The 56372-nt window shown below is 61.2% G+C and carries 55 protein-coding genes; 33 read left to right on the forward strand and 22 right to left on the reverse strand.

The genetic code is table 11. The features are described from left to right. Window positions 1-61: 61 nt before the first annotated feature. The 4 genes from AWB74_RS29505 to AWB74_RS29520 all read left to right on the forward strand — a co-directional run bounded on the left by AWB74_RS29505 (window position 62) and on the right by AWB74_RS29520 (window position 3870). Complete coding sequence (locus AWB74_RS29505; RefSeq protein WP_268811214.1) at window positions 62-856, forward strand: NAD(P)-binding domain-containing protein; 795 nt, start codon at window positions 62-64, stop codon at window positions 854-856. 141 nt (window positions 857-997) lie between these two features. Then, complete coding sequence (locus tag AWB74_RS29510; RefSeq protein ID WP_235024720.1) at window positions 998-2296, forward strand: MFS transporter; 1299 nt, start codon at window positions 998-1000, stop codon at window positions 2294-2296. An 88-nt stretch (window positions 2297-2384) separates the two neighbouring features. Beyond that, window positions 2385-3437 carry a proline racemase family protein gene (locus AWB74_RS29515; RefSeq protein ID WP_061150184.1) on the forward strand — a complete coding sequence of 351 codons (1053 nt, stop codon included), beginning with the start codon at window positions 2385-2387 and terminating at the stop codon, window positions 3435-3437. Window positions 3438-3519: 82 nt separating this feature from the next. After that, window positions 3520-3870, forward strand: a complete 351-nt coding sequence (locus AWB74_RS29520; RefSeq protein ID WP_061150185.1) for a cupin domain-containing protein — start codon at window positions 3520-3522, stop codon at window positions 3868-3870. A gap of 16 nt (window positions 3871-3886) precedes the next feature. On the opposite strand, the gene AWB74_RS29525 is transcribed toward AWB74_RS29520, so the two are convergent. Then, window positions 3887-4933, reverse strand: a complete 1047-nt coding sequence (locus AWB74_RS29525; protein WP_061150186.1) for a GlxA family transcriptional regulator — start codon at window positions 4931-4933, stop codon at window positions 3887-3889. 269 nt (window positions 4934-5202) lie between these two features. Here AWB74_RS29525 and AWB74_RS29530 point away from each other — a divergent pair, with 269 nt between their 5' ends. The 3 genes from AWB74_RS29530 to AWB74_RS29540 are packed head-to-tail and all read left to right on the forward strand — an operon-like array spanning window position 5203 to window position 9028. Further along, window positions 5203-6603, forward strand: coding sequence for an NAD(P)/FAD-dependent oxidoreductase (locus tag AWB74_RS29530; RefSeq protein ID WP_061150187.1), 1401 nt, complete (start codon window positions 5203-5205; stop codon window positions 6601-6603). 17 nt (window positions 6604-6620) lie between these two features. After that, window positions 6621-7580 carry an NAD(P)-dependent oxidoreductase gene (locus AWB74_RS29535; protein WP_200822047.1) on the forward strand — a complete coding sequence of 320 codons (960 nt, stop codon included), beginning with the start codon at window positions 6621-6623 and terminating at the stop codon, window positions 7578-7580. An 8-nt stretch (window positions 7581-7588) separates the two neighbouring features. Continuing rightward, window positions 7589-9028, forward strand: coding sequence for an aldehyde dehydrogenase family protein (locus tag AWB74_RS29540; RefSeq protein WP_087039278.1), 1440 nt, complete (start codon window positions 7589-7591; stop codon window positions 9026-9028). Between the two features lie 59 nt (window positions 9029-9087). On the opposite strand, the gene AWB74_RS29545 is transcribed toward AWB74_RS29540, so the two are convergent. The 5 genes from AWB74_RS29545 to AWB74_RS29565 form a co-directional block, all read right to left on the reverse strand. Further along, window positions 9088-9327, reverse strand: a complete 240-nt coding sequence (locus AWB74_RS29545; RefSeq protein ID WP_087039271.1) for a hypothetical protein — start codon at window positions 9325-9327, stop codon at window positions 9088-9090. Between the two features lie 72 nt (window positions 9328-9399). Continuing rightward, window positions 9400-10611, reverse strand: a complete 1212-nt coding sequence (gene mmsB, locus AWB74_RS29550) for a multiple monosaccharide ABC transporter permease (protein WP_061150191.1) — start codon at window positions 10609-10611, stop codon at window positions 9400-9402. Window position 10612: 1 nt separating this feature from the next. Continuing rightward, window positions 10613-12142 (reverse strand): multiple monosaccharide ABC transporter ATP-binding protein, encoded by a 1530-nt coding sequence (mmsA, locus tag AWB74_RS29555; RefSeq protein WP_061150192.1) that lies wholly within the window; start codon window positions 12140-12142, stop codon window positions 10613-10615. A gap of 119 nt (window positions 12143-12261) precedes the next feature. Further along, a complete protein-coding gene (gene chvE, locus AWB74_RS29560) occupies window positions 12262-13326 on the reverse strand; it encodes a multiple monosaccharide ABC transporter substrate-binding protein (protein WP_061124969.1) in 1065 nt (354 codons plus the stop codon). A gap of 65 nt (window positions 13327-13391) precedes the next feature. Then, a complete protein-coding gene (locus AWB74_RS29565) occupies window positions 13392-14945 on the reverse strand; it encodes an aldehyde dehydrogenase family protein (protein ID WP_235024721.1) in 1554 nt (517 codons plus the stop codon). On the opposite strand from AWB74_RS29565, the gene AWB74_RS29570 reads away from it, so the two are divergent. The 10 genes from AWB74_RS29570 (at window position 14902) to AWB74_RS29615 (ending at window position 27520) form a co-directional block, all read left to right on the forward strand. Further along, entirely contained in the window at window positions 14902-15876 is a 975-nt protein-coding gene (locus AWB74_RS29570; protein WP_061150193.1) for a LysR family transcriptional regulator, read from the forward strand. The two genes, AWB74_RS29565 and AWB74_RS29570, sit on opposite strands and share 44 nt — an antisense overlap. Before the next feature lie 123 nt (window positions 15877-15999). Then, window positions 16000-17733 carry an IlvD/Edd family dehydratase gene (locus tag AWB74_RS29575; protein WP_061150194.1) on the forward strand — a complete coding sequence of 578 codons (1734 nt, stop codon included), beginning with the start codon at window positions 16000-16002 and terminating at the stop codon, window positions 17731-17733. Between the two features lie 54 nt (window positions 17734-17787). Next, complete coding sequence (locus tag AWB74_RS29580; RefSeq protein WP_061150195.1) at window positions 17788-18714, forward strand: dihydrodipicolinate synthase family protein; 927 nt, start codon at window positions 17788-17790, stop codon at window positions 18712-18714. A gap of 33 nt (window positions 18715-18747) precedes the next feature. Beyond that, window positions 18748-19677, forward strand: coding sequence for a Gfo/Idh/MocA family protein (locus AWB74_RS29585; protein ID WP_061150196.1), 930 nt, complete (start codon window positions 18748-18750; stop codon window positions 19675-19677). A gap of 316 nt (window positions 19678-19993) precedes the next feature. Then, window positions 19994-21661 (forward strand): acetolactate synthase large subunit, encoded by a 1668-nt coding sequence (locus tag AWB74_RS29590; RefSeq protein WP_087039280.1) that lies wholly within the window; start codon window positions 19994-19996, stop codon window positions 21659-21661. After that, window positions 21658-22785, forward strand: a complete 1128-nt coding sequence (locus AWB74_RS29595) for a zinc-dependent alcohol dehydrogenase family protein (RefSeq protein ID WP_061150197.1) — start codon at window positions 21658-21660, stop codon at window positions 22783-22785. Before AWB74_RS29590 ends, AWB74_RS29595 begins: the two co-directional genes overlap by 4 nt. Next, window positions 22782-23540 (forward strand): poly(R)-hydroxyalkanoic acid synthase subunit PhaE, encoded by a 759-nt coding sequence (locus AWB74_RS29600; RefSeq protein WP_061150198.1) that lies wholly within the window; start codon window positions 22782-22784, stop codon window positions 23538-23540. The genes AWB74_RS29595 and AWB74_RS29600 overlap by 4 nt, the downstream gene beginning before the upstream one ends. A gap of 8 nt (window positions 23541-23548) precedes the next feature. Further along, window positions 23549-24670, forward strand: coding sequence for a class III poly(R)-hydroxyalkanoic acid synthase subunit PhaC (gene phaC, locus AWB74_RS29605; protein WP_061150199.1), 1122 nt, complete (start codon window positions 23549-23551; stop codon window positions 24668-24670). Window positions 24671-24679: 9 nt separating this feature from the next. Beyond that, the gene (locus AWB74_RS29610; protein WP_061150200.1) at window positions 24680-25549 is read left to right on the forward strand and encodes an alpha/beta fold hydrolase; all 870 of its coding nucleotides are present in this window, start codon (window positions 24680-24682) and stop codon (window positions 25547-25549) included. Between the two features lie 30 nt (window positions 25550-25579). Next, window positions 25580-27520 carry an acyl CoA:acetate/3-ketoacid CoA transferase gene (locus AWB74_RS29615; RefSeq protein ID WP_087039273.1) on the forward strand — a complete coding sequence of 647 codons (1941 nt, stop codon included), beginning with the start codon at window positions 25580-25582 and terminating at the stop codon, window positions 27518-27520. 24 nt (window positions 27521-27544) lie between these two features. Here the strand turns inward: AWB74_RS29615 and AWB74_RS29620 are convergent, their stop codons facing one another. From AWB74_RS29620 to AWB74_RS29630, 3 genes are all read right to left on the reverse strand, one after another. Continuing rightward, window positions 27545-28846, reverse strand: a complete 1302-nt coding sequence (locus AWB74_RS29620) for an SUMF1/EgtB/PvdO family nonheme iron enzyme (protein ID WP_061150250.1) — start codon at window positions 28844-28846, stop codon at window positions 27545-27547. Between the two features lie 165 nt (window positions 28847-29011). After that, window positions 29012-29731, reverse strand: a complete 720-nt coding sequence (locus tag AWB74_RS29625; RefSeq protein ID WP_087039274.1) for a helix-turn-helix domain-containing protein — start codon at window positions 29729-29731, stop codon at window positions 29012-29014. Between the two features lie 106 nt (window positions 29732-29837). After that, window positions 29838-30311, reverse strand: coding sequence for a universal stress protein (locus AWB74_RS29630; RefSeq protein WP_061150202.1), 474 nt, complete (start codon window positions 30309-30311; stop codon window positions 29838-29840). Between the two features lie 265 nt (window positions 30312-30576). Between AWB74_RS29630 and AWB74_RS29635 the strand changes: the two genes are divergently transcribed. From AWB74_RS29635 to AWB74_RS29655, 5 genes are all read left to right on the forward strand, one after another. Next, the gene (locus tag AWB74_RS29635; RefSeq protein ID WP_061150203.1) at window positions 30577-32106 is read left to right on the forward strand and encodes an MFS transporter; all 1530 of its coding nucleotides are present in this window, start codon (window positions 30577-30579) and stop codon (window positions 32104-32106) included. 257 nt (window positions 32107-32363) lie between these two features. Beyond that, the gene (locus tag AWB74_RS29640) at window positions 32364-33941 is read left to right on the forward strand and encodes an aldehyde dehydrogenase (NADP(+)) (protein ID WP_061150204.1); all 1578 of its coding nucleotides are present in this window, start codon (window positions 32364-32366) and stop codon (window positions 33939-33941) included. A 133-nt stretch (window positions 33942-34074) separates the two neighbouring features. Beyond that, the gene (locus tag AWB74_RS29645) at window positions 34075-34329 is read left to right on the forward strand and encodes a helix-turn-helix domain-containing protein (RefSeq protein ID WP_061150205.1); all 255 of its coding nucleotides are present in this window, start codon (window positions 34075-34077) and stop codon (window positions 34327-34329) included. After that, a complete protein-coding gene (locus AWB74_RS29650; RefSeq protein WP_061150206.1) occupies window positions 34329-35702 on the forward strand; it encodes a type II toxin-antitoxin system HipA family toxin in 1374 nt (457 codons plus the stop codon). The genes AWB74_RS29645 and AWB74_RS29650 overlap by 1 nt, the downstream gene beginning before the upstream one ends. After that, on the forward strand, window positions 35699-36637 hold the full coding sequence (locus tag AWB74_RS29655; RefSeq protein WP_061150207.1) for an SMP-30/gluconolactonase/LRE family protein: 939 nt from the start codon (window positions 35699-35701) through the stop codon (window positions 36635-36637). Before AWB74_RS29650 ends, AWB74_RS29655 begins: the two co-directional genes overlap by 4 nt. Here AWB74_RS29655 and AWB74_RS29660 read toward each other — a convergent pair. The 3 genes from AWB74_RS29660 to AWB74_RS29670 all read right to left on the reverse strand — a co-directional run bounded on the left by AWB74_RS29660 (window position 36634) and on the right by AWB74_RS29670 (window position 38309). After that, the gene (locus AWB74_RS29660; RefSeq protein ID WP_061150208.1) at window positions 36634-37059 is read right to left on the reverse strand and encodes a GNAT family N-acetyltransferase; all 426 of its coding nucleotides are present in this window, start codon (window positions 37057-37059) and stop codon (window positions 36634-36636) included. The genes AWB74_RS29655 and AWB74_RS29660 overlap by 4 nt on opposite strands. Window positions 37060-37145: 86 nt before the next feature. Then, window positions 37146-37748 (reverse strand): short chain dehydrogenase, encoded by a 603-nt coding sequence (locus AWB74_RS29665; protein WP_200822049.1) that lies wholly within the window; start codon window positions 37746-37748, stop codon window positions 37146-37148. Window positions 37749-37853: 105 nt separating this feature from the next. Next, window positions 37854-38309: a hypothetical protein gene (locus AWB74_RS29670; RefSeq protein WP_061150210.1), complete on the reverse strand. Its 456-nt coding sequence runs from the start codon at window positions 38307-38309 to the stop codon at window positions 37854-37856. 105 nt (window positions 38310-38414) lie between these two features. Between AWB74_RS29670 and AWB74_RS45795 the strand changes: the two genes are divergently transcribed. Next, complete coding sequence (locus AWB74_RS45795; protein ID WP_143749326.1) at window positions 38415-38621, forward strand: hypothetical protein; 207 nt, start codon at window positions 38415-38417, stop codon at window positions 38619-38621. 74 nt (window positions 38622-38695) lie between these two features. Here the strand turns inward: AWB74_RS45795 and AWB74_RS29675 are convergent, their stop codons facing one another. Next, entirely contained in the window at window positions 38696-39316 is a 621-nt protein-coding gene (locus AWB74_RS29675; RefSeq protein WP_061150211.1) for a DUF3005 domain-containing protein, read from the reverse strand. A 280-nt stretch (window positions 39317-39596) separates the two neighbouring features. On the opposite strand from AWB74_RS29675, the gene AWB74_RS29680 reads away from it, so the two are divergent. Together AWB74_RS29680 and epsC are read left to right on the forward strand one after the other, a co-directional pair. After that, the gene (locus AWB74_RS29680; protein WP_061150212.1) at window positions 39597-39830 is read left to right on the forward strand and encodes a hypothetical protein; all 234 of its coding nucleotides are present in this window, start codon (window positions 39597-39599) and stop codon (window positions 39828-39830) included. Between the two features lie 129 nt (window positions 39831-39959). Further along, window positions 39960-40961 (forward strand): serine O-acetyltransferase EpsC, encoded by a 1002-nt coding sequence (gene epsC / locus AWB74_RS29685; RefSeq protein ID WP_235024722.1) that lies wholly within the window; start codon window positions 39960-39962, stop codon window positions 40959-40961. Window positions 40962-41030: 69 nt separating this feature from the next. On the opposite strand, the gene folE is transcribed toward epsC, so the two are convergent. The 4 genes from folE to AWB74_RS29705 all read right to left on the reverse strand — a co-directional run bounded on the left by folE (window position 41031) and on the right by AWB74_RS29705 (window position 42952). After that, window positions 41031-41681, reverse strand: coding sequence for a GTP cyclohydrolase I FolE (folE, locus tag AWB74_RS29690; RefSeq protein WP_061124987.1), 651 nt, complete (start codon window positions 41679-41681; stop codon window positions 41031-41033). An 80-nt stretch (window positions 41682-41761) separates the two neighbouring features. Continuing rightward, window positions 41762-41965, reverse strand: a complete 204-nt coding sequence (locus tag AWB74_RS29695) for a hypothetical protein (RefSeq protein WP_061150213.1) — start codon at window positions 41963-41965, stop codon at window positions 41762-41764. A gap of 84 nt (window positions 41966-42049) precedes the next feature. Beyond that, window positions 42050-42493, reverse strand: coding sequence for a VOC family protein (locus AWB74_RS29700; protein WP_061150214.1), 444 nt, complete (start codon window positions 42491-42493; stop codon window positions 42050-42052). 27 nt (window positions 42494-42520) lie between these two features. Continuing rightward, on the reverse strand, window positions 42521-42952 hold the full coding sequence (locus tag AWB74_RS29705; RefSeq protein ID WP_061150215.1) for a YybH family protein: 432 nt from the start codon (window positions 42950-42952) through the stop codon (window positions 42521-42523). A gap of 172 nt (window positions 42953-43124) precedes the next feature. On the opposite strand from AWB74_RS29705, the gene AWB74_RS29710 reads away from it, so the two are divergent. Then, the gene (locus AWB74_RS29710; RefSeq protein ID WP_061150216.1) at window positions 43125-43760 is read left to right on the forward strand and encodes a TetR/AcrR family transcriptional regulator; all 636 of its coding nucleotides are present in this window, start codon (window positions 43125-43127) and stop codon (window positions 43758-43760) included. Window positions 43761-43799: 39 nt separating this feature from the next. Here the strand turns inward: AWB74_RS29710 and AWB74_RS29715 are convergent, their stop codons facing one another. Then, window positions 43800-45173: an MFS transporter gene (locus AWB74_RS29715; protein WP_061150217.1), complete on the reverse strand. Its 1374-nt coding sequence runs from the start codon at window positions 45171-45173 to the stop codon at window positions 43800-43802. A gap of 327 nt (window positions 45174-45500) precedes the next feature. On the opposite strand from AWB74_RS29715, the gene AWB74_RS29720 reads away from it, so the two are divergent. Both AWB74_RS29720 and AWB74_RS29725 read left to right on the forward strand, forming a co-directional pair. Beyond that, window positions 45501-46454, forward strand: coding sequence for a 2-hydroxyacid dehydrogenase (locus AWB74_RS29720; protein WP_061150218.1), 954 nt, complete (start codon window positions 45501-45503; stop codon window positions 46452-46454). Window positions 46455-46521: 67 nt separating this feature from the next. Beyond that, window positions 46522-47418 carry a LysR family transcriptional regulator gene (locus tag AWB74_RS29725; RefSeq protein ID WP_061150219.1) on the forward strand — a complete coding sequence of 299 codons (897 nt, stop codon included), beginning with the start codon at window positions 46522-46524 and terminating at the stop codon, window positions 47416-47418. On the opposite strand, the gene AWB74_RS29730 is transcribed toward AWB74_RS29725, so the two are convergent. From AWB74_RS29730 to AWB74_RS29740, 3 genes are all read right to left on the reverse strand, one after another. Beyond that, window positions 47402-48778 (reverse strand): aspartate aminotransferase family protein, encoded by a 1377-nt coding sequence (locus tag AWB74_RS29730; protein ID WP_061150220.1) that lies wholly within the window; start codon window positions 48776-48778, stop codon window positions 47402-47404. The two genes, AWB74_RS29725 and AWB74_RS29730, sit on opposite strands and share 17 nt — an antisense overlap. A gap of 17 nt (window positions 48779-48795) precedes the next feature. Beyond that, window positions 48796-50130, reverse strand: coding sequence for a glutamine synthetase family protein (locus AWB74_RS29735; RefSeq protein ID WP_061150221.1), 1335 nt, complete (start codon window positions 50128-50130; stop codon window positions 48796-48798). 129 nt (window positions 50131-50259) lie between these two features. Then, a complete protein-coding gene (locus tag AWB74_RS29740) occupies window positions 50260-50607 on the reverse strand; it encodes a hypothetical protein (RefSeq protein ID WP_407642483.1) in 348 nt (115 codons plus the stop codon). A 42-nt stretch (window positions 50608-50649) separates the two neighbouring features. On the opposite strand from AWB74_RS29740, the gene AWB74_RS29745 reads away from it, so the two are divergent. From AWB74_RS29745 to AWB74_RS29760, 4 genes are read left to right on the forward strand one after another with little or no spacing between them, the layout of a single operon-like run. Beyond that, a complete protein-coding gene (locus AWB74_RS29745) occupies window positions 50650-52530 on the forward strand; it encodes an ABC transporter permease (RefSeq protein WP_061150222.1) in 1881 nt (626 codons plus the stop codon). Next, window positions 52527-53312, forward strand: coding sequence for an ABC transporter ATP-binding protein (locus tag AWB74_RS29750; RefSeq protein ID WP_061150223.1), 786 nt, complete (start codon window positions 52527-52529; stop codon window positions 53310-53312). Before AWB74_RS29745 ends, AWB74_RS29750 begins: the two co-directional genes overlap by 4 nt. Continuing rightward, window positions 53309-54016: an ABC transporter ATP-binding protein gene (locus AWB74_RS29755; RefSeq protein WP_061150224.1), complete on the forward strand. Its 708-nt coding sequence runs from the start codon at window positions 53309-53311 to the stop codon at window positions 54014-54016. Before AWB74_RS29750 ends, AWB74_RS29755 begins: the two co-directional genes overlap by 4 nt. A 39-nt stretch (window positions 54017-54055) precedes the next feature. Continuing rightward, window positions 54056-55246, forward strand: coding sequence for an ABC transporter substrate-binding protein (locus AWB74_RS29760; RefSeq protein WP_061150225.1), 1191 nt, complete (start codon window positions 54056-54058; stop codon window positions 55244-55246). Here the strand turns inward: AWB74_RS29760 and AWB74_RS29765 are convergent. After that, a complete protein-coding gene (locus tag AWB74_RS29765) occupies window positions 55243-55815 on the reverse strand; it encodes a DNA-3-methyladenine glycosylase (protein ID WP_087039276.1) in 573 nt (190 codons plus the stop codon). The two genes, AWB74_RS29760 and AWB74_RS29765, sit on opposite strands and share 4 nt — an antisense overlap. Before the next feature lie 56 nt (window positions 55816-55871). Between AWB74_RS29765 and AWB74_RS29770 the strand changes: the two genes are divergently transcribed. Continuing rightward, on the forward strand, window positions 55872-56303 hold the full coding sequence (locus tag AWB74_RS29770) for a low affinity iron permease family protein (RefSeq protein ID WP_061150227.1): 432 nt from the start codon (window positions 55872-55874) through the stop codon (window positions 56301-56303). Window positions 56304-56372: the final 69 nt, after the last annotated feature.

Consider the following 56372-nt stretch of genomic DNA (forward strand, 5'->3'; position numbering starts at 1 on the left):
CGATTCGTTATCAAGAAGCTCCGACGCCTCTTGATCTTCAAGCCGACCCGACAACTCATTAATCAGCGTTTCCCTAGGTGTTCTCGGCGTGGGAGATCTCACCGAAAAGATGGTGCGCGGTTTGCTTCACGACGCAGGCGAGATTGAAGTCTTCCTGTCGCCCCGCGGTCGTGAGAAAGCTTGCGCGCTGTCCAGGGAGTTTTCGTGTCACGTCATGCCTGATAATCAGGCCGTCGTGGATGCGGCCGACATCGTACTCATTGGAGTGCGGCCTAAACAGTTGGTTGAACTTGCACAGCAAGTCACGCTGAGAAGGGACCAGAAATTGATATCCCTGGCGAGCGGTGTATCGGTCATTGAACTGCGTCGGCTCTTCGATATTCAATGCTGCGTACGAGCCATATTGTCTTACGCCGCTGAAATCAATCGCGCGACGGTCGCCATTTTTCCGGCAGATCCGGAAGCGCAGACGCTGCTCCGTTCGCTCGGCAATCTTGTTGTCCTGGCCAGTGAAACCGAGTTTGAACTTGCGACTGTCAGCGCGTGCATGAATGGCTGGTTCTATTTCCTGCTGCACGACTTGCAGCATTGGCTGGTCGAAAAAGGGCTGCCGCCAGAACGCGCCAGAGCGCTCGTGACTAGCAGTATGGAAGACTGTGCAGCGTATGCCAGGCATCAGGATTCGCTGTCGATCCGGGATCTTGGTCAATCCATAGCGACGCCGGGTACCTTCACGGCACAAGGGCTGGAGATGCTCGAATTGCATCAGGCCAACGCAGCCTGGAACGCAGCATGTGAAGTCGTATTCGACGCGCTTTTGACTCAGTCCGGCAGAGGTGATCCGGAAGCGCACTAGCCCGATAACTATAGAACATAAAATTATCGACGATAGTCATTCAAGTTACTTATACACTTAGGAAAACGAATGTTAAATTCGAGCGTAGTTGGTGGAGACATAAGAGCCGATCGAGATGTGGCTTCTCTCGAGGATGCACCTTTGAACAGCTTCCATAAGCGACTGACGTTTTACTCGTCTGCCGCCCCGTTTCTGGATGGCTATATTCTGAGCATCATCGGCGTGGTGATGCTGCAAATGAGTCACGCTTTGCAGTTGACCTCCGTCCAGGAGGGCTTGATCGCGGCATCGTCGCTTATCGGCATGTTCCTGGGCGGTTTCGTTGGTGGCGTCGTCACCGACAAGCTCGGCAGAAAAACGCTATACCTGCTGGTTCTCGTCGCGCTCGCGCTTTTTTCCTTGGGGCAGTACTGGGTCACGTCCGCCTGGCAGTTGATCGGGCTGCGGCTGCTGCTGGGCATGGCGATCGGGGCCGATCACCCGCTTGCCACATCGTTGCTGGCTGAATTCCTTCCGAGAAAGCAGCGCGGTTCCCTCCTGGCCAGCCTGGTAATGATGTGGTTCGTCGGTGCATCGGCGGCATATATTTTCGGCGAGATGATCATGCGATCCGCCGGCCCCGACGCCTGGCGATTCGCTCTGGCCAGCGCGGCGATCCCCGGCGCCATCTTCCTGATGCTGCGAGCCGGTACGCCCGAGTCTGCACGTTGGCTCCTGAGCAAGGGCAGGGTTTCCGAAGCCGACCAGGTCATCAAGAAGGTGTATGGGACGCAGTATTCCGTGCGCAACCTGCACGAAGTCACGCCCCAACAACATCTGTCGGTCTGGTCCTTGTTTCATTCCGGCTATGGCAAGCGCATTTTCTTTGTCAGCATGTTCTGGACTTGCGCGATCGTTCCCGTGTTCGCAATCTATTCGTTCGCGCCAAGGATTCTTGCAGCATTCGATTTGACGGGTGATCGGGCGTCCTGGGGTTCCGTGGCCATCACGGTCATCTTCGCCGTAGGTTGCCTCGTGGCGCTGAAGCTCATCAACCCCCTGGGGCGACGCAATCTGCTGATTCACAGCTTCCTGTGGTCTGGTCTGTCTTTGTTGTTGCTTGGACTCTTCCCCAACAGTTCGGCGCTGGTGACGCTGCTGCTGTTCGGCGGCTACGCGTTGTTCATTGGCGGGGCCCAGGTTCTGGAATACGTGTACCCGAACGAACTTTTCCCGACGGAAGTGCGGGGTAGCGCAGTCGGTCTGGCGACTTCGCTTTCGAGAGTCGGTGCTGCGATGGGAACGTACCTCGTGCCAATCTCGCTCAATTCGATCGGTATCGGCAATACGATGTTGGCGGCTTTTGGAGTCTCGATGGCAGGCATGCTCGTAGCCATCTTGATGGCGCCGGAAACCCGTTCGCTGGATCTTCAGCAGGCGGCTTCCCTTCGCAAGTCATGACGCCCTGAGCACCTGATTCACGCTTTCATCAGGCTGAAATTCATTTGCCCAGCTTGCGATTTTCAAAAGCCCGGGTTGGAGAGAAAACATGTCATTCAAGAGAACCATTCATGCGGTCGACACGCACGCCGGGACGCCTATGCGCGTGATCACCGGCGGCGTGCCGCACATCCCTGGCAACAGCGTCTATGAAAAGATGAAGTGGCTGGAAAAGAACGACGATCAATTGCGCAAGCTGATGCTGCGCGAGCCGCGCGGCTATCCGGCGCACTGCTGCAATATCATCGTTCCGCCTTCTCATCCCGAAGCGGACGCGGGCTACATCATCATGGAGCAGATCGAGTACCCCGTCATGTCCGGCGGCAACACCATCTCCGTGGTGACGGTTCTCCTCGAGATGGGCATGCTCCCGATGAAGGAGCCTGTCACGGAACTGATTCTGGAAGCGCCTGCCGGGCTGATCCGTGTAAAAGCCGAGTGCAGGAATGGCAAAGTGAAGAACGTCACCTTCCAGAACGTACCGGCCTTCGCCGCGCATCTGGACGCAGTGATCCACGTTCCGCACCTGGGCAAGGTGACGGTCGATGTCGGTTGGGGCGGCATGTTCTACGTCATCGCCGATGTCCGGCAGTTCAAAGGCCTTGAACTGATTCCTCAGCATGGTTCGGAGATCGCGCGCATTTCTTCGATGATCAGAGAGGCCGCCATCGAGCAATTGCCGGTGGCTCATCCGGACTATCCGGGAGTCGGCATCACCATTACCCAGTTGTCCGGCCCGACCGATGATCCCAATGCGGACTGGAAGAACGTGGTGACGATGGCGTCGGGGGATTTTTCCTGGGACGACCCCACTACATGGACGGGCGCGCTGGACCGCTGTCCCTGCGGTACCGGTACGTGCGCGAAGATGGCTGTCCTGCACGCGAAGGGAGAACTGCCGCTGAACAAGGACTTCCGTCACCAGAGCATCATCGGAAACGTGTACACGGGACGACTCCTGGAGGAAACGACCATCGGCGATAAGACCGCAGTCGTTCCGACCATCACGGGCACGAGCTGGATTTACGGATTGAACACCCTCGTTCTGGATCACGACGATCCGTTCACGGAGGGCTTTACCGTAGGCGATATCTGGGCTTGATATCCCATCGAATCGATCGAAAGTTATCCGCCAGTACGGGAGTTCTGGCGGTCGCGTCACCTGAAATTCACAAGGCTATCTCATGATTCAAGTTCTTACTGTCGTTCGCAATGCCGAAGGCGCCGCTATGGGGCAACCCCAGCCGGCGAAATTGCCCGTGGGCGATGTCGTTGCCAGTCAAAGCACGGCGCAGCATCAGGATGCGGTTGAAGTGGATGCTGGTGTGGGTGTCTGGGAAAGTTCGCCCGGGGTTTTCCGTCGCCATCTGAAAAACCGTGAGTTCAGCCATATCGTCAGCGGCTGGTGCGTCTTCACTCCGGATGGCGGCGAGCCGGTGGAATTGCGTGCCGGCGATGCGGTGCTGTTTCCGGCGAACTGCGAAGGCGTATGGGATATTCGCGAGACGCTTCGCAAAACCTACGTTCTGTTCTGAGGTGGGTTTGAGCGACTCAGGTGGACCCTAACAATCGCTCCACTTCATGCCGACGCTTCCGATAAGCAGAGGGCGTTTCCCCATACTGCTTTCGAAACCAGAGAATGAAATGCGATGCATCGGAGAAACCAGACTCGATAGCGATGGTGGTGACATTTCTGCTCGTATCCGCCAGCTGTTTCCGCGCGTGCTCGAGTCTGAGCTTTCGCCAGTAATTCGCGGGCGCGTCGTGGGTGTTGTTGAGGAACGCGCGATGCAATTGCCGAGGACTCGTGCCGGCATGGTCCGCGACCTCTTTCAGCGTCGCCGCCGAGCCAAGGTTGATCCGCATGAACGCAATCGCCTTCCGCACGATATCGTTTTGATAAACATGCGGCTCAGTGTCGGATTGGACTTCCGATGTTTTCTCGAGGGCCGTGTCTGCCAGCAGATATTTGAGGCCCTTCTGCGCGCGAATCTCGCCGCAATGACGGCGAATCATGTTGGCGGCCAGATCGATAGCCGTTCCGCCGGGACACGTAATGATCCCGCCGTCATCCACATAGCTCTTGTCGATCAATGCCGTGGCGGAAGGGAACCGCTGCAGGAATTCTTCGCGGATCGTGAAATGGACGGCGCATCGCCGGCCGTCCAGCAAACCTGCTTTGCCGAGCACGAAAGAGCCGGAACACAGTGCAATGATCGGCACGCCGGCCGCATGAACGTTGCGCAGCACATCCAGCAGCCAGTCAGGCGGATCTCTTGTTTCTCCCAGCAGTCCGCCCGCGAGCACGATGTAATCGTATGATTCGAGCTGCTCCAAGCGCTTCGTCGGCAAGATCGGCATGCCGCAACTCGCCGCGATAGGCCGGTCGTTGCATGTCATCCAGTCCCACTTGCAGTAAATCTGCCGGCTGCGGAACGACTTATCCGCGGCGAATCGCAACGAATCAACCAGGCCGGCCACGGGGACCAGCGTGAATTGATTCATGAGAATGAACCCTACCCGCAGATCCGGCCGAGTCGGCGGCGAATCTGCGGATTCTGGACTCTCGTCTCCATCGTTTTCGTCTTCTATTTCCATCGCTCATCTCCGGAAGGCCCGGTACGCCCTGCACTCGGAGTGTATGACGTTGTCGCTGTCCTGTATGTTGCAGATAGACCTAAAAATATAATACTACTGCCATCTCGAGACTGCCCGCCGTACGAGCGAACATGTCCGTCTATGGCCTAGGGAAAGCCCCAGTGCGGGTTATACGGCGCATTCTAAAAACTGTCCTTCGCGTGATATCCCGCTGGTCTCGACATCGGGAAAATCGGTCCCTGATTTGAATCTATTTCGGGGCAAAGCATATGTACCGAGGTTTCTGGTATGCGCAGGCGCTGGATCGTGAATGTGCCTTGGCGCCAGCGCTTGAAGGAACGACGCATGCCGATGTGTGCATCATCGGTGGCGGTTATCTGGCGCTGTGGTCTGCGATCCGCATGAAGAAGGCCAGGCCGAGCCTGGATATCGTGATCGTCGAGAAGGATCGCTGCGGCTCTGGCGCCAGTGGACGCAACGGTGGTTTCGTCAATAACTGGTGGGCCAAGTATCTTTCGCTGATGAGTATTTGCGGCGAAGCCGAGGCGCGGCGCATTTGCGAAGCCGCGGAATCGGCCATCGATGAAATCGGCGAATTCTGCCGCGAGCACGACGTCGATGCGCAGTTCCGCAAGGACGGCTGGCTGTGGACTGCGAGCAATCCGCGCCAGCATAACTCCTGGCTGGTGCTGACCGAGAGCCTGGCAAAGTATCACGTCAACCCGTTCAAGACGCTGACCCCCGAGGAGGCAAGGTACAAATCGGGCTCTCCGCGTATCTTGTCGGGCATTTTCGATCCGAATGCCGCCACCGTGCAGCCGGCCATGCTGGCGCGCGGTCTGCGCCGCGTGGCGATCGAGCTGGGCGTGCGCATCTATGAAAAGACGCCGATGACTCGCCTGGAACGCAGCAAGCCGCCGGTCGTGCACACTGCGCGCGGCCAGGTCCGGGCCAGCAAAGTGGTCATCGCCATGAATGCCTGGGGCGCGCAATTTCCCGAGCTCAAGCGTATGTTCGTCGTCATGTCGAGCGACATGATCGCAACCGCGCCGATGAAGGCACGGCTCGATGCAACGGGCTTCAAGACCGGCGTCTGCGTGAGCGACTCGCGCACGGTGCTCAACTACTGGCGCAATACGCCGGACGGTCGCATCGTGTTCGGCAAGCCCCTGGGGCAATTCGCATTCGCCTCGCGGATCGGCAATCTCTATGACAAGCCATGCCCGGCGATCGATGGCGTCACCGCCGAGATGCGCTCCTTCTATCCGCAACTGGCCGACGTGCCCATCGTCAGCAGTTGGACGGGGCCGCTGGATCGCGCCATGAAGGGGCTGCCGAACTTCGGCTATCTGGGCGGCCACCGCGACATTGTTTTCGGTATCGGTTTTTCCGGCGCCGGCGTGGGCCCCACGGTGTTTGCGAGCCGCATCATCAAGTCGCTAGTCGAGGAGGCCAACGATGAATGGTCCAACTGCGGGCTGGTCGATCAGAAGATGAAGCTGCTGCCGCCCGAGCCGTTCCGCTTCGTTGGCGCGCGCATGGTGCGCGATGCGCTGGTTCGCAAGGAATCGCTGGAGGATCAGGATCGCGGTGCAGACCCGCTGACCAATTTCCTGACCTCGCTCGCGCCTGCCGGTTACGCGCCCAAAAAAGTCGTTACGAAGGGATAACCATGTCACATCACGTTGTGTTTCTCGACGACGAAGGCATTGCGCCTTCGGTGAAAGTACCTCGATTGCCTTTCGCGCACACCTGGTCCAGCCATGACTACACGTCACCGCAGGATCTGGTCGCGCGACTGAAAGACGCCACCATTGCACTGACCTGCAGCGTGCCGTTGCGTGCCGAGCATCTGCGGCAACTGCCCAGGCTCAGGATGATTTCGCTGGCGCTGACCGGTATCGATATCGTCGATGTCGACTATTGCCGTGAGCATGGCATCGTCGTGACGAATGTGCCCGGCTATGCCGCGAACACTGTTGCGGAGCACAGCATCGCGATGATGTTCGAATTGCTGCGCAAGCCGTCGAGCTATCATCGTTTGATGCAAAAGATTCATCGTGGCGAAGAGTCGCCGCGAAATATCTATTTCGACTTCCGTATCCGCGATGTCGGCGGCAAGACGCTCGGGATCATCGGGAACGGCGTCATCGCTCGTCGGCTGGGCGAGTTGGCGCGAGGCCTGGGCATGAAGGTCTGGTTCTATGACAAGGGCGGTGAATTCAAAGGCGAGCAGTTCATTCCGCTGGCGAAGCTTCTCGCGATCAGCGATGTGGTTTCTCTCAACGTGCCACTCACATCCGAAACACGCGACTTGCTCGGCGCGAAAGAACTCGCGCAGATGAAGCGCGATGCCATTCTGATCAATACCGCACGAGGCGGCATTGTGAATGAAGCAGCGTTGATCGACGCAATACTCGACGGCACGATCGGCGGCGCCGCGCTCGATGTTCTGGTGAATGAGCCCGTCAATCCTGAAGATCCTATCTTTCAACTGATTGATCTGGACAACTTCATTTTGAACCCGCATGTCGCCTGGAGCAGCGTAGACGCCATGCAAGGTCTGATCGACAAGGCGCTCAACAACATCGTTCAATTCGCGAACGGTGATGTGCCTCAATATGCCATTCAAAAGGTACCCGCATGACCTCCGACATCAAAACCAGCTTTATCGATGGCGCCTTCGTCGAAGCAGAAAGCCACGCCGATATCCTCGAGAATCGCAATCCTTCGCAGCCCACGGATATCGTCGACCGGTTTGCGCGTGCCGACGCAGCGCTGACGGAAAAGGCCATTCGCGCTGCAAAGACCGCATTTCGCGATTGGAGTACGAGCAGCCCGCAACTGCGCGCCAATGTTCTCGATCGGATCGGCAGTGAGATCCTCGCGCGCCGTGCGGAGCTCGCCGAACTGCTCGCGCGGGAGGAGGGCAAGATCGTGCGCGAAGCGCTGGGCGAAGTCGACCGCGCCGGTCACTCGTTCAAGTTCTATGCGCAGGAAGCGCTGCGCGCCAAAGGCGAAAAGTACGATTCCGTCCGGGAGTGCGTGAGTGTCGATGTGTTCACGCAGCCCGTTGGGGTGATCGGCGTCATCAGTCCGTGGAATTTCCCGTTTGCCATTCCTGCGTGGAAGATCGCGCCGGCGCTGGCCTACGGTAACACTGTCGTGTTCAAGCCGGCTGAACTCGTTCCTTCGTCGGCATGGGCACTCGCGGATATCATCTCTCGTTCCGGTCTGCCGGCCGGCGTATTCAATATGGTGATTGGGCCCGGACGAGTCGTTGGCGACACCATTCTGCGTTCTCCATCGATCGACGCCATCACGTTCACCGGCTCTGAATCCACCGGCCGTCAGGTTGCTCAAATTGCCGCTGAACGCATGATCCGTGTGCAACTGGAAATGGGCGGCAAGAATCCGCTCGTCGTGCTGGATGATGCCGATCTCGATGTCGCCGTCGAAGTGGCATTGAACGGTTCGTACTATTCCACGGGGCAGCGTTGCACGGCCAGCTCGCGCGTAATCGTGACAGCCGGTATCCATGATGCGTTCGTTCAGCGCCTCGCCGAGCGTACTCGCGCGCTTCGTGTGGGCGATGCACGCGGTCCCGAAAGCGATATCGGACCGGTCGTCGATCCGAGCCAGCTCAAGCAGAACCTCTCCTATGTCGAGTCGGGCTTGCGGGAGGGCGCAACGTTGGTGTGCGGCGGGAAGCATCTGGAGAATCACAAAGGCGCCTATCATTTCTCACCGGCACTATTCACCGATGTGAAGCCGGAGATGAAAATCTACCGGGAAGAAATCTTTGGACCGGTATTGGCCGTCCTCAAAGTGACGGATTACGAAGCGGCACTGGCGGCCGCGGAGGATACGCCGTTCGGGCTGTCAGCGGGTATCGTGACGACGTCGTTGAAGTATGCGGAGGATTTCAAGCGGCGCTCGTCTGCCGGCATGGTGATGGTCAATCTGCCCACGGCAGGGGTGGACTATCATGTGCCGTTCGGCGGAAATCGCGGTTCCAGTTTGGGGCCGCGCGAGCAGGGGACTTATGCCCGTCAGTTCTTTACGCGAGTGAAGACCACTTATCAATTGGCCTGAGCGGGCAGCGTGTCTTTGATCGATCGTCATCTGGGACGATCGATCTGAACTACTCGCAATCAAGCCTCTCGCAGATCGAGCGTCGACTCCGGCTGCGTGAACAGCCGGGTCATTCGAAGGATGTTCGGCAAGCCGAAGTCATCCACGCTTGGCGTGCGATGCCCCTTGGTCGATGCGACTTCCACCGCGATTTGCAAGGCACAGGACCGTTCCCTGAGCAGCGCGCCTAACGCATCGGCCAGCAACCTGCGATCCGTGACACTCAGACTGTCCAGCATTCCGCTGTAAGTCGATGACATTTTCGTCTCCCATCGTTTCTTGTGCCAAAGGAAGCACTGACAGTTCCAATCGAGTCGCAGGCCTGGAGTTCGTCAGCCGATCTTGTTCTTGTTATAGACATCGATGAAGACCGCCGCCAACAGGACCAATCCCTTGATCACCTGTTGGTAGTCGATGCCGATACCCATGATCGACATGCCGTTGTTCATCACGCCCATGATGAATGCGCCGATCACCGCACCCATCACTTTCCCGACGCCTCCCGATGCAGACGCTCCGCCAATGAAGCATGCTGCAATGACATCCAGCTCGAAACCCGTACCGGCTTTCGGCGTCGCGCTGTTGAGACGTGCGGCGAAGATGAGACCGGCGAGGGCTGCCAGGACGCCCATATTGACGAACGCATAGAACGAGATGCGCTCGGTGTTGACGCCGGAGAGCTTCGCCGCCTTCACGTTGCCGCCTACTGCATAGATGCGCCGCCCAATCGTCGTGCGGTTCATCACAAAGGTATAGGCTCCGATGAGCACACCCATGATGATGAGCACCGTGGGCATGCCTCGATAGGACGCCAGCAGATAACTGAAATAAACGATGAACGCGGTAAGCACGACGTTCTTGACGATGAACATCGCGAACGATCCGCTATCGACCCCATGCTTCGCCGCCTTGCTCCGTTGACGGGATTCGATATAGAAGAATGCGAGACCAACGAGAAGGCCGAGCAGAAGCGAAGTGATTCGAAGGTTCTGTCCGTTGAAAAAATCCGGGATGAAGCCGGAGCTGACAATGGCGAACACGTCGGGGAAGGGCCCGATCGACTGGCCTTGCAGCAGGGTGATGGTGAGGCCGCGGAACACAAGCATGCCCGCGAGGGTCACGATGAACGACGGCATCCGCCAGAACGCGACGAAATAGCCTTGTGCCGCGCCGATCAATGCGCCTGCGGCCACGCAGATGAGCGTTCCGAGAACGGGATTGATGTTCCACTGGACCATCAGCAACGCCGCGAGCGCGCCGATGAATCCCGATGTCGAACCAACCGACAGATCGATCTGACCGGCTACGATCACCATCAACATGCCGAGGGCCATGATGACGATATAGCTATTCTGAAGAACCAGGTTCGTCAGATTCAGCGGTTGCATCAAGGTGCCGTTCGTCGACACCTGAAAGAATCCCATGATGATGACCAGCGAAACGACGAGGCCATATTCGCGCAGTCCGCGCTTGATCGATTGGGTGTATTCCGTGTTTCGGCCTTTCGCTTCAGGCGTCACGGAAGTTGGAAGAGTCTCGCGCATTTCAGTTGGCTCCGTTTCTCATGATGGCACGCATGATTTTTTCCTGGCTCGCTTCGGCGCCTGGCATTTCGCCGACGATGGAGCCCTCGTTCATGACGTAAATTCGGTCGCACATGCCCAGCAATTCGGGCATCTCGGAAGAAATCATGACGACGCATTTGCCGTCATTGGCCGCCTGATTGATGATCGTGTAAATTTCGTATTTCGCGCCCACATCGATGCCGCGTGTAGGTTCGTCCAGGATGAGTACCTCGGGTGCCGAATACAGCCACTTGCTCAACACGACTTTTTGCTGATTGCCGCCGGAGAGATTGCCCACTTTCTGACGGATATCGTGGCATCGGATGCGCAGCTTTTGCTTGTAGTCCAACGCAATCGCGTTTTCCTTATGCTCATCGACAACGGTAAAGCGGGAAATCGCCTTGAGATTGGCAAGCGAGATGTTCTGCTTGATGTTGTCTTCCAGAATCAGGCCCGCGCCCTTGCGGTCCTCTGTCACGTACGCAAGTCCGTGTTTGATTGCTTTCGGCACCGTTGAGACGTCGACTTCTTTTCCGTTCAGCCTGACGGAGCCTGAAATACTCTTGCCGTAAGAGCGGCCGAATACGCTCATCGCGAGTTCGGTGCGTCCGGAGCCCATCAGCCCGGCTATGCCGACGACTTCGCCCCGTTTTGCATGGAAGTTCACGCCCTTGATGACGATGCGATCCGTCTGACTCGGATGACGCACTCTCCAATCGCTGACCTGGAACATCGTCTCGCCGATCTGCGGAGTGCGCGGCGGATAGCGGTCGTTCATCTCGCGTCCGACCATTGCCTTGATGATGCGGTCTTCGCTGATCGCTTGCGCCTTGCAGTCGAGTTCGTCGACGGTCGAGCCATCGCGAATGACGGTGATGGCGTCGGCCACCCGCGAGATTTCATTCAACTTGTGCGAGATGATGATGGCGGTCACGCCCCGCTCGCGCAGCTCCATCAGAAGCGTAAGCAGCGTGTCACTGTCCTTTTCGTTGAGGCTCGCGGTCGGTTCGTCGAGAATCAGGAGCTTGACTTCCTTGGACAATGCTTTCGCAATCTCGACCAGTTGCTGTTTGCCGATGCCGAGCGTGACTACCGGGGTATCGGGCGAATCGCTGAGGCCGACTTTCGCGAGCAGTTGCCGGGTTCTCGCGTAGGATGACTCCCAGTCGATCACGCCGCTCTTTGCCTGTTCATTGCCGAGGAAAATGTTCTCGGTGATGGAGAGCATCGGCACGAGCGCCAGTTCCTGATGAATGATGATGATGCCCGCGCGTTCGCTATCGTGGATGCCGGCGAATTTGCGTTCCTCTCCGCGATAGACGACTTTTCCCTCATAAGTCCCATGCGGATAAACCCCGCTCAGGATCTTCATGAGCGTCGATTTGCCGGCGCCGTTTTCTCCGCAAATCGCATGAATCTGGCCTTCGCGGACCGATAGATTCACGTTGTTCAGAGCTTTGACGCCGCCAAAGCTCTTCTGAATGCCACGCATTTCCAGAATCGTATCCATGACCTTCTAACCAGTGGCGTTGGACGCCGACAGGCGCATCCAGACGGATGCCCTGCCGGCAAATCATTCGAAGCTCGTTCGTATCGCACAAGCCTGTGTGATGACGACGCAACCGGGTCTTACTTCAGTTGGGCTTCCTTGTAATAGCCACTCGCGACGAGTGTCGTCTTCCAGTTGCCGCTATCGACCAGAACGGGTTTCAGCAGGTAGGTGGGAACGACCTTCACGCCATTGTTGTAGGTCTTCGTGTCATTGACCGGGACGGTCTTCTTGTTGAGCACTGCGTCAGCCATTTCGACGGTGGCCTTCGCCAGTTCGCGGGTGTCCTTGAAAACCGTGGTCTTCTGATCGCCGCGAATGATCGCTTTCACGCTCGGGATTTCGGCATCCTGTCCGGTGATGACCGGCATCGGTTGTTGTGCCGTGCCATAGCCGACTCCCTTGAGCGACGAAATGATGCCGACGCTGATGCCATCATACGGCGACAGCACGGCGTCCACATGCGCATTGCCGTAATACGCGGAGAGAAGGTTGTCCATGCGAGCCTGAGCCGTGGCGCCGTCCCAGCGGAACGTGGCGACCTTGTCGAAGGCAAGCTGTTTGCTGCGCACGACGAGCTTGCCGTTGTCCATATACGGCTTGATCACCGACAGCATGCCGTCATAGACGACGTGCGCATTGTTGTCGTCAGCCGAGCCCGCGAAGATTTCGGCGTTCGCGGGCGTCTTCCGGTTATTCAGGTCGAGCGACTTGACCACCGAGTCTGCCATCATCGCGCCGACGCCGAAGTTATCGAACGTCGCATAGTAGTCGACGTCCTTCGTGCCGCGAATCAGGCGGTCATAAGAGATCACCTTGATGCCGCGCGCCTGAGCCTTGCTCAGCGTGTTCGAGAGGGTAGTGCCGTCGATCGGCGCGACGACGAGAATCTTTACGCCCTTGGTAATGAGGTTCTCGATCTGGGCAATCTGGTTCGGGACTTCGTCCTCCGCATACTGGAGATCCGCTTGATAGCCTTTGGCTTTGAAAGCATCGACCATGCTTTGACCGTCGGAAATCCAGCGCGAGGACGATTTGGTGGGCATCGAGATGCCTACGACGCCCTTGTCCTCGGCGTTGGCATAGGGTGCAGTGGCGCAAAGAGCCAGCGCGAGGGTAGCGGTGATTAGTTTTAGCGATTTCATGTTGTCTCCTGGTGTCTCACGTTTTAGTTGATGCATGACTGCCTGGGGTGCCCGCCTCTGCTGCATCAACAGAGGCGTGGCGAATGGCGAAGCGTCGTTGACCTGGGACGACATTCAGCGTCTGACCCAACTGCCACCGTGGTCGGCCGATTGACCGTTACCCTGTTGCTATGACTATGGCGGCGGAAATGCCGCGCATGCTTGAGCGACGTCGTGCAGAGCCCGGCGCCTGGCGCGGGAACACCCGATGCCGTCTGGTTTGCCAGATTCAACGCGTGAGCGTAGTCATCGGCGGCCAGAACAACCGCGACCGGTCCAAAGATATCTTCGCGATTGATTTGCATCTCGGGCTTGCCGAGAAGCAACGCCGGCTCCATGAAATACCCACGCGTCTCGCGCTCGATTGCGCGACCGCCATGAATGAGCTCCGCGCCTTCTTTTATCGCCATCGCGACCCTATCGAGATTGCGCTGCAACTGGCTGTCGTTGGACACAGGCCCGATATCGGTTCCCTTTTTCAACGCATGATCGATGCGAAGCGCGGAAAGCCGGGTGAGCAGTGCATCGGTGAACGCATGTCGAATTCCTTGTTCGACAATCAGCTTCGACGACGCCGCACGACGCTGCCCGTTCAGGCCATACGCGCCCTCGATGGCCGCATCGACGGCCGTGCTCAGGTTCGCGTCGTTCAACACGATCAGCGCGCTGTTTCCTCCCGTGTCCAGATCGACCTTCATCTGACGCGCGGCACTGGCTCGCAAGACGCTCGTCCCGGTCGTTACGGATCCGGTGAAACTCACCGCTCGAACCCTCTCATTGGCCGCGAGACGCGCCCCGGCAACGCGCCCGCTGCCCAGCACGAGGTTGAATACTCCGGCTGGCAGGCCAGAACGGTCGATGATGTCCGCCAGCGCCCACGCACAACCCGAGACGAGCTCGGCTGGCTTGAACACCACGCAATTGCCCGCGCTGAGCGCCGCGGCGATTTTCGCGGCGGGGATCGCCAGCGGAAAACTCCACGGCGTGATCACCGCGACGACGCCCAGCGGTTCGCCCGGCTGATGCGCGGCTTCTTCAGCGAAAACGCGAAAAACCCGTCCGGCGTGAACGACTTCATCGATTGCTTCGGGCAAGGTCTTGCCCTGTTCGCGCGCCAGCAGGCAACCGAGTTCCGCGCGACGCGCATGCAGTTCGCCGCCAATCGCATCGAGCGCGCGCGCACGGCGGGCGGCGCTGGCCCGCGACCATTCGCGCCAGGCAGCGCTCGCCGCGTCGACCGCAGCGTCCACCATCCGGACGTCGGCGCGCGCGTATTCGCCAATGGGCTCATCGAGATCCGACGGGTTGACGGAAACACCCGTGGTGGCGCTGGTTGTCCAGCCGCCGTTCACATAGTGCTTCAGTACCAGAGGAAGGTGCGATTCGCGTTTCATGTCGAGGCGCGTTTCCGACTCATAGATGGACGGTCGGATTCTAAGGAAGCCCCTGATTCCTTTCCAATCACTTTTTTGCCAGCATCGATACCAAAGTGGGTATGGCGAAGCAGGTCGGAAAAAACAAAACCGGAGTGCAGCGTTGGGACAGGGATATTCGAACTGGTTTGTGCGCGCGCGCCTCAAGACGCGCCAGTTGTTGTTGCTTGCCGCGATGGAAGAGGAGGGCAATGTGCGACGCGCGGCCGATGTGCTCGGCATGACGCAGCCCGCCGCATCGCGATTGTTGAAGGAACTCGAGGATGTGCTGGAGGTGCGGCTCTTCGATCGCACGCCGCACGGCATGCACGCGACGCTGTACGGCGAAGTGATGATCCGTCATGCGCGCATGGTTCTGTCGAATCTCAACAAGGCCCAGGAGGAGATCGCCGCGCTGCGGGTCGGGCTGGTGGGACAGGTGCGTATCGGCGTGATCGCGGCCGCGGCGGCGAGGATGGTGCCGCTCGCCATCGGGCGCGTGAAGGAGCAATACCCTCTGCTGCAGATTTGGCTACAGGTGGAGACATCGGACGTGATGCTGCCGCTCGTCGCGCAGGGTCAGCTCGACGTCATGATCGGCCGCGTGCACGAACAACATGGGCAATTGAAAGATTCGGTGCAATACGCACCGATCGCCGATGAGCCGCTTTGCGTGGTCGTGCGGCCGGGACATCCGCTGGAAGACGCAGCGGACCTGACCATGCGCGACATCGTAAATGCGGAATGGGTCTTGCATCCACCGGGCAGTGTGCTGCGTCATCGTATCGATATGGCTTTCGCCGAGCTTGGGCTGAATCCGCCGCAGAACGTCGTGAACACCAATAACTTCCTTGCGATCTCGAGCTTGCTGCTGCAAAGCGACATGCTCGCCGTCGTGCCGGACGAGGTCGCGCGGCAGTATGAGCACTTCGGAACCTTGAGGCGGCTCGCGATCGACTTGTCTTGCGGGATGGACGCATTCGGGATCATCACGCGACAAGGTCATGCGCTGTCGCCGGCGGCGTCCGTTGTCCTGCATGCGTTGCGCGATGCTGCCGCCGAAGTCTATGGCGTGCCGGCGGGAGCATTGAGCGAGTGACGAGATGCGCGTTTTCCCGTATATCGATCCTGGTATCGGGAACGCTGAATAAGTGATTGGACCAATATGTCCTGGCGCGGCTAATCTTGCTCGCGACTCTTGCCTTCATTCTCGAGAACATCCATGTCTGACAAAAAACGCACGCTCCGTTCCGCTCAATGGTTCGGCACGAATGACAAGAACGGCTTCATGTATCGAAGCTGGATGAAGAATCAGGGCATTCCCGATCACGAATTCGATGGCCGGCCGATCATCGGCATTTGCAATACATGGTCCGAACTGACGCCGTGCAATGCGCACTTCCGCAAGATCGCCGAGCACGTGAAGCGCGGCGTTTATGAAGCAGGCGGCTTTCCCGTCGAGTTTCCAGTGTTCTCTAATGGCGAATCGAATCTGCGTCCGACGGCGATGCTCACGCGCAATCTCGCCGCGATGGACGTCGAGGAAGCGATTCGCGGCAATCCCATCGACGCGGTCGTGCTGCTCACCGGCTGCGACAAGACCACGCCCGCGCTGCTGATGGGCGCGGCAAGCTGCGACGTGCCCGCGATCGTCGTCACGGGCGGCCCGATGCTGAACGGCAAGCTCGACGGCAAGAACATCGGCTCGGGCACGGCGGTGTGGCAACTGCACGAATCGCTGAAGGCGGGCGAGATCGATCTGCATCAGTTTCTATCGGCGGAAGCGGGCATGTCGCGATCCGCTGGCACCTGCAACACGATGGGCACGGCATCGACGATGGCGTGCATGGCCGAAGCGCTCGGCACATCGTTGCCGCACAACGCTGCAATTCCCGCCGTCGATGCGCGCCGTTACGTGCTCGCGCATATGTCGGGCATTCGCATCGTGGAGATGGCGCTGGAAGGCCTGACGCTCTCGAAGATCCTCACACGCGAAGCCTTTGAAAATGCGATCCGCACGAACGCCGCGATCGGCGGCTCGACCAATGCAGTGATTCATTTGAAGGCGATCGCTGGGCGCATCGGCGTGCCTTTGGAACTGGAGGACTGGACGCGCATCGGGCGCGATACGCCGACCATCGTCGATCTGATGCCGTCGGGCCGTTTCCTGATGGAAGAGTTCTATTACGCGGGCGGTTTGCCGGCCGTGCTGCGTCGCCTTGGCGAAGCGAATCTTTTGCCGCATCCCGATGCGCTCACCGTCAACGGCAAGACGCTGTGGGAGAACGTGAAGACCGCGCCGAACACGAATGACGAAGTGATTCGCACGCTCGACAATCCTTTGATCGACGATGGCGGCATCCGCGTGCTGCGCGGCAATCTCTCGCCGCGCGGCGCGGTGTTGAAGCCTTCGGCGGCGAGTCCGGAACTGTTGAAGCATCGCGGGCGCGCGGTCGTGTTCGAGAACCTGGAGCATTACAAAGAGCGCATCGTCGATGAATCGCTCGATGTGACGAAGGACTCCGTGCTCGTGTTGAAGAATTGCGGCCCGAAGGGTTATCCGGGCATGGCGGAAGTAGGCAACATGGGCTTGCCGCCGAAGCTTCTGCGCCAGGGCGTGAAGGACATGGTGCGCATCTCCGACGCACGCATGAGCGGCACCGCGTATGGCACGGTGGTGCTGCACGTCGCGCCCGAAGCGGCGGCGGGCGGGCCGCTTGCCGCCGTGCGCGATGGCGACTGGATCGAACTCGATTGCGACGCGGGCACGCTGCATCTCGACATCAGCGACGAAGAGCTCGCTCGCCGCATGAGCGACCATCAGCCGCCGCGTGTGCATGGCGATGGCGGTTATGCGCGGCTCTACGTCGATCATGTGCTGCAAGCCGACGAAGGATGCGATCTCGACTTCCTCGTAGGTTGCCGCGGTGCTGCTGTGCCGCGCCATTCGCATTAACGTACTTACGTTCTTCGAATCAACAATCGAACAGACCTTGTCGGATAACAAGCAATGACTACTCAACGCACGCCGCGTTATCGCGGTATCTTTCCTGTGGTGCCGACCACTTTCACTGAATCTGGCGCGCTCGATCTGGACAGCCAAAAGCGTGCCGTCGATTTCATGATCGATGCAGGCTCGGACGGCTTGTGCATTCTCGCGAATTTTTCAGAGCAATTCGCTCTGGCGGATGAGGAGCGCGAACTCCTGACACATACGATTCTGGAGCACGTCAAAGGCGCTGTACCCATCATCGTGACGACGAGCCATTACAGCACCGAGGTTTGCATCGAACGCAGCCGCAAGGCCCAGTCGATGGGCGCCTCGATGGTGATGGTGATGCCGCCGTATCACGGCGCGACGTTCCGCGTTCCGGAAACGCAGATATTCGAGTTCTACGCGCGCCTGTCGGATGCCCTGACGATTCCGATCATGATCCAGGACGCGCCCGCGAGCGGCACCGCGCTTTCCGCGACGTTCCTGGCGCGCATGGCGAGGGAAATCGAACAGGTGTCGTACTTCAAGATCGAGACGCCCGGTGCGGCCGCGAAGCTTCGCGAGCTCATCCGGCTCGGCGGCGAGGCGATCGAAGGTCCGTGGGATGGCGAAGAAGCGATCACGCTCTTTGCGGATCTCAATGCCGGTGCAACAGGTTCGATGACGGGCGGCGGATTCCCGGATGGTATTCGCCCGATTCTCACCGCGTTTCATGAAGGAAAGCGCGATGAAGCATTCGCACATTATCAGCGCTGGTTGCCGCTGATAAACCACGAGAACCGTCAGGCGGGGCTGCTCACGGCAAAAGCGCTGATGAAGGAAGGCGGGATCATCGCGTGCGAAAGTCCGCGTCACCCGCTGCCGGCGATGCACCCCGAAACGCGGGCCGAGCTCATCGACATTGCCAGACGGCTCGATCCGCTGGTGCTGCGCTGGGCCTGACACCAGACATCATCATCCTAGAGATAACCAGACATGACTTCAGTGTTTTCGCTTGCCGTCATAGGCATTGGCAAGATCGCGCGGGATCAACATTTGCCCGCTATTGCCGATAGTTCCGGCTTTAAGCTCGTCGCGTGCGCGAGCCAGCACGCGGAGGTACAGGACGTACGCAATTATCGCGACATCGATTCGTTGTTGAATGCTGAACCTGAAGTCGATGCCGTCTCCCTGTGCACTCCGCCGCAGGGACGGTATGCGCTGGCACGCAAAGCCCTCGAAGCGGGCAAGCACGTCATGCTGGAAAAGCCGCCGGGCGCAACGCTTGGCGAGGTGAATGCCCTGCATGAGATCGCACGCGCCAATGGCCGGATCTTGTTCGCGACCTGGCATTCCCGCTACGCCAGCGCCGTTGCGCCGGCTCGTTCATGGCTCAGCGGCCGGCGGATTCGTGAGGTGAGAATAAGCTGGAAGGAGGATGTGCGACGCTGGCATCCGGGGCAACAATGGATCTGGGAACCGGGAGGTTTGGGCGTTTTCGATCCGGGCATCAATGCGCTGTCGATCGTCACCGAGATTCTGCCTGGCGAAGTGATCTTGCATGGCGCAGAGCTCGTCGTGCCGCGTAATGCCCATACGCCGATCGCTGCGCAACTCGACTGCATCGATACCAATGGCGCCCCTGTGATCGCGGAATTCGACTGGCGTCACGGTCCCGTCGAACAATGGGATATCGACGTGGAAACGGATGCGGGATTGCTATCCATCCGCGAAGGGGGGAAGCGTCTGATTATCTCCGGCGAACCGGTGTCTCTCGAACCAGAGCGAGAGTACCGTGCCCTGTACGAGCGTTTTCACGCGCTTATCAGCGCGAACTCGCATGATGTCGACTTGCGGCCGCTACGCCTTGTCGCTGACGCATTTCTGCTTGGTCGACGTATCGAAACGGAAGCCTTTGTGTCTTGAAGATACGGTTGCGCCGAATGGAAGCACTGTCGTAAGACGACGATCCGCCGATCGTCGTTCTCATCCTTCCTGAAGTTCACGCGGACTCGCGCACATGAGAGCGCCGGTCTGACTTGTCAGTTCAGAACCACTTCGTTCCTCTTTCGCACAACGTTGAACGCATACATCGTTTGCGGGCGAGCGACTCTGTCGCCAAAATCAATTATCTTCTTCGCTGGAAACGTTCTCGAACGTTCGGACTGTGGCATGTGTTCGCAAAGCTTCCGTCGATGTTCAGATATTCATTTTCGAAATTTTGGAGACAAGGAGTCCGTTCGTGAAAGCATCCGACCTGTTCGTGAAGGCGCTGGAGAACGAGGGCGTCGACCGCATCTTTGCAGTGCCGGGCGAAGAAAACCTCGACGTCGTCGAATCGCTGCGCCGTTCCAGCATTGAACTCATCTTGACGCGGCATGAGCAGACAGCCGCGTTCATGGCGGCCACGCACGGCCGTCTTACGGGAAAGCCCGGTGTCTGTATGGCGACGTTGGGTCCGGGCGCATTGAACCTGGTCACCGGCGCCGCCTATGCTCACCTCGGCGCAATGCCGATGGTGCTCATCACCGGACAGAAGCCGATCAAGACGGCGCGTCAGGCGCGCTTTCAGATCGTGGATATCGTGGCGACGATGAAGCCGCTGACCAAGTCTTCGCGTCAGATCGTCAGCGGCGCGAGCATTCCCGCAGTGGTTCGGGAAGCGTTCCGCCTCGCGCAAGACGAGCGGCCGGGCCCGGTTCATCTGGAGTTGCCGGAAGACGTCGCAAGCGAAGAAGTGAGCGATGACCTGGTCGTGATTCCTCCGCATCCCGTCGAGTTGCCGGTGGCGCAAGACGCGGCCATCGATCGCGCCGCAACGATGCTGGCAAACGCGAAACGTCCGCTCGTCATGTTCGGTGCGGCGAGCAATCGCCCCCGGCTCGCGGGCCAATTGACCAGTTTCATTCGTCGGACGGGCATTCCTTACTTCAACACGCAGATGGGCAAGGGCACCATTGCCGCAATCGGCAGCGATGAAGCCAGCGAACTCTGGCTCGGCACCGCCGCGTTGAGCGAGCGCGATTACCTGCATGAAGCGATCGACCGCGCCGATCTGATCGTTACCATCGGTCACGATACGGTCGAAAAGCCGCCCTTCATCATGGGGCCGAAGGGGCCGAAGGTCATTCATATCGGCTACACGCCGGCCATCGTCGAGCAGGTGTTTTCTCCGCATGCACAGGTCGTGGGCGACCTCGGCCTGAGTCTGGCCCGTCTCGCCGATAGGGTCGAAGGCAAGCTGCCCAACGCGGGCGCATTGGCGTCGTTGCGAGAAGGCATCCTCAGGCGCACGATGGATCGCGCGACCGAGTCGCGCTTTCCGCTGACGCCGCAACGCATCGTCAACGACGTGCGCGCGGTCATGCCGGCGGACGGCATCGTCGCGCTCGACAACGGCATGTACAAGATCTGGTTCGCGCGTTGTTATAGGAATCGCAGCGCCAACACCTTGCTGCTCGATAACGCATTGGCCACGATGGGCGCAGGCTTGCCCTCGGCCATGATGGCGGCTCTGCTGTATCCGCAGCGCCGTGTAATGGCCGTATGCGGCGATGGCGGGTTCATGATGAACTCGCAGGAACTCGAGACAGCCGTGCGGCTGAAGCTCAATATCGTCGTGCTGATCATTCAGGACGACGCGTACGGAATGATCCGCTGGAAGCAGGCCGTCGATGATTTCGCGGACTATGGCCTGACGTTCGGCAACCCGGACTTCGTGAAGTACGCAGAGGCGTACGGTGCGAAGGGCAGACGCGTCGAATCGGCGGAGGGTCTCGTGCCTGCGCTCGATGCAGCCTATCGCGAAGGGGGCGTGCAGCTGGTGGTAGTGCCGGTCGACTATACCGAGAACAATCGCGTGCTCGTCGAAGAGCTCAAGAACCGAGTCATGGAAGAGGTGACGCAATGAGAATCAAGGCAGCCGTTCTTCAATCGATGGGCGTGGCAGCGCCGTATGCCGAATCCCGCCCGCTTTCCATCGAAGACATCGAGCTGGCACCGCCTGGCGCAGATGAGGTGCTCATCAAAATCGCCGCCGCGGGACTGTGTCACTCGGACCTGTCGGTGATCAACGGCGATCGTCCCCGCCCGATGCCGATGGCGCTCGGTCACGAAGCAGCGGGCGTCGTCGAGCAGCTTGGCACGGGCGTCACCGATCTTCAGGTTGGCGATCATGTCGTCGTGGTCTTCGTGCCGAGTTGCGGTCATTGCGCGCCGTGCGCCGAAGGGCGGCCGGCGTTGTGCGAGCCGGGCGCGGCGGCAAACGGCGCGGGCACGCTGCTCTCCGGCGCCCGCCGTCTGAGCCTCAAAGGCGACGCGATCAATCATCACCTCGGCTGCTCGGTCTTTGCGGAGTACGCAACGGTGTCGCGCCGCTCCGTGATCAAGATCGATCCCACGGTGCCGCTCGATGAAGCAGCGCTCTTCGGCTGCGCGGTCCTGACCGGCGTGGGCGCGGTGGTCAACACGGCGCAGGTGCGCGTGGGTGCGTCGGTGGCTGTCATCGGCCTGGGCGGCGTCGGGCTCGCCGCGCTCATCGGCGCGCAAGCTGCGGGCGCCAGACAGATCATCGCGGTCGATCTTTCTGATGCGAAGCTCGAGCAGGCGCGAACGCTCGGCGCCACGCACACGGTCAACGCCTCGCGCGAAGATGCAGTCGAGCATATCCGTGCGCTGAGCTCGGGCGGCGTCGAGTTCGCCTTCGAGTTCGCGGGCTCGATCCGCGCGCTGGATCTGGCGTACAACATCACGCGCCGTGGCGGTTCGACGGTTACCGCGGGCTTGCCGCCATCGACCGCGCGCTGGCCGATGCCGGCCGTGAGTCTGGTTGCCGAAGAGCGCACGGTCAAAGGCAGTTACATCGGGACCTGTGTGCCCTCGCGCGATATCCCGCGCTACATCGAACTGTACAAGCAGGGACGTCTGCCGGTGGACAAGCTGCTGACCGGGCGCTTGCGCCTCGACGAAATCAATCACGGTTTCGATCTGCTGCACGAGGGCAAAGCAATTCGCCAGGTGGTGGTGTTCGAATGAGTCAGGCAAACGGAAGCTGGGCCGATGGATGGAACACGCTGCAACAGACGTTTTTCAAGTCGATGTTCCCATCGCCCAGCGGTGCGTCTTCCGACGGAAGCCCGCAAGAGACGACGCAGTTCATGCAAGCGCAGTTCGCCGACCTGACGGAAACCTGGAAGGCGTCGATCGAGAAATGGGCGGCATTTGCGAAGGATGGCGTCGACCCGGAAGCATGGACGCCGACTGCATTGCGCGAGATGTTCTCGCCCGCGCGCTGGGGCGCAAACGGCACGGGCGCGTTCGACGTAGCGTTGCAGCATGTCATCGAAGGGCCGAAGTACGCAACGCTCTATGACCTCGACAAAAAGCTCGTGGAATTGCAGCATGCGTTGAGAAAGCGCGATGAAGCGGTGCTTGCCTATCAGGCGATCGTGCAACGGGCCTGGAATACTGCGTTCGAACGTTTCATGAAGACGCTCGCGACGAGCGAAGGCGCAACGCCGAATACATGGCGCGGTGTGACTGACCGGTGGTTGAAGATAGCCAACGAAACGCTGATCGAAGCGTATCGCTCGGAAGAATTCGTGAAGGCGCAATCCGTCATGTTGCGTACGGCGTCCGAGTATCGATTGCAAGAACGCGAGATAGCCGAATCCTGGTGTGAGGCTTATCACATTCCGACGCGTACCGAAGTCGATGAGGTACATCGAACGGTGACGGAGTTGCGGCGGCAAGTGCGATCGCTGCAGCGTCAGATTCCTATCCATGCCTGAGAGAACCTATGCCCGCCGAACAGAAATCGGGCGCCGCACGGGCGCTCGCCGAATTGAGCGACTTCAGCATGAAGATCGCGCGCGGACAACGCATGCTCGATCGCGTCAAAGACGAGCATGTGCAGATCGCGACTGCCGACAAGGAAATCGTCTTTCGAGAAGACAAGACCACGCTGTATCGCTATAAGTCCACGGCTGAGCGCAAGGTCAGCGTTCCCGTGCTCGTCGCGTACGGCCAGATCGGCCGCTACACGATGACCGATCTGCAGGAAGACCGCTCGATGCTGCGCAACCTGCTCGCGCTCGGCGTCGACGTTTATGCAGTCGATTGGGGCAGCCCTAGTCGCAGCGATCGCTGGCTCAAGTTCGAGGATTATGTAGATGTCTATCTGAACGACTGCATCGAATTCATCTGCCGTGAACACGGAATCGAAGCGATCAATCTTCTCGGCATTTGTGAGGGCGGCGTATTTTCGCTGTGCTATGCGGCGCTCAACCCCGAGCGTGTGAAGAACCTCATCCTGACTATCACGCCGGTTGACTTTCATCAGGACCAGGCTGAAGGCCGCGTCAATCACGGGCTGTTGAACCTCTGGACACGCGGCATGAGCGACGACGATGTCGACAGGCTGATCGAGGCCAGCGGCAATCTTCCGGGTGAGCTGACAGGTTATGTCTTTTCGCAGATGACGCCGGGCGCGACCTTGTCGAAATACAACGTCGGGCTGCTCGACACGTTCGACGACGAGAAGAAGCTGCTCAATTTTCTGCGCATGGAAAAGTGGCTTGCCGACAGACCGCATCATCCGGGCGAAGCCGCGAAGCAACTTCTTATCAACCTCTATAAGAACAACGAAATGATTCGCGGCGAATTCCAGTTGGGCGAACGGACCGTTGATCTGTCGGATATCAGCATGCCGGTGCTGAACGTCTATGCGAAGGACGATCACATCATCCCGCCGAAGACGACGCAGGCGCTGCGCGATGCGGTGGGCACGTCCGACTATCAGGAGATCGGCCTCGAAGGCGGTCACGTCGGCGTCTTCGTGAGCGGCAAGTCGCAAGGCGTGTTGGCGAAAGGCATCGTCGAATGGCTGAGCGAGCGCGATGCGCCATCGGCTCGAGATTAGCGACGAGTCATGCAACCACAGTTGAAGCACGTATCCGTCATCGGTCGAGGCGGCTTTCACAAGCTCGCCTATGCCGAGTGGGGGTCGCCTGCCGCCGAACAGACTGTCGTCTGCGTTCACGGGGTATCGCGCAACGGGCGCGACTTCGATGCGCTTGCGGCGGCGCTCGCGGCGAAGGGCATGCGCGTGATCGTGCCCGATCTTCCCGGCCGCGGACGCAGCGACTGGCTCGCATCGCCTACGCACTACACGGACCGTGCGTATGTTCGTGCAATGTCGACGCTGATCGCGCGGCTCGACGTCGATAAGGTCGATTGGGTAGGCACCTCGCTTGGCGGGCACATCGGCATGCTGGTGGCTGCACAAGCCGGAACGCCGATACGAAGACTGGTGCTCAATGATTTTGGCGTGCGCGTGTCGGCTGCGGCGTTACGCAGGATCGGCAGCTATCTGACGCGTTCGTGGCGCTTCGCATCGATCGACGAAGTCGAAGCGCATCTGCGCGACGTCCACGCGCCGTTCGGCAAGCTCGACGACGCCCAATGGCGTCATCTCGCACAACACAGCGCCGTGCCGGATGGAACAGGCAGGTTTCGCTTTCACTTCGATCCGGGCATCGGAATGCGGTTTTCGATTCCGATCCTGCTCGACGTGATCCTTTGGCAGGTCTGGGACAAGATCGATTGCCCGGTCCTCGTTTTACGCGGAGAAGACTCGGACCTGCTGGCGCGCGGCACCGTGGAAGCGATGCTCAAGCGTGGCCCGGCCGCCATGAATGGTCGGGTAACCGCGTTCGAGTTTTCCGATTGCGGCCACGCACCCGCATTGATGGATGAGACGCAGATTTCCGTCATCTCGAACTACCTCTTAACCGAATAGCCGACGCTCGATAGCGAAAGCAGGACTGCCATGATCCAAGACAAAGTCGTTACCGCCGATGAGGCCATCGCATTGATACGCGATGGCGATGTGGTGAGCTGCTCGGGGTTCGTCGGCATCGGCACGCCTGAGGAACTCATTGCGGCGCTCGAGCGGCGCTTCATCGAAACCGAAGGACCGCGCGATCTCACGCTCGTTTTTGCGGCGGCGCCCGGCGACGGCAAGGACCGAGGGTTGAATCGGCTTGCTCGTGAAGGACTTGTGCAACGCGCGATCGGCGGCCATTGGTCACTGGTGCCCAAGCTTGGAAAGCTGGCGACAGATAACCGCATTCAGGCGTACAACCTTCCGCTTGGCACCATTTCGCACTTATATCGCGATTCGGCGGCTCGTCGCGCGGGAACGCTCACGAAGGTCGGGCTGGGTACGTTCGTCGATCCGCGGCAGAACGGCGGCAAGATCAATGCACGAACGACAGAAGACCTCGTGCGAGTGATGGAAATCGATGGCGAAGAGTGGCTGTTCTACAAAGCGTTTCCCATCAACGTCGCGTTGATACGCGGCACGACAGCCGACGCCGAAGGCAACATCACGATGGAGCGTGAGGCCTTGATGCTCGACGCTCAGGCCGCCGCAATGGCCGCGAGAAATGCCAACGGTCTCGTCATCGCGCAGGTGGAACGCATTGCCTCAAGTGGCACGCTCGACGCGCGCAACGTGGTCGTGCCTGGCGTTCTCGTCGATTGCGTGGTGCTGGCGCCGCCATCGTCGCACAAGCAAACCTATGCGACGGACTACAACGCGGCGTATTCGGGCGAGATCCGCGTTCCCGTGAACAAGATTCCGGCCCTGGCGCTCGATGAAAGAAAGCTCATCGCGCGGCGCTGTGCCTTCGAGTTGCCATTGGGCGGCGTGATCAATCTTGGAATCGGCATGCCCGAGGCGGTAGCGGCCGTCGCTGCGGAAGAGCGTGTGCTCGATCATCTGACCTTGACCGCGGAGCCGGGCGTTATCGGCGGCATGCCGCAAGGTGGACTCGATTTCGGCGCGGGCATCAATACGCAGGCGCTCCTGCATCAGAACCAGCAGTTCGATTTCTACGACGGCGGCGGACTCGATCTCGCATGCCTCGGCATGGCCGAAATCGATCGCGCCGGGAACGTCAACGTCAGCCGGTTCGGCCCTCGTCTCGCAGGCTCGGGCGGCTTCATCAACATCAGCCAGAATGCTCGTCGCCTCGTGTTCGCCGGGACATTCACCGCCGGAGGCATGGCGACCGCCGTGGAGGGTGGCCAGATGTCCATCGTCGCAGAGGGACGAACGCGCAAGTTCGTCGAAGCGGTCGAGCAAATCACGTTCAGCGGCCCGCTCGCAGCGGCGAAGGGGCAATCGGTTCTCTACGTCACCGAGCGATGCGTCTTCAAACTTCGACCGGAAGGCTTGCAACTGATCGAAGTGGCACCGGGCATCGACATCGAACGGGATGTACTCGCACACATGGCGTTCCGGCCGATCATCGGTGAGGTCGCTTTGATGGACCCGCGCATCTATCGTTCGAAGCCGATGGGTCTGGCGGGCGTACTACAAGATCTGCAGTTGGCCGATCGCCTCAGCTATGACGCGGACCGCAACATTCTCTTCGCGAACTTCGAAGCGATGGCGATTCGGAGTACAGATGATATCGAGTGCGTGCGTCGCGTGTTCGAAGCGCTATGTACGAAGGTCGGCCGGCGGGTGGCGCTGATCGTCAACTACGACGGCTTCCGACTCGACGAGTCGCTGGCTGACGCGTACTTCGAAATGGTCGCCGATTTGCAGGCAAAGCATTATTCGACGACCACGCGTTACACCACGAGTGCCTTCATGCGCATGAAGCTCGGCGAAGCGCTTTCGTCCCGCCAGGCCGCGGCGCATGTTTTTGAAACTCACGCCGAGGCCACTGAGTTTCTCCATGCGCGAGAGCTGGCGTGAGATTGTCGGCCTCGGTTATCGGTTTCAACCGCTCACGCACCGGAACCCGGCGTACGCATACTGATAATGCGCCTGGAACCAGTTGCGGAAGCTCGGCCGCAACATACAGGCCGCGGTGCGCGGTGAGCCGCCTTTGATGACGAAGTGCTTGCCATCGAAGAAATTCGCCGAATAGCCGAGATAGAACGGAAACGGCTCGAAGCCCCGCAACGGGCCGAATTCCGTCGACGTCCATTCCCAGCCATTGCCGAACTGTCCTTCGACGCCGAACTCGCTGCGATTTTCCGGATGCGCCTGCACCGGCGACGGGTCCCATCGGCGGAAATCGAAATTGCCTTCGGCGATCTGCGGCGTGCCGTGCGCCGCGCGCTGCCATTGCGCTTCCGTCGGCAGCGACTTGCCCGCCCAGCGCGCATAGGCCTTTGCTTCCGCATGACTCACGTACACGGGCCAGTCGTGCGGTAGCGCGATTTCGTCGAACATCGTGCGCAGTCGCCAAGCGCCTTGTCCGTCGTCGCCGTCGACGGGAATCCAGAACGCCGGATGCGCGATGCGCTCTTCTTCTTTCCACGCCCAGTCCGCGTCGTCCCAATACGCGGCGTTCCAGTAGCCGCCCGCATCGATGAAGCGCAGATAGTCGCCGTTCGTGACCATGTAGCGGTCGATCTCGAACGCGGGCACGTCGATGCGCTCCTCGCCGAATTCGTTGTCCCAGCCGAACAGACCACTTTCGTGCGTCAGGCCGAGCGTCGCGCTGCCCGCGGGCACGTGCACCGTTTCATGCCGGACCTCGCGATCCGACGCGCGCTCCGACAGTGCATCCGATGGTGCAATTTTTCTATCGACCGGCAATTGATGCAGCATGTACGCGAGCGTTTCGGCATGCATCAGACGATGCTCGATCGCGACTTCGAGCAGCTTCGCGGGCGATTCATCAGTGGAAAGGGGATTGGCGGCGATCTTGATCGGATCGAAGTGCGCGTCGATGTCGGCGCGGACTTTGTCCCGGTACGCGTGTATTTCGTCGAGCGTCGGCCAGTCGGAAGGCTGATCGGTCGGCAAGCCGCCGTCCACCGGATCGATGCCGAAGGCGAAAAGCTGGTCGTAGGCGGGATTCGGGCTTGGCAGGTCGAAGAGACGCTGGTCGAGCAGATTGCGGTCGAAGGCTTCGAGATGCCCGATATAAAACACGACGCGATGCCGTTCGGCGATCGGCCGGTCGTAAAGATGCTCGCGCTTGACGACGTCAAAGAGCTCGTCCGTGACCCGGCGCGCTTCGGCAAGGCGCTCGAGCAGCGGATGACGCAGGGAAGGTTCGCGGTTCATGTCGCCCAATCTCCGTGGCTGGCCAATGGCTTCGCATGCGGCCAAAGCAAGCCGAAACGTCAGCTTTGGCCGAACACAAGAGACTAATCCGTAGCGAAGCGCGTGCCAACCGAAATATGGGCGGCGATTATTCGCGAGGGCGCAATAATCGCGAGCGACGTTCCGTCAGACGGCGCGCAGGGCGTCGAAGTCGCGGATGCGGATGAACTTGCCCTGCGCCTCGATGAGCCCCGCCTTGTCAAAGCGCGACAGCGTGCGGCTCACGGTTTCGAGTGTCATGCCCAGATAGCTGCCCATGTCGTCGCGCGTCATGCGCAGCGTGAATTCGGACGATGCATAGCCGCGCCGCGACAGCCGCGACGACAGATCCAGCAGCAGCCGTGCAACGCGTTCGTCCGCGCGCAGCATGCCGAGTCGTACAACGTGATTCACCTCCCGGTTCATCGCGTGGCTCATCATGCGATGCAGGCGCCTTTGCAGCGCGTCCGTTTCGCGGCACATGCGCTCGAACAGCGTGTAGGGCACGACGCACACGGAACTGTCTTCCAGCGCGATGGCGTCGCACGTATGCACGCCTTCCTCGATGCCTTCGAAGCCGAGCGCATCGCCCGCGAGCAGCAGCCCCGTGACCTGCTCGCGTCCGCCGTTGTGTGTGACGACCGTCTTGATCGACCCGGAGCGCACGGCGAACAGCGAATCGAAACGGTCGCCGGTGCGAAAGAGCGTTTCGCCGCGCTTGACCCTGCGCGTGGCGGAGATGATGTTCTCGAGCTTCGCGATGTCGTTCGCGCAGAGGCCTTCGGGCATGCAGAGATGCCGCATCGCACAGGTCGAGCAATGCGCCGAATTGCGTCGCGCGCGAGAAATGTCAGCGGTGGCCGTCATATTGGGCCTCGTTTGTTGATGAATGACAAAACGATTGTCCCATGGGCCACCGCCCCGGCTGCGTAATAAATTGACGCACCCAGGGGATCGAGCAAGCTTTTTTACCTTATCCGGTTGATTTTTCGGGCGGCGCCCCCGAGGCCGATGGAATCAGCAGCACCGGCAGCGTCGCCTGGCGCAGACACCGCTCGGCCACGCTGCCCAGAATGAGCCGCTGGAAGCCCTTGCGGCCGTGCGTGCCCATGATGAGCAGGTCGGCGTTGAAGGTGTCCGCAGCCTTGATGATGAGCGTCGCGACATCGTCGCTGGCGGTGGCTTCGACGGTTACGACTTCGCCGCCGACGCCGCGCGCTTTCATCTGATCGGCGGCGTCGCGGGCGAGCGTCGCGCCTTGCTCCATCAGGCTCGTATGCAGCGACGAGGGATCGTAGCCGGGCACGTCGAGATACATCGGTGCGGCGTCGACGACGTAATAGGGCTGCACGATCGCCTGATGCGTGACGGCGAGATCGAGCGCGGCCGCGAACGCGCGCTCGGAAGTCCGGCTGCCGTCGATAGCGACGAGAATGCGTTTGAACATGACGTTTGTCCCCGTGGAACGATCGATTGAAAGGCGGCGCGCTGTCTCGAATGTCTTTCGCATGATAGAGCGCTGGCGTCGCGCCGCAGCGCGGCTTTTTTGCGATAAGTCGATCCAGCGCAAATTCAAGCCGTACAATTCGTGGTTCTCGACATCAGCGCCTGCTTAAATAGCGTCCGCGTTCTTTTTAGCACTTCTCCAGCCTGCCTGCCCGACCGTGACTCAAACGCCGCACGCCTTACCGTTCAGAACCGCTCTTTACGCGATGCTCGGCATCGGTCTCGTCAACATGCTCGTCGCGCTCGATCAGACGGTGGTCAGCACCGCGCTGCCGTCGATCGTCGCGGAATTGCACGGTTTCGAGTTTTACGCGTGGATCGCGAGCGCCTATCTGCTCGCATCGGTCGTCACGGTGCCGGTGTTCGGGCGGCTCGGCGATTACTTCGGGCGCAAACGCTTCGTGATCGCGGCGGTGATCACGTTCACGGTCGCGTCGGTGTTGTGCGGGCTCGCGCCGAGCATGCTGTTTCTCGTGCTCGCGCGCGGCTTGCAGGGCATCGGCGGCGGCATGATGGTCGGCACCGCGTTCGCGTCGATTCCCGATCTGTTCCCCGATCCGCGCACGCGCGTGCGCTGGCAGGTCGTGCTCGCGGCGGCATACGGCATCGGCACGGCGGCGGGGCCGTCGCTCGGCGGCTGGATGAGTCAGCACTGGGGCTGGCGCTCGACGTTTCTCGTCAATCTGCCGGTCGGCGCGGCGGCGCTCTACTTCATCTGGCTGCATCTGCCGAACCTGCACCGGCCGCGCGAAGGTGGCGTGAAGATCGACTGGACGGGCGCGGCGCTCGTCGCGCTGGTGCTCGGCGGCTTTCAGGCGCTGATCGAAGCGCTGCCGCAGGATGGACTCACGACGGCGAACATCGCGCTTGGCATCGGCGTGGCGGTGTGCGCGGCGGCGCTCCTGATCTGTGAGCGCCGCGCGACGCATCCGATCATTCCGCTCGATATTTTCCGCGATGCGCAGATGAACACGCTCTTCACGCTGTCGTTCCTCGCGGGTTTCGTGATGTTCTCGCTGATCTTCTTCGCGCCGCTCCTGCTGCAAGGCGGCTTCGGGCTTTCGCCGCAGAACGCGGGCCTGCTCGCGACGCCGATCGCGGCGTGCATCGCGCTCGGCAGTTTCATCAACACGCGCATCGTCATTCACATGAAGAAGCCGGTGAACATTCTGTCGATCGGCTTCACGCTGCTGCTGCTCGCGTCCGTCGCGCTGTCATTCGCGCGCGCCTCGACGCCGCACCTGTGGATCGCGATTCCGATGGGCGCGACCGGCATCGGCCTCGGTTTCATCCTCAACAATATGAACATCTTCGGACAGGAGATCGCGGGCCGCGAGCGCTTCGGCATCACGACGGCGCTGCTGCAGTCGACGCGCATGGTCGGCGGGATGATGGGCACGAGCATCGTCGGGACGATCGTCGCGCATCATTACGCGAGCGTCGTCGGGCGCACGGTCAGCGTGCTCGGCGCGCCGGTGTCGGCGCAATGGCTGCCGCGTCTGGCGGATCCGCGCATTCTCGTCGATGAAGCGTTGCGCGACCGCACGCTCGGCGAACTCTCCGCCGCCGGTCTCGATGCCCCCGCGCTCCTCGACGCGGCGCGCGACGCGCTCGTGCAGTCGATCCACATCGGCGTGATGCTGACGGCCGTCGCGGCGCTCGTGGCGGCGCTGCTGGTGCGGCGCATCGCGCACATCACGTTCCGCAAGCCGGCGACGCCGGTGCCGAAGCCCTGAGAGCGGCGCCTTTGATAAGCGGTTCGCCCCGACTATAGTTTTTGGCGTCACGGCGCCGACCGCGTGGGCCGGCCTTCGCGCCGAGGATTCATACCCCGGGTTCACCCGGTCCCGACCGTGCATCGCGTTTGCTTCATCGCCCTCGACGGCGGCCCGCGGCGTTCGCGCGGAACGCTTGCGCGGGCCGCGGGTCACTCGGATTGACGAACGGCCGCATCGCGCGCGTCTTTCATCGCCCACAGAAATGAGGAGCTGACATGAAGATCACCGGAGAAATGCTGATCGGCGCATCGGCCGTGCGGGGCGCCGATGCCACGCTCCGTGCGTTCGACCCGGCCCGCAACGCTGATCTCGAGCCTGCATTCGGCGGCGGCGGCGCGGCGGAAGTGGCGCGCGCGTGCGAACTGGCGGAGGCCGCTTTCGACGACTATCGCCACGCGCCGCTCGAAACCCGCGCGCAGTTTCTGGAGGCGATCGCGGACAACATCATCGCGCTCGGCGACACGCTGATCGAACGCGCGATGGCCGAATCCGCGCTGCCGAAGGCGCGTCTCGAAGGCGAGCGGGCCCGCACGGTGGGGCAATTGCGCCTGTTCGCGTCGCTCGTGCGCGAAGGGCGATGGCTCGCGGCCACGCTCGATTCCGCGCAGCCGGACAGGAAACCGCTGCCGCGTTCCGACCTGCGTTTGCAAAAGATTCCCGTCGGGCCGGTCGCGGTGTTCGGGGCGAGCAACTTTCCGCTGGCGTTTTCGGTCGCGGGCGGCGATACCGCGTCCGCGTTCGCGGCGGGGTGTCCCGTCGTCGTGAAATCGCATCCGGCGCATCTGGGCACGTCCGAGCTTGTCGGGCGCGCGGTGCAGAAGGCGGTCGCGGACAGCGGGCTGCCCGAGGGCGTGTTTTCGCTCGTCGTCGGCGAAGGCAATGCGATCGGCGAGGCGCTCGTCGCGCATCCGGCGATCCAGTCGGTCGGCTTCACGGGATCGAGGCGTGGCGGCCTCGCGCTCGTCGATATCGCGGCGAAGCGGCCCGTGCCGATTCCCGTTTTCGCCGAGATGAGCAGCGTCAATCCGGTGTTCGCGCTGCCGGCTGCGCTCGAGGCGCGCGGCGATACGCTCGCGGTGGCCTTCATCGATTCGGTGACGCTCGGCGTCGGCCAGTTCTGCACGAATCCGGGGCTCGTCATCGCATTGGCAGGCCCGGATCTCGATGATTTTATCGACCTCGCCGCGACCGCGATCATGAAGAAGGAAACGCAGACGATGCTCACGTCGCAAATCGCCGGGGCGTATGCGAGCGGGATCAAGGAGCGCGACGCGTCGGGCGCGCGCAACATCGCGACGGGCGTGAAGGGCGAAGCGGCGAGCGGTGCGCTGCCGGTGCTGTATCGCGTGAACGCCGAGGAGTTTCTGGCGAAGCCGCAACTGTCGGGCGAGATTTTCGGGCCGACGTCGGTGATCGTCATCTGCCGCGACGAGGACGAAATGATCTCGGTCGCGCGTCATCTCGAAGGCCAGCTCACCGCGACGCTGCTGATGGAAAAGGGCGATATCGAGCTCGCAAGGCGGCTGTTGCCGGTGCTCGAACGCAAGGCGGGGCGGATTCTGGCGAACGGCTTTCCGACGGGCGTCGAAGTGTCCTACGCGATGGTGCACGGCGGGCCGTTCCCCGCGACGTCCGATAGCCGTTCGACGTCGGTCGGCGCGATGGCGATCGAGCGCTTTCTACGGCCGGTGTGCTATCAGGACTTGCCGGCGGCGCTGCTGCCCGAGGCGCTGGCGGAGGACAATCCGCTGTCGCTCTGGCGCTTGAGGGATGGGGAGTTGGGGCCGAACTGAGTACCAGACGGCATTATCTCTGTCACGAATAAATGCGTTTTATTCGTCTCGGAGATATCTGGCGCATGCCAAATTTGACGAATATGCGCGTGGCGAATAAAATGCATTTATTCGCCATGCAGATAATCGCGCCATGCAACAAGTCATCGCTACCATCGGCCAGATGGGTCACGTGCTCGCGGCGGGCCGCAGACGCGCGGGCCTGACGCAGACGCAAGCCGCCGCGCGGCTCGGCATCAGCCAGAGCCGTATTTCGACGCTCGAGCGCGATTCGAGCGCGTTGACACTGGAGCAGCTGCTCGCGATGTTCGGCGTGTACGGACTTCAGCTACTGATTCAGGATCGGCCCGATGCGCCCCTGTACGAGGCGAACGAGGCGGATTGGTGATGGCGGGTCGCCAGCCTCACGCCCGATCGTTGTCGGTCTGGGCCAATGGACGACGCGTGGCGCTATGGCGTCTGCCCGCGCGCGGGACCGCGGAACTCATCTACGACGATGCGTGGGTCGGCTCGGACGAGGCGCGCCCGCTTTCCCTGTCGCTGCCGATCCAGCTCGACGGCGCGCCGCTCAAGGGCGACGCGGTCATGAATTACTTCGACAATCTCCTGCCCGATAGCGAGGCCATCCGGCGGCGCATCGCGCAGCGCTTCCAGACCGACAGTCTCGACGCCTTCGATCTGCTGCAAGCCATCGGCCGAGATTGTGTCGGCGCGGTGCAACTGCTCGCGGAGGATGAATCGCCCGCGGGCGTCGGCACGATCGAAGGCACGCCGCTCACCGATCAGGATGTCGCACATCTGCTCGGCCAGGTCGCCGGCGGCCCGCCCTTCGGCACGGACGATGATGACGACTTTCGCATCTCGCTTGCCGGTGCGCAGGAGAAGACCGCGTTATTGCGTCACGATGGACGATGGCTCAAGCCGCACGGCGCCACGCCGACCACGCATATCCTGAAGCTGCCGCTCGGACTCGTCGGCAATCGCCGCGCCGACCTCACCACTTCGGTCGAGAACGAATGGCTCTGCATGCGCCTCTTGCAGGCGTTTGGCTCGCCCGTCGCGAACGTGGAGATCGCGACGTTCGGCGAGCGGCGCGTGCTCGTCGTCGAGCGTTTCGACCGGCGCCTGCATCCGGGAGGCGAATGGATTCTTCGTTTGCCGCAGGAAGATTTCTGTCAGGTGAACGCGCTGCCTCCGCACAAGAAGTACGAACAGGACGGCGGTCCGGGCGTGATCGATCTCGCGCGTGTGCTGCAGCAATCGAGCCGTGCACGTGGCGACATCGAAACATTGATCACGTCGCAGATTCTTTTCTGGCTGCTTGCCGCACCGGACGGCCACGCGAAGAACTTCAGCATTCACCTGCTGAGAGGCGGACAATACCGCCTCACGCCGCTGTACGACGTCATGTCGATCTGGCCGGTGGAAGGCGATGGCGCGAATCAGTGGTCGTGGTACAAGACCAAGCTCGCGATGGCGATACCGGGCAAGACGCGGCACTATGCGCTTCGCGACATTCAGCGACGGCATTTCAACGCGATGGCGCTGAAATGCGGATACGGGGAGAGCGCCGAGCCGATCATCGAGCGGATCATCGGGCGCACGCCGGCTGTGATCGACGAAGTTGCGGCGCAACTGCCGGGCAATTTTCCGCATCGTGTGGCAGAGCGTATTTTCGCGGGCATGCGCAAATCGCTTGCTGCGCTCGAAGCGATGCCCGCAGCCGAGACCTCGAACCTTTTGGGAGACCAACAAGCATGACCCACTCCGAGCGCCGCTATCCCGACCCCGCCATTCGCGTACTCGATCCGCGTTTCAACACGCTGCGCATCGCATCGGCGTCGGTGGAATGTCTCTTTCAGGACGCGCGCTGGTCGGAAGGGCCGGTCTGGTTCGGCGATGGCCGCTATCTGCTGTGGAGCGATATCCCGAACGACCGCATGCTGCGCTGGGACGAGGAGAGCGGTCAGGTGGGCGTGTTCCGCAAGTCGTCGAACAACGCGAACGGCAACACGCGCGACCGCGAAGGGCGGCTCGTGACCTGCGAGCATCTCACGCGCCGCGTGACGCGCACCGAATACGACGGCGCCATTACCGTGCTCGCCGACAGCTACGGCGGCAAGCCGCTCAATTCACCGAACGATGTCGTCGTGAAGTCGGATGGCTCGATCTGGTTCACCGATCCGACCTTCGGCATCGACGGCTTCTACGAAGGCGAAAAGAACGAAGCGCAACTGAAGCCGTGCGTGTATCGCGTCGATGGGCAAAGCGGCGAAATCACCATGATGATCGACGCCTTCACCGGTCCGAACGGTCTCGCGTTTTCGCCGGATGAATCCGTGCTGTACGTGGTCGAATCGCGCTCGACGCCGCGCACGATCTACGCGTTCGATGTCATCGACGGCGGCCGCAGGCTCGGTGAACCGCGTCTTCTGATCGATGCGGAAGCGGGCACGCCCGATGGCTTTCGCGTCGATATCCACGGCAATTTGTGGTGCGGCTGGGGCATGGGCGACGCCGGACTCGACGGTGTGCGCGTGTTCACGCCGCAAGGCGAAGCGATCGGCCATATCGATCTGCCGGAGCGCTGCGCGAACGTGTGCTTCGGCGGGCGGCATCGCAACCGGCTGTTCATGGCGGCGAGCCACGGACTCTATGCGCTCTACGTCAACACGCAGGGCGCAAAGGGCGGCTAAGCCTTGCCGATCCTTTCCATGATGCGCTCCGGGTGCCTGCTCGCCGCAAACCCCTGACGCGCGTAGAGGCCGTGTGCGTCGGAGGTGACGAGCATCATGCGCCGCAACCCTTGCAGGTCCGGATGCGCCATCACGCATTGCATCATCCATTTGCCGAGTCCCGCGCCCTGATGCGCGGGCAGCACGAATACATCGGCGAGATACGCGAAGGTCGCGGTGTCGGTGATCATGCGCGCGTAGCCGATTTGCTCGTCGCGCAGAAAGAGCCCGAACGCGAGCGAATGGCGCGCGGCGCGCTCGACTTTTTCACGCGCGATGCCCGGCGACCAGTAAGCCACTTCGCTCAGGTAGCGATGCACGACATCGAAGTCGAATTCATCGATGTCCGTGCTCAACCGATAGTCGTCCCGGGTCCACTGCATCGCACCGCTCCGTCGTCGTCATGAAGCGCCGAGGATAAGCGATCGCTGCGCCGTGCTCCATGCACACTTCGCGCCGGCCGCGCCTGTCAGTGCACGTTATAGATGCGCCCGGTTTCCGCGCCCTCCACGCTGCGGCTGTACGCGAGCGCCACGCGCGCGCCGCTCGCGGCCTCGAAGCCGCGGAAGTAGGGGCCGAAGCTTTCGCGCGCTTCCTCGAGCATCGTCGGACTCACGACGTTGATGCGCAGCCCGCGCGGCAATTCGATGGCCGCACCGCGCACGAAACCTTCGATCGCGCCGTTGACCGCCGCCGCGCTTGCGCCTTCACGAATCGGCGCTGCGCCGACGATGCCGCTCGTCAGCGTGAACGAGCCGCCGTCGTTCAGATAGTCGCGCGCCGTGAGGACGAGATTGACCTGACCCATCAGCTTGTCATCGAGACCGACGCGGAACTGCTCGGGCGTCATGTCGACGAGCTTGCCGAAATGCACGTGGCCCGCCGTGGCGACGATCGCATCGACGCGGCCGATCTCGTCGAAGAGCCGCCTGATGCTGCCGAGATCGAGCAGATCGACGCGATGCGCGCCACGCGTCGCACCGATCTCGATGACTTCATGACGGGCTTTCAGTTCTGCGGCGACCGCACGGCCGACCGTGCCGGTCGCACCGATGACAGCGATTTTCATGATCGAGCTCGCAATGTACGTTGAGGGAGATCAGCCATTGTGCGAGCGCGCGGGCGCGCGAAAAAGGTGCGTGCGCTTCGAGGATTGCAAACCGCGGGTTTCGAATGGCTATTGCTTTGCCATGCGCGCGGGCATCGGCGAAAGCAGGTAGAGCGACGCCGCGAACTTGCAGACCAGCGCCGCGCCGCTCACGAAGGCGCCGGCGGGGAAGACATGCCATTGCATCGCGAGCGTCGGCGCGACGAGCGCGACGGCGAGAAAGCCGAGCGCCACGGTGAGCCAGCGCGCCCATTGCAAGCGCGACGCGACGCAGATGTAGAGCAGGCCAACCAGCACGCGCGACGCGATCGATGCCGCGAGCGGATGACTCGACGCTTCGCCAGGCAGCCCGATGGCGAGCGTGAGCGCGAACTCGGTCCACGACAATGCGTAGGCCGCGCCGAGGCACGCAATCGCCGACGTGAAACGCTGCTCGGGCGTCACGACATGCCGCGCCGCCGGCTCGATCTGAGCTGCTTCGTCCGGCTCGTGCTCGTACTCGTCGTAGGCGTGGATCGTGGTCATCTGGCCTTCCCCCGTTTATCGATTCTAGTCCCCGAATCGCATTTGCTGCGATGCGGCGTGTTCGTTGGCGATCCCAAAGCGCATACGCCGTGCCAGGTCCGAGGCATGCGTGTTGCTTCATACGACAACGATAAACGACGACCAGGAACCGACATGAGCCAAAAGGAACACAAGGAACAAAACCCTCATTCCGAACGGGACGAAGAAGATGTCGACAAGGCGGTCGAAGACACCTTTCCCGCAAGTGATCCGCCCGCGACGGGCGGCGTGACGCGCATCGAAACCGATGACGAGAAGAAAGAAAAGAAGTGACGTGAAAGCGTCATGAAGTACAAAGAGCCGCATACTCCAATGCGGCTCTTTCGTTATGCAGACATGCGCCGCATTCAACTGCGCTCCAGCTCGATCAGTCGCGAAGGCCGCAGATGATTGAGCGCGTAGTGCTTGCGGCCGCGCAACGTGTGACCGTGAGGGTCGCGTCCTTCGTAGCGCACCTTGTCTTCGACCTCGGGCACCGTCGGCGCGACCATGCCGCGATCGATCAGGCGATACCCGCGCTCGAGCGCGACCAGCACGCCATTGCGGCCCGGACGGCTGTCGAAGCCGCCGAGGCCATCGCCCGGCTCGGCCACGTAGTTCACCGTCGTCGCGTTCGAGTTGATGACGGAGTCCGGTTCGCGCGCGAGCATCTCCGCTTCGCGCCGCGCGTGAATGCTTTTGGCATCGGCGTCGACGGTATCGTCGAGCCCGTCGTCGTTGGCCACATCCACGCCGCGCGGCGTCTTCTCGTAGAAGCCTTGCGGTCCGACATGCATGCCCGACTTCGTCGTTTCCGACTTCACGGCGGGGGCCGCGCCCGCACCCGCGTGCGCCTCGCCGCCCGCTGCGGCCTTCATCGCGTCGCTCAGCTTCACATGCGCGGTTTCCGCGGCCGGCGTCTTGATCGGACTATCAGCGGCGCGCTCGTTTTGCTTGTCTTGCGACTCGTTTCCTTCAGCGTTGTTCATCACATGCTCCGTTGGACATGAACTTAACCAAGCCTTCACGCAAAACTCATTCCGGCTATTTGGCGACGGAACCGCGAGCCTTGCAGGAAGGCGCCTTAACGGATACCCAAAATTTCGGGCGCTTTTTTCGGCCCCAAGCCGATGTCCTGCAAGTATTATTTGGAACCTGTCGGCGGCAAAGCGCAACAGGCACGATGCGAACATCAGGAGGGCGCATCTGCCATTGCCGTCGAAGAGCAATGCGATTCGAATGAGCAGGGCACTTTCAGACAGGTGACTCATGCAACACGATGCAGCCTTTTCACATCGAGGCTACCTTTTAAACTGCGCGCCGGCCCGGGCCGGAGATGGCAGCTATCAGCCGTATGTGGTGATCTCGCGAACGAGCGATGGCGAGCTCGTCGCGAACCGCTTTTTCCCGTCCGACTTGCGATTTCGCAGCGAGAACGACGCCATCGCGCACGCGCGCGACTGGGCCGTGCGCTGGATCGACGCAAGCAACATAACGGTGTGAGGGCGATGTCCACATGAAACATCGCGAACACCGACGTACGAACCGCCGCACGGCAGGCTTCCGTAAAACCGGTTACGCTTGATGTTTCACCCGTCGTGCATTAAGCGCGGCGGCCGCTTCTCTCGTTTCATGGCCGACATGCAGAACACGCCCACGCCTGGCGCCGTACCGCCGCTCGATTCTTCCCACGACACGACGCACGACGGTCCGCAGGAATGGGGCCTTGCACGCATCGTCGCGGACTTGCGCCAGTCGCGCGAGGAACTGCATCGCACGCGGCATCCGCTCGGCATACGCGAGTTGCCCTCGCGCGAGGCGATTGTCAGGATCGTCAACGGCCTGCGCTCCGCGCTCTTTCCCACGCATTACGGCGCGCCCGATCTGACCGATGAAAGCGTCGACTATTACGTCGGCCAGACGCTCGAAAGCACCTTGCGTCTGCTGCACGAACAGATCCGCCGCGCGCTGCGCTTCCTGCCCGAACATCGCGATTCGAGCGATGCGGCACTCTCCGCGCAAGCCTTCGCGATCGCGCGGGAATTCGGCGCGCAGTTGCCGCATATCCGCGCGCTTCTCGTCAGCGACATTCAAGCCGCCTTCACGGGCGATCCGGCCGCGCAGCACATCACCGAGATTCTGCTGTGCTATCCGGGCGTATGGGCGATGACGCATCACCGGCTCGCGCACGCGCTGCACAAGCTCGGCGTGCCGCTGCTCGCGCGCTTCATCAACGAGATCGCGCATTCGCTGACCGGCATCGACATTCACCCGGGCGCGACCATCGGGCCGAGCTTCTTCATCGATCACGGCACGGGCGTCGTGATCGGCGAGACAGCGGTGATCGGGCAACACGTGCGCGTCTATCAGGCCGTGACGCTCGGCGCGAAGAGCTTTCCTTCGACGAGCGACGGCGCGCTCGTCAAGGGCAATGCGCGCCATCCGATCGTCGAGGACGATGTGGTCATCTATGCTGGCGCGACGATTCTCGGCCGCGTGACGATCGGCAAAGGCTCGGTCATCGGCGGTAATGTGTGGCTCACGCACAGCGTGCCGCCGGGCAGCAACGTCTCGCAAGGCAAGGTCCGCGAGGGCAGCGGACCGGAAGTGCCAGGTAACGGCTTCGGCGCATGAAGCAACGCATGAAACGACGAAAGGGCCGCGAGGCCCTTTCTCTTTTGCGCGTACTTCTGCGCAGCTTTCTTATGTATTCGACACGCTGAACGCGCTCTGATTGCCGACGATGGAAAGAAACTCGCGGCGTGTCGATGGATCGTCGCGGAACGAGCCGAGCATGCGCGATGTGACCATCGACACGCCCGCCTTATGCACGCCGCGCGTCGACATGCATTGATGCGCGGCCTCGAGGATCACGCCGACGCCGAGCGGCTGCAGCACTTCGTCCAGCGTATCGGCGATCTGCGCGGTCATCTTCTCCTGAATCTGCAGGCGTTTCGCGAAAGCATCGACGAGACGCGCTAGCTTCGAGATGCCGACGACGCGTTTGTTCGGCAGATACGCGACGTGCGCGCGGCCGATGATCGGCACCATGTGGTGCTCGCAATAGCTTTCGAAACGAATGTCCTTCAGGACGATCATTTCGTCATAACCTTGCACTTCTGAAAACGTGCGCGCGAGGATGTCGTGCGGACTCTGCGTATAGCCCGCAAAGAATTCCTCGTACGCGCGCACGACGCGGCCCGGTGTATCGAGCAGGCCTTCGCGGCGCGGGTCGTCGCCCGCCCAGCGCAACAGAACACGCACGGCGGCTTCGGCTTCCTCGCGGGTCGGACGATCGGCTGGTTCAGCAGGCATGTCCGAGCCTGAAAGATGGTTTTTGCGCGGGGCGCTCATCGAAAACTCCTGTCAGTCAATGCAATCAGTGCATTCGGCACCCCGCCATTGTTTCACGTTTCCGAAGACTGATATGAGTGTCAGGTCTTTCCGCCTCCGTCGATGCCCGAACCCGTGCGCCAGACCTGCTTGCCTTCCTCGGTCAGCTGGCCGCTGCTATGGTCCTTGTCGGGCTCCGTGCCGGGCTCGGCCATCGACCCGCCCGGCTGTTCCTGCGACAGCGGCTTCTTGCCCTTGCGCTGCGCGATGCGGTCTTCCTGAGAACGTCCGGCGTAATTGCTCATGTCGCGTCTCCTTTCGAAATGGTGCGATGAAAGGCGCGCAAGCCGCGTTCCAGCCGGACGTTTCAGCGCATGCTCAGCGTATGTTCAGGCAGGCTTGTGCTCGACGCCGCCGAGCACCATCCACGTCACACCGAACTTGTCGGCGACCATGCCGAAGCGTTTCGCGAAGAACGTCTGCGTCATCGGCATCTGCACCTGACCGCCGTTCGAAAGCGCATTGAAGTATTTCTCCGCCTGCTGTTCGTCGTTGGCCGTGAGGGAGAGCGATACGCCCTTGAAATCCGGCTTGCCGCTGCACATGCCATCCGAGCCCATCAGCATGGAATCGCCGATAGTGAACGCCGAATGCATGATCTTGTTTTCGGACCCCGCGGGAATGCCGCATCCGCTGGCCGCTTCGGCCTTGCCGGCTTCGGGGTTTTCGCTGTAACGCATCATCATGACGACTTGCGCGCCTAAATTCTCGCGGTAGAACGTGATCGCTTCTTCGCAGCGGCCTTCGAAAAAAAGATAGGGTTGCACTTGCATGTCTGCTCCTTGGTTCATGCGTTGCGGTTATGACTTCTCGTCGGGGTCCATATCCATCGTGAGCGGCACCGATGCGTGCTCGTGCACCACACGCCAGTCGCCATCGATCTTTCTGAAGCACACGGTGGCGCGCACGATGTCATCCTGCTCGCCCACGGCGACGCGATTGACGGAGTGCGCATAAGCCAGATCGCCGCTCGCGGCGACTTCCACTTCCCGCATCTCGAACGTGAGCGGGCCTTTCATGCTGTCGAACCAGCGCTGCCAGTTCTCGCGGTAATGCTCGACGCCTCGCAGCGACGCGGGCGGCACGACATCGAACACGACGACATCGGCGGCGTAGTGGCTGACGAGCGCGTTCACGTCTTTCGCGAGCACCGCCTGCCGCCACGCTTCGATCAATTCGCGGATGCGCGCGACATCTTCACTCGCCTGCGCACGATCGTTCGACTCCGTCATGATCCGCCTCCTGCTGATTGTCGATTCGTACCGAAGAACACGATGCCGCCGCGTCGTGACAAAGCAACGGCAAGCACCGGGGCGAAACTATTTTTTCGCTTGTGTACACCGTCCACAAAAAGTAGCAGAGATAATGGACAGTGTCCACATGTGAAAACGCCCACGAATAAAAATGACGAATGGCAAGCCGCGCAGCACATACCGACATGGCGATTTGCGACGCGCGCTGATCGAAGCGGGCATCGAACTGGCGCGCGAAGGCGGCCCGGATGCGATCGTGCTGCGCGAAGCCACGCGTCGCGCGGGCGTCGTGCCCAACGCGGCCTATCGCCACTTCGAGAGCCGTCAGGAATTGCTATCGGCGGTGCGTTCCGCGGCGCTGTCGCAGGTTGCGCAGGCGATGGAAGAGGAACTCGCGTCGCGGCCTAAAAAGCGCCGTCGGGCGGACACCGCGCGTGCGGGTCTGCGAGCCATCGGCGCGGGTTATCTGTGTTTCGCGCAGACGGAGACGGGGCTCTTTCGTACGGCATTCGCCGCGCCGCAAGCGGAATGGGCCGAACACGAGGAACCGTACGGCGTAGGACCGAGCGGACTCGATCCGTTTCAGTTGCTGAGCCGTGCGCTGGATGAAATGGTGGAGGCGGGCGCGCTCGACACGAAGCGCCGCCCCGAAGCCGAATATCTCGCGTGGAGCGCGGTGCATGGCTTCGCGTTGCTCGTGATCGAAGGCCCATTGCAAGGATTGACGCGTGCTCAGATCGAACCGCTTGCAAGCCGCTTGCTCGATATGGTCGAAAACGGGCTTTGAAAGATAATCGCGCCGCGTGGAGCGGCGCGACTCGTCTATCTATCGGGTTTCTTCCGCGACTGGTTCCACCACGCTCAGGAGCAGCAGCAGACATAGCGTCGCCGTTCCGACCATATAGAGGAAGACTGCGGTCCAGCTATAGCTGTCGAGCAGGAAGCCGACGGCGAGCGGTGCGCACGCACCGCCGATCTGGCCCACCGAATTCACGATGCCGAACGCCGTCGGATAGGTTGCTTTCGTAGCCAGCCCCATCGGATACGCGGAGTAGCCCGCGAAGCCGATGCCGAGCATCAGGCCCGCCAGCATCAGCGCCGCGCCGAGATACGCGACGCTGTCGGGTGCGTCGATCAGCAGGAAGGTCATGATCATCGTGCCGAGCGCACCGAGCATCATCATCGGCTTGCGGCGGCCGCCGAGCAGGCGATCCGAGATGATGCCGCCCAGCATGTTGCCCGTCACCGCGCCGATGAAAGGCGCCGATGCGAGAAAGCCCATCTTCACCGAAGCGAACCCCTTCACCGTGACGAGATACGTGGGAATCCACGAGATGAAGATATTGCTGATGCCGATCATGCAGCCATAACCCAACGCAATGCCGAAGATATTCCACGAGCCGAACACTTGCCGAATCGTTTCGAGCTGCGGCACGCGCTTCGTGCGATTGATCGCATCCAGGCGGGGCATCGGCGTCATCCGTGCGCGGGCAAATGCCTTGCCGCTGCTGTTGCCGACGGTCGTTTCATCGGCGATATAGCGGCGCTCGGCGGGCGAGCAGAAGCGGTTCTCGCCGGGCGAATTCGTCACGAGGAACAGCCACACGATCGCGAGCACGATGCCCGGCACCGCGAACACATAGAAGATCTCGCGCCATCCCCAAAGCTGGATCACGATGATGCACACCGAAGGCACGATCAACGGCCCAAGCTTCGATGCGGCGATCCACAGGCCTGCGGCCGTGCCTTTTTCCTTCGCGGGAAACCAGCGGTTGATGACGTTCGTGCAGCCGATGCCGAGCGGCCCTTCAGACAAGCCGAGGCCCACGCGATACGCCATCAGCAGAAACACCGACGACGTCGTGCCCATCAGGCCGGTGAAGACCGAGGTGAGAATCATGAAGACGGAAAAGAGCCAGCCCGTCGTCTTTTCGCTGAGTCTTTTATAAAGCAGGCCGACGGGAATCTGCACGAAGCCGTAAGCGAACGAGAACAGGCTCACGATCAGGCCGGCCTCGGTATTGGTGATGTGATATTCCTTCTTCAGATACGGCAGCGCGATGCCGAAGTTGGCGCGATCCGCGCAGGCGATCGCCCAGATGCAGAAGATCAGCCCCATTACGACCCAGCGATGCTTCGTGCGCTTCTCCGCAATGGGCTCTGCTTTTGCGGACCCGATGATGCCGTCGGCGTTGCTCATCGCGAGGCCTCCGTTGCATGGGTTGCTGCATATGAGAGGCGAATGGATGAATAGCGGGTAGGGCGCAGGATCACGCTGTTGTCTCCGATGTCATTTTTAAAGGCTTTATTGTCGATATGCCTTCCGATGCTTCGAATTGTGGGGACGACCCGCAAGAGCGTCCAATCTTTTCTTGCTATTACCTGATTCCCGGATTGAATCGATTCCGCGCGCATTTTCATCGCTTCGATTCGTGGATCAATTGATAGCCTTTTGGGATTGGACGTTATCGGCAAAAGCAGAGATGATCCGCTCCACATCAGAAACCGAATTCCAGGAGCATGCGAATTGAAGCCGAGCATTCTGCAACTGAACCCTATCCTCGTACCGGCCATCAACGAAAAGCTGGACGCACGCTACACGATGCATCGCCTCTTCGAACAGGACGACAAGGACGCCTATATCCGCGAGCACGGCGCATCGATTCGCGGCGTGATCACCGGTGGTCATACGGGCATTTCGAATGATTTGATCGAGCGCCTGCCCGCGTTGCAGGTGATCGCGGTGAACGGCGTCGGCACCGATGCGGTCGACCTCGAATTCGCGCGCTCGCGCGGCCTTCCGGTGACGGGCACGTTCGGCGCATTGACCGAGGATGTGGCCGACCTCGCGATTGGTTTGATCCTCACCGCGTTGCGAGAGATCTGTCCGGGCAATGACTTCGTGAAGACTGGCAAGTGGGTGCAAAACCCGAGCCCGAGCGCGATTCCGTTGTCGCGCAGATTCAGCGGCAAGCGCGTGGGTATCGTGGGACTCGGCAAGGTCGGCCGCGCAATCGCGCAGCGCGCCGCCGCGTTCGCTTGTCCGATCGCTTATACGGACGTGCGAAAGATGGATGACGTCGATTATCGCTTCGCGCCGGATCTTCTTTCGCTCGCACGCGACAGCGACATTCTCGTACTCGCCGCCGCCGCCGATAAAGCGAAGGGCATCGTGAACGCAGCCGTGCTCGACGCGCTGGGCAAGGACGGCTATCTCATCAACATCGCACGCGGCAAGCTCGTGGTCGAAAGCGATCTCGTCGAAGCGCTGTCGCGCGGCGCGATAGCGGGTGCGGGCCTCGATGTCTTCGTCGACGAACCGAATGTGCCGTCCGAATTGTTCGGCATGGATCGCGTGGTGTTGCAGGCGCATCGCGCGAGTGCGACGGTCGAATCGCGCACGGCGATGGGCGAGATGGTGCTCGCGAGTCTCGAGCAAGGGCTTGCTGGTCAGCGCCCCGAAGGCAGTCTGACGACCTGACGCTTGAGCGGTAACACGTCCGGCGCGAACATATAATGATCGGCTATCACTTCAACGTCGATTACGAATGCTCGATCTCGGACAAGTGCGTTGCTTCGTCGCCGCCGCGACGGAGCTGAACTTCAGGCGAGCGGCCGCGCTGCTCAACATGACGCAGCCGCCGCTTTCCCGGCAGATTCATCTGCTCGAAGAAAATCTCGGCGTGAAGCTGTTCGAACGCGTCGGCCGCACGGTCAAGCTGACCACTGAAGGGCGCGTGTTTCTTGCCGACGCGACGCGTCTGCTCAATCTCTCCGAGCAAGCGGAAAGCACGGTGCGGCGCGCGAGCAAAGGCAAGACGGGGCGTGTGCGCATCGGCTTTACGGGCGCCGCGGGTTATGAGCTGATTCCCGAACTGCTGGTCGCCGCGAAGCACGACTTGCCGGATATCGATGTCGTGCTGCTCGAAATGATCTCCGTCGCGCAGATCGAAGGCTTCGAGGCAAACGTCATCGATCTCGGTTTCATGCGGCCATTGCCTTCGCGGCAGAAGGTGGAGTTTCTTCTCGTCGACCGCGAACCGATGATCGTCGCGCTGCCCGCGGGACACGCGTTATCGCGTTTCGAGCAGATCGAGCTGAAGCAATTGCACGAGCTGGCGTTCATCATGCATTCGCCGACGCACGGAAAATACTTCTACGACCGCATCATGAGCATGCTCGTCGCGGATGAAGTGAAGCCGCATTTCACGCAATACATCGATCAGACGCCGACCATCCTGTCTCTCGTTCGCGCGGGTTTGGGCGTGTCGATTCTTCCCGCATCGTCGCAACGGTTTCACTACGACAACGTCGAATTCAGGGAAATTGCCGGCAAACCCGTTCAGGCCGAAATGAGCATGGCGTGGCGTTCCGATCAGGATAATCCCGCCGTCACGGCCTTCCGGCACATGGCGGCGGATTACTTCGCTAAGAGGCGTGCGTGATTGCGCGCGATGTCGCGTCGAGTGCGGCTTTGGCCTTGTCGATGATTTCATCGATCTCGTCATGCGTGATGACGAGCGGCGGCGACAGCAACATGCGATCGTGACTTGCGCGCATCACGAGATTGCCCGCGAAGCAGAAGTCACGGCATAGCGTGCCGATATCGTCGCCATTCGGGAAGCGTTTGCGCGTCGCCCGGTCGGCAGCCAGTTGAATACCTGCGACGAGCCCCGCGCCCACGATCTCGCCGACGATCGGATGATCGCCGAGCACTTCGCGCAAGCGTTGCTGAAAATACGGCCCGACCTCGTTCTTCACGCGCGCGACGATGCCTTCGTCTCGCAACAACTTCAGATTCGCAACCGCAACCGCAGCCGCGACCGGATGCCCCGAATACGTGAAGCCGTGACTGAATTCGCCGTTATTCACGATCGCGTCCGCGATGGCATCGGATAACGCGACCGCGCCCATAGGAACATAGCCGCTCGTGAGGCCTTTGGCCATCGTGATGACGTCCGGCTCGAAGCCGAAGTGCTGGTGCGCGAACCATTCGCCCGTGCGTCCGAATCCGCCGATAACTTCATCGGCGATCAAGAGCACATCATGCTTGCGGCAGATGCGCTCGATCTCGGGCCAATAGCTCGACGGCGGGAAGATCACGCCACCCGCGCCCTGAAACGGCTCGCCGATGAACGCTGCGACGTTGTCTGCGCCGAGTTCCAGAATCTTCTCTTCTAGCTGACGCGCACGCTCGATGCCGAACGTTGCCGCATCCATCGATCCACCTTCGCCGAACCAATACGGCTGATCGATATGCGCGACATGCTCCATCTTCGACGGCATCTGTTCGTGCATATAGCTCATGCCGCCGAGCGTCGCGCCCGCGATGGTCGAGCCGTGATAAGCGTTCCTGCGCGCGATCACATAGCGCTTGTCCGGCTTTCCCTGCACGGCCCAATAGCGATGCACCGCACGCAGAGCCGTATCGTTCGCTTCCGAGCCGCTATTGCAATAGAGAAAGCGGTTGAACGTGTGCGGCGTGAGTTGCGCGAGCAATGCGGATAACTCGATCACCGGCGGATGCGTCGTCTTGAAGAACGTGTTGTAGAAGGGCAGGGTATTCATCTGCGTGAGCGCGGCATCGGCGAGTTCGCGGCGTCCATAACCCACATTGACGCACCACAAGCCCGCCATGCCGTCGATGATGCGGTTGCCCTCCGAATCCCATAGATACACGCCTTCGGCCTTCACGATCACGCGGCTGCCCGCGCGATTCAATGCGCCCATGTCGGAGAACGGATGCAGATGATGCGCGGCGTCGAGCGCGCGGTAATGCGCTGTCGAATCGATTCGATCGTTCATGTCGTCGTCTCCTGATCTCAGACGTGCAGCAGAAGATGCTTGCGTTCCCACGAGCTGATCACGCGGAAGAACGCTTCGTATTCGGTTTCCTTGAGCGCGAGATATGCGCGCACGAACTTCTCGCCGAACATCTCGGCAAGCGGTTCGCACGCGCCCATCAGCGCGAGGCCTTCATCGAGATTGCGCGGCAGTTGATACGGCTGGCGATAGCCGTCGCTCGCCAGCGGCTCGGTCGGTTCGAGATGCTGCGTCATGCCGAGATAGCCGGCGGCCAGTGTCGCTGCGATCGCGAGATACGGATTGCAGTCGACGCCCGGTATGCGGTTCTCGATGCGCCGTGCCTGCGGCGACGCATGCGGCACGCGAAAGCCGACGGTGCGATTGTCATAGCCCCACTGCACGTTGATCGGCGCGGCCATGAAGCGCGATAACCTTCGATACGAATTGATATACGGCGCGAAGATCGGCATGAGCGCGGGCGTGTATTTCTGCAGGCCCGCGATATAGCTATAGAAAAGGCTGGTCGGTTCGCCATCGCGATTGGTGAAGAGATTGCGGCCCGTCTCTTCATCGACGATGCTCTGATGCACGTGCATCGCGGAGCCCGGTTCGTTCTCCATCGGCTTCGCCATGAAGGTCGCGTACATCTTGTGACGCAGCGCCGCTTCACGCACGGTGCGCTTGAAAAGAAACACGCGATCCGCGAGATTGAGCGCATCGCCGTGCATGAAGTTGATCTCCATCTGCGCCGCGCCGACTTCGTGAATCAGCGTATCGACTTCGAGCTCCTGCACCTCGCAGTATTCATAGATATCTTCGAAGAGCGGATCGAACTCGTTGACCGCATCGATCGAATAGGCCTGGCGGCCCGTCTCCGCGCGCCCCGTTCTGCCTACGGGCGGCTGCAAGGGCAAATCCGGATCGCGATTCACGTCGACCAGAAAGAACTCCAGTTCGGGCGCGACCACAGGCCGCCAGCCCTTCGCCGTGTATTTCTGAAGCACTTCGCGCAGCACGCGGCGCGGCGAAATCGCGACGGGCGTGCCATCGAAGTGCACGCAATCATGGATGACCTGCGCGGTCGGATCGGTGGCCCATGGAATCAGGCGGATCGTCGCGGGATCGGGCACGCAGATCATGTCGGGATCGGTGACGCCGGTGAAGCTGCCGTCGTGGGGATAGTCGCCCGTGACGGTCTGAATCATCACGGCTTGCGGCAGGCGCATCGATTCGCCCGACTCGAACTTGCTGCGCGGAATGATCTTGCCGCGCGCGGTGCCGGCCATGTCGGGAATGATCGCTTCAATCTCGGTGATGCGATGTTTTCGCAGGAATTCGTCGATGCGTTCCATTTTCGTTCTCGTGGTTCGAACAGGCGCACGCTTCCACGGCCTTCGCGATGGATCGCAAAAGCGCACGCATTTACGCGTGACGATGCACGCGCGGGATCAGTCAGTCAGCGAAGAAAAATGGAAGAGGCGCTACGGCAGCAGCGAAGCCGCGCCGACGCAATCCACGGCGATGAACGCACGCGCGGACAGGACGTTGCGACGCCGCACCGAGCGGCGGGAGAGGACGGTCAGAACCGAAAGGAAGCGGCGATCGGGAGTCTTGCCGCAGCGATCGGCGCAGGAGCGGCGTAGGCTCCGACGTGCCAGAGGGCTTTGGACTTTCACGATAACACTCGTTTGGCGAGTTGATTTGCAGGGCAACAGCGCACCATTGCCCTTCGACGAGCATATACGGAACATAAACGCCGTCAATACGGTTTTTCCATGCCGCTCGCGCGCGGCTATTTTGTCGCGCAAGAAGCCCGTTGCCCGATTCATCGATAATGTCGGCTCTCTCAGCCGAAACAGCCATAGAGCCCGATGCTCTCCAACCTGCTCGTCCAACTCGTCAACGGCCTCGCCGATGCCTGTGCGCTCTTTCTCGTCGCCTCCGGGCTGTCGCTGATCTTCGGCGTCACGCGCATCGTCAACTTCGCGCATGGCTCGCTCTATATGCTCGGCGTGTATGTCGCGTATAGCCTCACCAGCCGTTTCGGCGATGGCGTCGCGGGCTTCTGGGCGTCGATCGTCGGGGCGGCGCTCGTCGTCGGCGTGCTCGGCGCGGCGATCGAAGTCAGCGTACTGAGGCGCATCTATCGCGCGCCCGAGCTGTTTCATCTGCTCGCCACGTTCGCGCTCGTGCTGATCATTCGCGATGCCGCGCTCTATGTGTGGGGACCGGAAGATCTGTTCGGCCCGCGCGCGCCGCATCTCGAAGGCGCCGTGCAACTGCTCGGTCATGCATTGCCTGCTTATGATCTTGCGCTGATCGTCATCGGTCCACTCGTGCTGCTCGCGCTCTGGTATGCGCTCACACGCACGCGCTGGGGCACGCTCGTGCGCGCGGCGAGCGCGGATCGCGAGATGCTCGGCGCGCTCGGGGTCAATCAGTCGTGGCTTTTCACCGGCGTATTCTTCGTCGGCGCATTGCTTGCGGGACTCGGTGGCGCGCTTCAGGTGCCGCGCATGTCGGCGAATCTTTCGCTCGATCTGGAGACCATCGGCAATGCGTTCGTCGTCGTTGTCGTCGGCGGCATGGGCTCGATTCCGGGTGCGTTCGTCGCGGCGTTGCTCATCGCCGAGATCAAGGCGATGTGCATCGGCATCGGACATGTTTCGATCGGGGGCATCGACTTCTCGTTGTCGAAGTTCACGCTCGTCGCGGAATTCGTCGTGATGGCCGTCGTGCTCGTATTGCGTCCTTGGGGACTTTTCGGCCGCCCGCAATCGATCGCGCGTTCGGCCGCGCCCGCCGATCAGCCCATGCGTGCCGCCACGCGCAACATGAAGATCGCAGCGGGCGCGCTCGTGATCGCGCTGGCGCTCGCGCCGCTTTTCGCCGATGCGTTTCCGTACATGCCCGTGCTTTTCGTCGAGATCATGATCGCGGTGCTGTTCGCCGCGAGCCTGCACTTCATCATGGGACCGGGCGGCATGCACTCGTTCGGTCACGCGGCGTACTTCGGTCTCGGCGCATACGGCGCGGCGCTCTTTCTCAAGGTCTTCGCGCTGCCGATGGAAGCCGCACTTGTACTCGGACCGCTGATCGCGGGCATCGGCGCGATCGTATTCGGCTGGTTCTGCGTGCGTTTGTCGGGCGTTTATCTCGCGATGCTCACGCTCGCGTTCGCGCAGATCGTCTGGTCGGTCGTCTTTCAATGGGATGCGGTGACGGGCGGCAGCAACGGCATCTTGGGCATCTGGCCGTCGCCGTGGCTGGCATCGCCCGTCGCGTTCTATTACCTCACGCTCGGCTTGACGGTGATCGGCGTGTGGCTTCTGCGTCGCATGCTCTTCTCGCCGCTCGGACTCGCGATGCGCGCGGGCCGCGATTCGCCGTTGCGCGCGGAAGCCATCGGCATGAACGTCGCGCGCGTGCAGTGGGCGGCCTTCGTCGTCGCGTCGCTCGTATGCGGGCTCGCGGGATCGCTCTATGCTTTCTCGAAGGGCAATATCTCGCCAGAAGTGATCAGCGTGGGCCGCTCCGTCGATGGTCTCGTGATGGTCCTGCTCGGCGGCATCCAGACGCTCGCCGGGCCGATCGTCGGCGCGAGCGTATTCACGTGGCTGCAGGATGCCGTCGCGCGTCAGACGGATTACTGGCAAGCGCTGCTCGGTGCCGCGATCCTCGTGCTCGTCATCGCTTTTCCGCAGGGCATTGCGGGCTTCGTGCGCGATCGCTTCGTCAGGGAGGCGCAATGACGCTGCTGTCCGTCGCGCATCTCTCGAAGTCCTTCGACGGCGTGCAGGCCGTCGACGATGTGTCTTTCGATCTCGAAGCAGGGCAGTTGCTCGCGCTGATCGGCCCGAACGGCGCGGGCAAATCGACATGCTTCAACATGATCAACGGACAATTGAAACCGAACGCGGGCTCGATCCGTTTCGACGGTCACGATATCGCAGGCATGCGTCCGCGCGATATCTGGCGTCTCGGCGTCGGCCGCACGTTCCAGATCGCTGCGACCTTCAATTCGATGACCGTGCTCGAAAACGTGCAGATGGCTTTGCTGTCGCGCGAGCGGCGCATCTACGGTCTGTTCAGGCGCGTCGCGTCATGGAAGGAAGAGGAAGCGATGGCGTTGCTCGATCTCGTCGGCATGACGGCGCATGCGCAGCGCAGTTGCGCGGTGCTCGCGTATGGCGATGTGAAGCGCGTCGAACTGGCCATCGCGCTCGCGAATGATCCCAGGCTGTTGTTGATGGACGAACCGACCGCCGGCATGGCGCCGCAGGAACGCAACGAACTCATGTCGCTCACCGCACGTCTCGCGAAGGAGCGCGGCATCGGCGTGCTGTTCACGGAACACAGCATGGACGTGGTGTTTTCGCATGCAGACAAACTGATCGTGCTCGCACGCGGCCGGCTCATCGCAGAAGGCGATGCCGAAGCGATCCGCAACGATGCGCGCGTGCGCGAGGTCTATCTCGGCACGGGCGCATCGTTCGCGCCGCGCGCGGTGCTGAACGCGGGAGCATCGTCATGACGCTCCTGAAAGTGGAAGCACTGAATGCGTTCTATGGCCGCGCGCACATCCTGTTCGATGTCGGCTTCGAAGTCGGGCGCGGCGAAGTCGTCGCGCTGATGGGCCGCAACGGCGCGGGCAAGTCCACGACGATGAAAGCCGTGATGGGTCTGTTGCCGCGCATCTCGGGCACGGTGTCGTTCATGGGCGAGAGCATCGCGGGCATGGCGCCGTATCGCATCGCGCGAAAGGGTTTGGGTTATGTGCCCGAAGATCGCCGCGTGTTCGGCGATCTGACGGTGACGGAGAATCTCGATACAGGCCGCCAGCCGCCGCGCGATGGCGCGCCGCTGTGGACGCCCGACAAGCTCTTTCGCGTGTTTCCGAATCTCGGCGAGATGCGCGACCGTCGCGCGAGCCGTATGAGCGGCGGCGAGCAGCAAATGCTCACCGTGTCGCGCACGCTGATGGGCAATCCGCGCCTTGTGCTGCTCGACGAGCCATCGGAAGGCGTTGCGCCGGTGATTGTCGAGCAGATGGCCGATATGATTCTCGAATTGAAGCGCGAAGGCCTGTCGATCCTGCTGTCGGAGCAGAACCTGCATTTCGCGGAGCTCGTCAGCGACCGGGTCTATGTGCTTGAAAAAGGCCAGATACGCTACGAAGGCGCGATGAATGCATTCGCAAGCGACGACGCCGCGCGCCGCGAATTTCTTGGCGTGTGAACGAATCGAATCCAATCCAAACAGAAAGGACAGTACCCAATGACGTCAATGCGCTTCACCGTCGCCGCCATTGCAGCGAGCATGGCTTTCACCGCGCACGCCGATACCATCAAGATCGGCGAGATCAATAGCTATAAAGTCGTGCCCGCATTTTTGACGCCGTACAAGAACGGCTGGAATCTCGCGCTCGATGAAATCAACGCAGCAGGCGGCGTCAACGGCAACAAGCTCGAAGTCATTTCACGCGACGACAACGGCAATCCCGGCGATACCGTTCGCGTCGCGCAAGAACTCGTCGCGCGCGAGCAGGTGAAGCTGTTGTTCGGCGGCTATCTGTCGAACACGGGTCTCGCGCTCGCGGACTACGCGAAGCAGCGGCGCATCTTTTTCCTTGCGGCCGAACCGCTCACCGACAAGATCGTCTGGCAGGACGGCAACAAGTACACGTATCGGCTGCGTCCGTCGACATACATGCAGGTCGCGATGCTCGTGCCCGAAGCCGCGAAGCTGAAGAAGAAGCGCTGGGCGCTCGTCTATCCGAACTACGAGTACGGGCAATCCGCCGTCGCCACGTTCAAGCGCTTGCTGAAGGCGGCCCAACCGGATGTCGAGTTCGTGATGGAGCAGGCCACGCCGCTCAACAATATCGATGCGGGCGCCGTCACGCAGGCGCTCGCCGATGCGAAGCCGGACGCCATCTTCAACGTGCTCTTCAGCGCGGACCTCGGCAAGTTCGTGCGCGAAGGCAATACGCGCGGCTTGTTCAAGGATCGCGCGGTCGTGTCCTTGCTGACGGGCGAGCCGGACTATCTCGACCCGCTCGGCAAGGAAGCGCCGGTCGGCTGGATCGTGACGGGTTATCCGTGGTATTCGATCGAGACGCCCGAGAACAAGAAATTCGTCGCCGCGTATCAGGCGAAGTATCACGACTATCCGCGCCTGGGCTCGGTCGTCGGTTATTCGGCGATGATGTCGCTCGCCAACGGCCTGAAGAAAGCCGGCTCGCCCGATCCCGACAAGCTCGCCGCCGCCTTCAAGGGCTTGCAGGTCGACACGCCGTTCGGTCCGATCACGTACCGCAAGCAGGACAATCAATCGACGATGGGCGCGTATGTCGGCGTGACCGGCCAGAAGGACGGCAAGGGTGTGATGACGACGTTCCGTTATGTCGATGGCGCCAGCGTGCAGCCATCGGATGAGGAAGTGAAGAAGCTGCGTCCCGCGGATTAACTTTTGGGAAAGGGCTTGCTGACGAACTTCGATCCGGCGAGCCCGAAGCGCCACGGCACGTCGATCGCTTTCGTAAGGCCGATGCGCGGCCCGACCGCGATCGGAAAGTCCTGTTCCGGCGGCTCGATCTCGAACGGCGCTTCCAGCAGCGACATGCCATTTTGCTTGTGCGTGATGCCGAGCGCCTGCGCGAGACGGCCCGGCCCCGAGCACAGGAGCTTTATCGGCTCCAGTCCGCGCCGCTCACGCATCAGATCGATACCGGCGAGCGGCTCGATCGCTCGAATCAGCACGCCCGCGCCGTGACCGGCCTCGCGGCACACGAAATTCAGGCACCAGTGAATGCCGTACGAGCGGTACACGTACGCATGCGCGGGCGGCCCGAACATTGCTGCGTTGCGTGGTGTCGGCCCGGAAAACGTGTGCGACGCGGGATCTTCGCGATCGTATGCTTCCGTTTCGACGATGCGGCCGCCGACGCCGTCGAAGGTCACGATCGCGCCGATCAGGCGTTGCGCGACTTCGTCGGACGGTGCGTAGAAATCGATGGGTTTGGGTTTCCTGTTCACAGGCGGTATTCTAGCCGCGCCGCCGCATCGGAACCCAACGATCAGGAGACGCCGAAATGAACGCTTCGTGGTTTCTCAAGTTCTCGAATGCACTCGCGCAGATCGCGGGCCACGCATCGACTTTCATGATTGCGGTCGCGCTCGTGGTTGCCTGGGGCATCTCCGGTCCGCTCTTTCATTTCAGTGACACATGGCAGCTCGTCATCAATACTTCGACGACCATCGTCACATTCCTGATGGTCTTCCTGATTCAGAACACGCAAAACCGCGATACCGCCGCGATGCAGATCAAGCTCGACGAGCTCATCCGCGCGATCGATCAGGCGCATAACGCATTGCTCGATCTCGAAGAACTCGACGAAAAAGAACTCACGGTTTTTCGCAAGCGCTATGAAAAGCTCGCGCAGGAAGCGCGCGATAACTTTCGTTCGGCAAGCAGCGATATCGACATGCCTGCTTTCCCAAATAGGGATAAGCGCAAAGGCTAAGCTTGCATGCCGAGGCATTGATACGAGGCCCGGCATTTTTTTCTTGCAGCCTTCGCAAAGTGCGTGACA

Source organism: Caballeronia arvi (genome assembly GCF_001544695.2).
Classification (GTDB): Bacteria; Pseudomonadota; Gammaproteobacteria; order Burkholderiales; family Burkholderiaceae; genus Caballeronia; species Caballeronia arvi.

Coding starts and splice junctions, on each gene's coding strand:
- AWB74_RS29745 (WP_061150222.1), top strand. CDS start 50,650: ATGCTCTCCAACCTGCTCGTCCAACTCGTCAACGGCCTCGCCGATGCC.
- AWB74_RS29735 (WP_061150221.1), bottom strand. CDS start 50,130: ATGGAACGCATCGACGAATTCCTGCGAAAACATCGCATCACCGAGATT.
- folE (WP_061124987.1), bottom strand. CDS start 41,681: ATGAGCGCCCCGCGCAAAAACCATCTTTCAGGCTCGGACATGCCTGCT.
- AWB74_RS29755 (WP_061150224.1), top strand. CDS start 53,309: ATGACGCTCCTGAAAGTGGAAGCACTGAATGCGTTCTATGGCCGCGCG.
- AWB74_RS29750 (WP_061150223.1), top strand. CDS start 52,527: ATGACGCTGCTGTCCGTCGCGCATCTCTCGAAGTCCTTCGACGGCGTG.
- AWB74_RS29600 (WP_061150198.1), top strand. CDS start 22,782: ATGAGTCAGGCAAACGGAAGCTGGGCCGATGGATGGAACACGCTGCAA.
- AWB74_RS29670 (WP_061150210.1), bottom strand. CDS start 38,309: ATGACCACGATCCACGCCTACGACGAGTACGAGCACGAGCCGGACGAA.
- AWB74_RS29520 (WP_061150185.1), top strand. CDS start 3,520: ATGATTCAAGTTCTTACTGTCGTTCGCAATGCCGAAGGCGCCGCTATG.
- AWB74_RS29700 (WP_061150214.1), bottom strand. CDS start 42,493: ATGCAAGTGCAACCCTATCTTTTTTTCGAAGGCCGCTGCGAAGAAGCG.
- AWB74_RS29615 (WP_087039273.1), top strand. CDS start 25,580: ATGATCCAAGACAAAGTCGTTACCGCCGATGAGGCCATCGCATTGATA.
- AWB74_RS29655 (WP_061150207.1), top strand. CDS start 35,699: ATGACCCACTCCGAGCGCCGCTATCCCGACCCCGCCATTCGCGTACTC.
- mmsA (WP_061150192.1), bottom strand. CDS start 12,142: ATGGATACGATTCTGGAAATGCGTGGCATTCAGAAGAGCTTTGGCGGC.
- AWB74_RS29610 (WP_061150200.1), top strand. CDS start 24,680: ATGCAACCACAGTTGAAGCACGTATCCGTCATCGGTCGAGGCGGCTTT.
- AWB74_RS29695 (WP_061150213.1), bottom strand. CDS start 41,965: ATGAGCAATTACGCCGGACGTTCTCAGGAAGACCGCATCGCGCAGCGC.
- AWB74_RS29760 (WP_061150225.1), top strand. CDS start 54,056: ATGACGTCAATGCGCTTCACCGTCGCCGCCATTGCAGCGAGCATGGCT.
- AWB74_RS29705 (WP_061150215.1), bottom strand. CDS start 42,952: ATGACGGAGTCGAACGATCGTGCGCAGGCGAGTGAAGATGTCGCGCGC.
- AWB74_RS29620 (WP_061150250.1), bottom strand. CDS start 28,846: ATGAACCGCGAACCTTCCCTGCGTCATCCGCTGCTCGAGCGCCTTGCC.
- AWB74_RS29630 (WP_061150202.1), bottom strand. CDS start 30,311: ATGTTCAAACGCATTCTCGTCGCTATCGACGGCAGCCGGACTTCCGAG.
- AWB74_RS29545 (WP_087039271.1), bottom strand. CDS start 9,327: ATGTCATCGACTTACAGCGGAATGCTGGACAGTCTGAGTGTCACGGAT.
- AWB74_RS29650 (WP_061150206.1), top strand. CDS start 34,329: ATGGCGGGTCGCCAGCCTCACGCCCGATCGTTGTCGGTCTGGGCCAAT.
- epsC (WP_235024722.1), top strand. CDS start 39,960: ATGGCCGACATGCAGAACACGCCCACGCCTGGCGCCGTACCGCCGCTC.
- AWB74_RS29725 (WP_061150219.1), top strand. CDS start 46,522: ATGCTCGATCTCGGACAAGTGCGTTGCTTCGTCGCCGCCGCGACGGAG.
- AWB74_RS29715 (WP_061150217.1), bottom strand. CDS start 45,173: ATGAGCAACGCCGACGGCATCATCGGGTCCGCAAAAGCAGAGCCCATT.
- mmsB (WP_061150191.1), bottom strand. CDS start 10,611: ATGCGCGAGACTCTTCCAACTTCCGTGACGCCTGAAGCGAAAGGCCGA.
- AWB74_RS29680 (WP_061150212.1), top strand. CDS start 39,597: ATGCAACACGATGCAGCCTTTTCACATCGAGGCTACCTTTTAAACTGC.
- AWB74_RS29640 (WP_061150204.1), top strand. CDS start 32,364: ATGAAGATCACCGGAGAAATGCTGATCGGCGCATCGGCCGTGCGGGGC.
- AWB74_RS29675 (WP_061150211.1), bottom strand. CDS start 39,316: ATGAACAACGCTGAAGGAAACGAGTCGCAAGACAAGCAAAACGAGCGC.
- AWB74_RS29580 (WP_061150195.1), top strand. CDS start 17,788: ATGACTACTCAACGCACGCCGCGTTATCGCGGTATCTTTCCTGTGGTG.
- AWB74_RS29770 (WP_061150227.1), top strand. CDS start 55,872: ATGAACGCTTCGTGGTTTCTCAAGTTCTCGAATGCACTCGCGCAGATC.
- AWB74_RS29740 (WP_407642483.1), bottom strand. CDS start 50,607: ATGAATCGGGCAACGGGCTTCTTGCGCGACAAAATAGCCGCGCGCGAG.
- AWB74_RS29625 (WP_087039274.1), bottom strand. CDS start 29,731: ATGACGGCCACCGCTGACATTTCTCGCGCGCGACGCAATTCGGCGCAT.
- AWB74_RS29635 (WP_061150203.1), top strand. CDS start 30,577: ATGCTCGGCATCGGTCTCGTCAACATGCTCGTCGCGCTCGATCAGACG.
- AWB74_RS29525 (WP_061150186.1), bottom strand. CDS start 4,933: ATGGAAATAGAAGACGAAAACGATGGAGACGAGAGTCCAGAATCCGCA.
- AWB74_RS29730 (WP_061150220.1), bottom strand. CDS start 48,778: ATGAACGATCGAATCGATTCGACAGCGCATTACCGCGCGCTCGACGCC.
- AWB74_RS29645 (WP_061150205.1), top strand. CDS start 34,075: ATGCAACAAGTCATCGCTACCATCGGCCAGATGGGTCACGTGCTCGCG.
- AWB74_RS29585 (WP_061150196.1), top strand. CDS start 18,748: ATGACTTCAGTGTTTTCGCTTGCCGTCATAGGCATTGGCAAGATCGCG.
- AWB74_RS29575 (WP_061150194.1), top strand. CDS start 16,000: ATGTCTGACAAAAAACGCACGCTCCGTTCCGCTCAATGGTTCGGCACG.
- AWB74_RS29595 (WP_061150197.1), top strand. CDS start 21,658: ATGAGAATCAAGGCAGCCGTTCTTCAATCGATGGGCGTGGCAGCGCCG.
- chvE (WP_061124969.1), bottom strand. CDS start 13,326: ATGAAATCGCTAAAACTAATCACCGCTACCCTCGCGCTGGCTCTTTGC.
- AWB74_RS29710 (WP_061150216.1), top strand. CDS start 43,125: ATGACGAATGGCAAGCCGCGCAGCACATACCGACATGGCGATTTGCGA.
- AWB74_RS45795 (WP_143749326.1), top strand. CDS start 38,415: ATGCGTGTTGCTTCATACGACAACGATAAACGACGACCAGGAACCGAC.
- AWB74_RS29530 (WP_061150187.1), top strand. CDS start 5,203: ATGTACCGAGGTTTCTGGTATGCGCAGGCGCTGGATCGTGAATGTGCC.
- phaC (WP_061150199.1), top strand. CDS start 23,549: ATGCCCGCCGAACAGAAATCGGGCGCCGCACGGGCGCTCGCCGAATTG.
- AWB74_RS29515 (WP_061150184.1), top strand. CDS start 2,385: ATGTCATTCAAGAGAACCATTCATGCGGTCGACACGCACGCCGGGACG.
- AWB74_RS29660 (WP_061150208.1), bottom strand. CDS start 37,059: ATGCAGTGGACCCGGGACGACTATCGGTTGAGCACGGACATCGATGAA.